Source organism: Methylobacterium sp. GXS13, from assembly GCF_001455965.1.
GTDB lineage: Bacteria > Pseudomonadota > Alphaproteobacteria > Rhizobiales > Beijerinckiaceae > Methylobacterium.
Window position 1 is genome coordinate 110093 of record NZ_LKKO01000080.1, and the last position, 42821, is coordinate 152913.

Annotated in this window: 35 protein-coding genes and 1 other RNA gene (1 of these 36 cut by a window edge); 16 read left to right on the plus strand and 20 right to left on the minus strand. The window is 70.3% G+C overall.

Features of this window, described 5'->3' with window-relative positions:
* The 5 genes from AO398_RS24580 to AO398_RS24595 all read right to left on the minus strand — a co-directional run.
* On the minus strand, positions 1 to 60 hold the 5' end (the start) of the coding sequence (locus AO398_RS24580; RefSeq protein WP_058194782.1) for a TIGR00282 family metallophosphoesterase. The gene continues 759 nt to the left of window position 1, outside the view; only the first 60 of its 819 coding nucleotides appear in the window; its start codon is at positions 58 to 60; its stop codon lies off the left edge, out of view.
* A 3-nt stretch (positions 61 to 63) separates the two neighbouring features.
* Complete coding sequence (locus tag AO398_RS24585) at positions 64 to 681, minus strand: 5-formyltetrahydrofolate cyclo-ligase (RefSeq protein ID WP_058194783.1); 618 nt, start codon at positions 679 to 681, stop codon at positions 64 to 66.
* Positions 671 to 827, minus strand: a non-coding RNA gene (gene ssrS, locus AO398_RS27820) — 6S RNA. The genes AO398_RS24585 and ssrS overlap by 11 nt, the downstream gene beginning before the upstream one ends.
* Before the next feature lie 100 nt (positions 828 to 927).
* Entirely contained in the window at positions 928 to 1176 is a 249-nt protein-coding gene (locus AO398_RS24590) for a hypothetical protein (RefSeq protein ID WP_058194784.1), read from the minus strand.
* A 186-nt stretch (positions 1177 to 1362) separates the two neighbouring features.
* A complete protein-coding gene (locus AO398_RS24595) occupies positions 1363 to 2883 on the minus strand; it encodes a hypothetical protein (protein ID WP_058194785.1) in 1521 nt (506 codons plus the stop codon).
* Between the two features lie 347 nt (positions 2884 to 3230).
* On the opposite strand from AO398_RS24595, the gene AO398_RS24600 reads away from it, so the two are divergent.
* Positions 3231 to 5336: an exopolysaccharide transport family protein gene (locus AO398_RS24600; RefSeq protein WP_058194786.1), complete on the plus strand. Its 2106-nt coding sequence runs from the start codon at positions 3231 to 3233 to the stop codon at positions 5334 to 5336.
* A gap of 89 nt (positions 5337 to 5425) precedes the next feature.
* The gene (locus tag AO398_RS24605) at positions 5426 to 6637 is read left to right on the plus strand and encodes a VpsF family polysaccharide biosynthesis protein (RefSeq protein WP_244498881.1); all 1212 of its coding nucleotides are present in this window, start codon (positions 5426 to 5428) and stop codon (positions 6635 to 6637) included.
* 181 nt (positions 6638 to 6818) lie between these two features.
* Here the strand turns inward: AO398_RS24605 and AO398_RS24610 are convergent, their stop codons facing one another.
* Together AO398_RS24610 and AO398_RS24615 are read right to left on the minus strand one after the other, a co-directional pair.
* Positions 6819 to 8063, minus strand: a complete 1245-nt coding sequence (locus AO398_RS24610; RefSeq protein WP_058194824.1) for a cellulase family glycosylhydrolase — start codon at positions 8061 to 8063, stop codon at positions 6819 to 6821.
* Positions 8060 to 9247, minus strand: a complete 1188-nt coding sequence (locus AO398_RS24615) for a DUF1972 domain-containing protein (RefSeq protein WP_058194788.1) — start codon at positions 9245 to 9247, stop codon at positions 8060 to 8062. Before AO398_RS24615 ends, AO398_RS24610 begins: the two co-directional genes overlap by 4 nt.
* A 108-nt stretch (positions 9248 to 9355) precedes the next feature.
* Here AO398_RS24615 and AO398_RS24620 point away from each other — a divergent pair, with 108 nt between their 5' ends.
* The 3 genes from AO398_RS24620 (at position 9356) to AO398_RS24630 (ending at position 13080) form a co-directional block, all read left to right on the plus strand.
* Positions 9356 to 10711 (plus strand): glycosyltransferase family 4 protein, encoded by a 1356-nt coding sequence (locus tag AO398_RS24620; protein ID WP_244498882.1) that lies wholly within the window; start codon positions 9356 to 9358, stop codon positions 10709 to 10711.
* 252 nt (positions 10712 to 10963) lie between these two features.
* Positions 10964 to 11953, plus strand: a complete 990-nt coding sequence (locus tag AO398_RS24625; protein WP_058194789.1) for a sterol desaturase family protein — start codon at positions 10964 to 10966, stop codon at positions 11951 to 11953.
* Between the two features lie 2 nt (positions 11954 to 11955).
* Complete coding sequence (locus tag AO398_RS24630; RefSeq protein ID WP_058194790.1) at positions 11956 to 13080, plus strand: GNAT family N-acetyltransferase; 1125 nt, start codon at positions 11956 to 11958, stop codon at positions 13078 to 13080.
* 117 nt (positions 13081 to 13197) lie between these two features.
* On the opposite strand, the gene AO398_RS24635 is transcribed toward AO398_RS24630, so the two are convergent.
* Positions 13198 to 14499 carry a hypothetical protein gene (locus tag AO398_RS24635; protein ID WP_058194791.1) on the minus strand — a complete coding sequence of 434 codons (1302 nt, stop codon included), beginning with the start codon at positions 14497 to 14499 and terminating at the stop codon, positions 13198 to 13200.
* 149 nt (positions 14500 to 14648) lie between these two features.
* Positions 14649 to 15842, minus strand: coding sequence for an aminotransferase class V-fold PLP-dependent enzyme (locus AO398_RS24640; RefSeq protein ID WP_244498883.1), 1194 nt, complete (start codon positions 15840 to 15842; stop codon positions 14649 to 14651).
* A gap of 106 nt (positions 15843 to 15948) precedes the next feature.
* Here AO398_RS24640 and glp point away from each other — a divergent pair, with 106 nt between their 5' ends.
* Together glp and AO398_RS24650 are read left to right on the plus strand one after the other, a co-directional pair.
* Positions 15949 to 17187 carry a gephyrin-like molybdotransferase Glp gene (gene glp, locus AO398_RS24645; RefSeq protein WP_058194792.1) on the plus strand — a complete coding sequence of 413 codons (1239 nt, stop codon included), beginning with the start codon at positions 15949 to 15951 and terminating at the stop codon, positions 17185 to 17187.
* A 66-nt stretch (positions 17188 to 17253) separates the two neighbouring features.
* Complete coding sequence (locus AO398_RS24650) at positions 17254 to 18129, plus strand: 4-(cytidine 5'-diphospho)-2-C-methyl-D-erythritol kinase (RefSeq protein ID WP_058194793.1); 876 nt, start codon at positions 17254 to 17256, stop codon at positions 18127 to 18129.
* 18 nt (positions 18130 to 18147) lie between these two features.
* Here the strand turns inward: AO398_RS24650 and AO398_RS24655 are convergent, their stop codons facing one another.
* A complete protein-coding gene (locus tag AO398_RS24655; RefSeq protein WP_058194794.1) occupies positions 18148 to 19962 on the minus strand; it encodes a chloride channel protein in 1815 nt (604 codons plus the stop codon).
* A 156-nt stretch (positions 19963 to 20118) separates the two neighbouring features.
* On the opposite strand from AO398_RS24655, the gene AO398_RS24660 reads away from it, so the two are divergent.
* Positions 20119 to 20547, plus strand: coding sequence for a helix-turn-helix domain-containing protein (locus tag AO398_RS24660; protein ID WP_058194827.1), 429 nt, complete (start codon positions 20119 to 20121; stop codon positions 20545 to 20547).
* A gap of 43 nt (positions 20548 to 20590) precedes the next feature.
* A complete protein-coding gene (locus AO398_RS24665; protein ID WP_058194795.1) occupies positions 20591 to 21466 on the plus strand; it encodes a methyltransferase in 876 nt (291 codons plus the stop codon).
* 12 nt (positions 21467 to 21478) lie between these two features.
* Here AO398_RS24665 and AO398_RS24670 read toward each other — a convergent pair whose 3' ends face one another.
* A complete protein-coding gene (locus AO398_RS24670) occupies positions 21479 to 22093 on the minus strand; it encodes a glutathione S-transferase (RefSeq protein ID WP_058194796.1) in 615 nt (204 codons plus the stop codon).
* A 103-nt stretch (positions 22094 to 22196) separates the two neighbouring features.
* On the opposite strand from AO398_RS24670, the gene ftrA reads away from it, so the two are divergent.
* The gene (gene ftrA / locus AO398_RS24675) at positions 22197 to 23183 is read left to right on the plus strand and encodes a transcriptional regulator FtrA (RefSeq protein ID WP_058194828.1); all 987 of its coding nucleotides are present in this window, start codon (positions 22197 to 22199) and stop codon (positions 23181 to 23183) included.
* A gap of 9 nt (positions 23184 to 23192) precedes the next feature.
* Here ftrA and AO398_RS24680 read toward each other — a convergent pair whose 3' ends face one another.
* Positions 23193 to 24206, minus strand: a complete 1014-nt coding sequence (locus AO398_RS24680; RefSeq protein WP_058194797.1) for a polyprenyl synthetase family protein — start codon at positions 24204 to 24206, stop codon at positions 23193 to 23195.
* A 168-nt stretch (positions 24207 to 24374) separates the two neighbouring features.
* Here AO398_RS24680 and AO398_RS24685 point away from each other — a divergent pair, with 168 nt between their 5' ends.
* Both AO398_RS24685 and AO398_RS24690 read left to right on the plus strand, forming a co-directional pair.
* Positions 24375 to 24599, plus strand: coding sequence for a DUF2007 domain-containing protein (locus AO398_RS24685; RefSeq protein ID WP_058194798.1), 225 nt, complete (start codon positions 24375 to 24377; stop codon positions 24597 to 24599).
* Positions 24596 to 25345: a methyltransferase gene (locus AO398_RS24690; protein WP_058194799.1), complete on the plus strand. Its 750-nt coding sequence runs from the start codon at positions 24596 to 24598 to the stop codon at positions 25343 to 25345. Before AO398_RS24685 ends, AO398_RS24690 begins: the two co-directional genes overlap by 4 nt.
* Before the next feature lie 12 nt (positions 25346 to 25357).
* On the opposite strand, the gene AO398_RS24695 is transcribed toward AO398_RS24690, so the two are convergent.
* The 6 genes from AO398_RS24695 to tesB form a co-directional block, all read right to left on the minus strand.
* Positions 25358 to 25669, minus strand: a complete 312-nt coding sequence (locus AO398_RS24695) for a hypothetical protein (protein WP_058194800.1) — start codon at positions 25667 to 25669, stop codon at positions 25358 to 25360.
* A 34-nt stretch (positions 25670 to 25703) separates the two neighbouring features.
* A complete protein-coding gene (locus tag AO398_RS24700) occupies positions 25704 to 26390 on the minus strand; it encodes a hypothetical protein (protein ID WP_058194801.1) in 687 nt (228 codons plus the stop codon).
* Positions 26391 to 26902: 512 nt separating this feature from the next.
* Positions 26903 to 28942, minus strand: a complete 2040-nt coding sequence (locus AO398_RS24705; protein WP_058194802.1) for a YgiQ family radical SAM protein — start codon at positions 28940 to 28942, stop codon at positions 26903 to 26905.
* A gap of 182 nt (positions 28943 to 29124) precedes the next feature.
* Entirely contained in the window at positions 29125 to 30639 is a 1515-nt protein-coding gene (locus AO398_RS24710; protein WP_058194803.1) for an ammonium transporter, read from the minus strand.
* Positions 30640 to 30705: 66 nt separating this feature from the next.
* Positions 30706 to 31044, minus strand: coding sequence for a P-II family nitrogen regulator (locus tag AO398_RS24715; RefSeq protein ID WP_058194804.1), 339 nt, complete (start codon positions 31042 to 31044; stop codon positions 30706 to 30708).
* Positions 31045 to 31345: 301 nt separating this feature from the next.
* On the minus strand, positions 31346 to 32245 hold the full coding sequence (gene tesB / locus AO398_RS24720; protein ID WP_082643436.1) for an acyl-CoA thioesterase II: 900 nt from the start codon (positions 32243 to 32245) through the stop codon (positions 31346 to 31348).
* Between the two features lie 95 nt (positions 32246 to 32340).
* On the opposite strand from tesB, the gene AO398_RS24725 reads away from it, so the two are divergent.
* Positions 32341 to 33612 carry an FAD-dependent monooxygenase gene (locus AO398_RS24725; RefSeq protein ID WP_058194805.1) on the plus strand — a complete coding sequence of 424 codons (1272 nt, stop codon included), beginning with the start codon at positions 32341 to 32343 and terminating at the stop codon, positions 33610 to 33612.
* Between the two features lie 512 nt (positions 33613 to 34124).
* On the opposite strand, the gene AO398_RS24730 is transcribed toward AO398_RS24725, so the two are convergent.
* Together AO398_RS24730 and AO398_RS24735 are read right to left on the minus strand one after the other, a co-directional pair.
* Positions 34125 to 35660 (minus strand): glycosyltransferase, encoded by a 1536-nt coding sequence (locus AO398_RS24730; protein WP_058194806.1) that lies wholly within the window; start codon positions 35658 to 35660, stop codon positions 34125 to 34127.
* A gap of 17 nt (positions 35661 to 35677) precedes the next feature.
* Positions 35678 to 38785 (minus strand): rhamnan synthesis F family protein, encoded by a 3108-nt coding sequence (locus AO398_RS24735; protein ID WP_058194807.1) that lies wholly within the window; start codon positions 38783 to 38785, stop codon positions 35678 to 35680.
* A 290-nt stretch (positions 38786 to 39075) separates the two neighbouring features.
* On the opposite strand from AO398_RS24735, the gene AO398_RS24740 reads away from it, so the two are divergent.
* The 3 genes from AO398_RS24740 to AO398_RS24750 all read left to right on the plus strand — a co-directional run.
* Positions 39076 to 40080, plus strand: coding sequence for a MoxR family ATPase (locus AO398_RS24740; protein WP_058194808.1), 1005 nt, complete (start codon positions 39076 to 39078; stop codon positions 40078 to 40080).
* A gap of 2 nt (positions 40081 to 40082) precedes the next feature.
* Positions 40083 to 40994 (plus strand): DUF58 domain-containing protein, encoded by a 912-nt coding sequence (locus AO398_RS24745; RefSeq protein WP_058194809.1) that lies wholly within the window; start codon positions 40083 to 40085, stop codon positions 40992 to 40994.
* 7 nt (positions 40995 to 41001) lie between these two features.
* On the plus strand, positions 41002 to 42821 hold a 1820-nt coding region (locus tag AO398_RS24750), incomplete at its 3' end, for a BatA domain-containing protein (protein WP_201025827.1).

A 42821-nucleotide genomic window follows, 5' to 3' on the forward strand; every position in this document is an offset into this window, starting at 1 on the left:
CTCGCACACGACAGTACGGCCCGGGCGACCGATGACGTCGCCGAGAAAGAGCAGCCGCATGGATCAGGACTTCCTGTCGAACCGGGTCACACCCGATTCGGTGATCACGAACTGGAGTGGCCGGTCATGCGGCTCGGCCGGCACGCGATCAACCCGCTGGACGGCGAATCCGACCCCGACGGTGAGGACGGGCCGTGTGCGGGACAGCCGCGTGATCGCGCCATCGTAGTAGCCGCGGCCATAGCCGATGCGCTGGCCTGTGCCATCGAAGGCAGCGAGCGGCACGATCAGAGCGTCGGGCTCCACCGGTGGCAGGGATGCGTCCGGCTCGCTCAGGCCGAAGCGTCCGGCCACCAGCGCGTCCCCGGCCCGCCATTCCCGGAAGATCAGTCCGTCCGGGGTGACGTGCGGCAGTGCGACAGCCTGGCCGCGGGCAAGGAGGCCCTCGGCGGCGGGACGCGGATCGACCTCGCTGCGGATCGGCCAATAGGCGCCGACCAATCGGGCCTCGGCGAGTTCCGGTAGGGCGAGGAGCGCCTGGACGATGCGCGCAGAGGCGTCGAGCCGAGCAGCCGGTGCGAGCGCGTCGCGCGCAGCCAGTGAGGCGCTGCGCAACTCGGCCTTGAGGACCGCATCGGTCTTGGAGAGGCCGGCTTCAGGAGAGGAAGAGTGCGGAGCCACGTGAGCCGTTGGAGGATCGATCCCGGGAAACCTACAGAGTAGGTGGGCGCCGTGTTGGCCAAGTCCAGGGACGAGGCCAGGGACAGCTCCCGAGGGAGTCGATAAGGCCCCGGGGAAAGTGCTCCTGACGAACTCTGCAGCCCCGCATCCGCAATGTAGCGATCTCGGGGGGCTCCCGCCAGGGCCGGGGGAAGCGAAATATCGACGGGCCGCGATCAGCCCGGCCACTCGCGTGCGGTGAGAATCTCAGCGCGCCCGGTCGACCGCTCCGGCGATGACCGCACGGGTGCCGGCCAGGATCTCGGCCCGCACGGTTTCGGTGGGGGCCGCGTCCCAGAGCCGGATCAGTTCGATCAGGCCGGCCTGCGGCATCAACGCGGGGTCGGTGAAGAACGTGTCGACCGGCACACCGACGACCGCGGCAATCCGCGAGAGCTTGTCGCACAGGGAACGCCGCACAGGCGCATCGGGCCGGATCGTCACGTTCACAGTCATGGAACAGCCACCCTGATGGACCGAATTCCCACGATATCAGACATTCTCAAACCGGAATTCAATCTATGCAATTAATCCATCCGAATTAAAGCACGTATAAGTTGCGTTATCCACCATAGGGATACGGATCCGCCAACCGGATACCGTTTTGGCGACTGAAAGCGCCAGGTCGACAGGCCGAAGCAATCAGGCGCGGCGCGGGATCCGGATCCGCGGCGCCCGTGCCGAGCCGTCGATGCATTCGAGGCCGCCGCCGGTGTTCAGGGTATGGAGGCGGCTCCCGGACCAGGACGGGCCGGGCTCGACACGGCCGATCAGGGTCTGGGCGAAGCCCTCCGGGTCGAGGCGGTCGATTCGTGCCAGCCCCAGGGCGCGGCCATACCCCTGCGCGCAATCCTGAACCGGGCGGATCAAGCGGCCGCCGCGCGCGACGATGCGCCCGGCGGGCCGGGCGGTGGCGGGGTCGATCAGCACCGGATTGGCCGGATGCGGCGTAAAGGGGCCGCGGAAATCGGGGGCCGACCAGAGACACAGCGCGTCGTGGTAGGACCCCGAACCCGCGAGCGCGTTGGGGCCGGCATCCCGCGAAGTGGCGAAGATCCACCAGCGGCCGTCTCGCTCGAGGAGTGTCGCGTCGCTCGCGACCACGCCCGTGAGCAGCGTCGCCTCCTTCACCCAGCCACCGGGGTAGCGGGTCGCGCGGTAGAGATCGACCGTGCCGGACGCCGAGCTCTCAGGCACCATCCAGGCCTCGCCGTCGCGCTCGAACACGAACGGGTAAGAGAGGTGATGGGCCTCCTCCAGTACCGGGACAGGTGTGCCTTCGGGGCCGTGCGGACCGAAGCGAACGGCGGAGATGATCGCCTTGCCGGTCGCGTGCGGGAATTCCTCGACGAAGACGTGCGTGCTCCCGGCGAAGGCCATGGGGAATGGGTCGGCATAGAAGCGGTGGCCATCATCCGGCAGGGTGTTCCAGCCGGTCTCGGGATGGCGCCCGAGATCGATCAGGTCAGGCCCGTCGAGGCGGCGCCAGCCGCAGCGCCAATGCGGGGCGCGGTAGCAGAGATGGTACAGGCGGTGGACCACAGCACCGGCCAGCATCCGGGCGGTGCGGCGGCCGAGTTCAGTCCCCGACAGGGTCCGTCCAGGCTCGGAGGGCGGCACGGGCGCGGCCGAGACGGGCGCGCTGGCCCCGGCTGCCCGGCGGTCCAGGGCGGCCACGACCAGCGTCACCGTCCGGGCGAGCGCGTCGTCGACACCGGCGAGCAGGATGCCCGGCCGGTCGGTCCCGAGCCGTCCCGCGGCGAGGATTTTCCCCGCCTCAATAAGAGTCAACCGCGGCACAGCCCCGGCGAGTAGGCTCGCCATCAGGGCGCCGTCGCCGAGCCGATCGTCATAGGCGATCTGCCAGACCGCCGGGCCGGACGGGAGATCGCCGCACAGGTCGAGCACCAGATCGGGATTCGCGTCGGGCCGCCGCCATGGGTTGAGGGCGGTCGGCGGCAGGCGTTCCGAGCCGAGGCGCGGCAGACCGTGGATCAGGGCCTCCAGGCGGAACAGCAGTTCGATCGTGTCGGGCCATCCGTCCGGAAGCGCAGCGGCATCGACGCTGACGGCCCGGATGCCGGGGATGTCGGCGATTCGCTGCAGCAGGGCGATCTGCCAGCGGCGCGGCTCGGCGCCGTCCAGACGAACTCTCACATGCATGATGAGCGCCCTCACTCATAGCGCTCGCCGCCGAAGTGGATCCCGGTTTGGCGAAAGAGAGCGCGTGGCATCAGGATGCGGAAGCCGCACGCGGTCGCGTGCAGCTTCGTGGCGACGATCCGCCGGATGGCGCCCGCGGATCCGATCTAATTCCCAAACGGTAACGGGAACGATAACTCTACCGGCAGCCGAATTGGGATGAGGGCGTTTACCAGATGCCGAGTAATCGGCGTTTGCGCCGACGACCCTCGGCAGTCTTGAGGGATTGTCAGCAGTCCGCGCGACTCTTGCAGTTGAGGATGGAGCCCGCGAGGGACCGACCGAGTTCGAGACGATGGTGACCGATCGTGGCACAGATCGACCGTAACATTGCCGTCGCGAGCTGGCTTGCGCCGGTCCATTCGGCACAGCCGGAGCGGGCGGGCCCGACCCGGCCCGACACCACCGCCGAGTTCGGCGACCTGTGGCGCATCCTGTGGCGGCGCAAGCGCACCGTGCTGGGAACAGCCCTGGTGCTGGGCCTGCTGGTCCTGGCCTATGCCCTCATCACCCCGTCCCTTTACACCGCCACCGCGCAGATCCTGATCGACCCGCGCGACCGGCAGGTGGTGCTGAACGACGTCAATCCGGGTGCCCTGTCGCCGGACGGCGGCATCGCCCAGGTTGAGAGCCAGGTGAAGGTGATCGAGTCCGACGCAGTCCTGGGCCGGGCCGTGACGCAGGCGGGGCTGGAGAGCGAGCCGGGCTTCGGGGTCGCCCAGCAGGGCCTGATCTCCCGCACCGTCGCGTCCCTGCGCGAGATGGTGCTCGGGCCGAAGGCGGAGCGGCCCGTGGATCCCCGCGGCCGGGCCCTCGACCAGCTGCGGCGCAAGCTCGCGGTCAAGCGCGCCGACAAGGTGTTCGTGATCGACGTGGTCGTGACCACGGTGGATCCGGATCTCTCGGCCCGGATCGTCAACGCGATCGCCAACGCGTACCTCGCCGACCAGACGGAGGCCCGCTCCGATGCGGCCAAGCGCGCTTCGGGCGACCTGCGCGGGCGCCTCGACGAGTTGCGCAACGCGGTGAACGCCGCCGACAAGAAGCTCGAGGATTACAAGGCGCGCAACGGGCTGATCGCCTCGAGCGGCCGGCTCGTGAACGAGCAGCAGCTCACAGATTCGAACGCCCGGCTGGTCGCAGCGCGCGGTCGGACCGCCGAGGCCAAGGCGCGCCTGCAGGGCATCAAGGATGCGCGCGGCCAGGCGATCGGCTCCGGGGCGATGCCGGAGGCGGTCCAGTCCTCGGCGGTCGACCGGCTGCGTGGGCAATATGCCGAGCTCGCCGCGAAGGAAGCGGATCTGCGCACCAATCTCGGCGAGCGCCATCCCTACATAGCCGCCGTGCGCACGCAGATGCAGGACGTCCGCCGCCTGATCGACGCCGAGCTGAACCGCATCGCCGGCGCGGCCGAGACCGAGTACCAGCGCGCCCTGGCGAACGAGAAGTCGATCGCCGCCGATCTGGAGAAGCTGCAGCGGCAATCGGCGGTGACCGCGCAATCCTCGGTCCAGCTGCGTGAATTGGAGCGGGAGGTCGAAGCCGCCCGCACCGTCTACAACACGTTCCTGGTCCGCACCCGCGAGATCAAGGAGCAGTCGGCCATCGACAGCTCGAACGCCCGCATCATCACGTCGGCCCGGCCACCGCAGGATGCGAGCTGGCCGCCGCGGCTGATCCTGGTCGCCGCCGCCCTGGCGGGCGGCCTCGGGCTCGGCGCCGGCCTCGCGCTGACGCGGGAATATCTGGAGCCGACGGTACTGTCGCCGCGCCAGCTGGAGCGTCTGTCGAACGCGCCCGTCGTGGCGGTGATCCCGGGGCTGCAGCCGGGCGGGGCCAACACGGCGGCTGCAAGCTTCACCCTGGACCATCTCGCCACCGCGGCGGGCACCCGCGGCCGGTCCCTGGCGCTGCTGGTCACCTCCGGAGAGGCGGAGGCGACCGAGCGTCGGGCGGTGATCGCGCTGCTCGCCTCGGTGGCGGTGGGACGCGGCGACCGGGTGCTGCTGGTCGATGCGGACCTGCGCGCCGACGGCGCCGGCACGGCCGGCCTCCTCGACGTGCTGCGCGGCGAGCAGAGCCTCAACGCGGTGACGCAAATCGATGCGAAGACCGGCGCCCGGCGGATCGGGCTCGGCGACACGCAGAAACCGATCCGCGACGCACTGGTGCCGGCCAATATCGAGCGCTTCCTGGCCGGCGTGAAGGGCCGTTTCGAACTGGTGATCGTCGACGGCGGCGTGTTGTCCGAGAACCTGCGGCTCGGTCCGATCGCGGCGGCAGCGGACCGGCTTCTGCTGGTCGTCTGCAACGGCGCCACCCGCCAGCGTGACCTGATCGACCTCGTCGACACCTCCGAGGCTCTGGGCCGCCCCGTCTCCGGCTCCCTGCTGCTTGACCGGCGCAGCGCGTGAGCACGGCCCGGCCAGCGGGCTTCGCGCACCGGCAGGCGGCGCGGTCGCGGCCGGAACCGCGCCTGGGAGGCCTGGCGCGATTCGAATCGTTGGCCTTCCTGCTGCTGACCGTGGTTCTGGTCGGCGTCTCGGGCGGCCTGCTCTGGGCCCTCGGCCTCAACTACGACGGGATCAGCGGGTCTGCGCCCTCGAAGATCCATCCGGCAACCTACATGGCGGTGGCGCTCGTCGGCTGGACGATGCTGCGCGCCGGCAACCCGGTGATCCCGGTGGCCCAGGCGCTCAACCGCCGCCCGGCCTGCGTGCTCCTCGCCACCTGCGGCGTGTTGCTGCTCGTGCTGATCGCGGCCCGGGGCGGCACGGGGCTGGCCGGCTCGATCGACACCTTCGTGTTGGCCGGGCTGATCCCGATCCTGCTCATGGATCGCGACACCGCGACCCTGCGGCGGATCGAGACGATCTTCCACCTGATGATGCTCGCCAACGCGCTGCTCGGCCTGTTCGAGTTCGCCAGCGGCCAGCGTTTCTTCCCCTTCCGGTTCGACGGCATGGCGTTCGAGACCGACACGCGCTCGGCCGCACTCCAGGGCCACCCGCTAGTCAACGCGACCCTCACCGCCTGCTACATCCTGGCGCTCGCCAAGGGCGGCGGCCGGCTGAACCCGGCGCTCCGGGCGGGAATGATCGCCGTTCAGCTCGTGGCGCTCGTCACGTTCGGCGGCCGGTCGGCGACGGTGACGACCCTGGCGCTCGGCGGGATGGTCGCGCTGTTCGCCCTCAACCGCACCCTGCGGAACAACCGGATCCCCCTGATCGGGGCGGCCTGTGCCTGTTTCGTGCTGACGGCGCTGCCGGTGATGGTCGCGGTGCTCGCGGCAGTGGGGTTCTTCGACACGCTGCTCAGCCGGTTCGTCTCGGACGGCGGCAGCGCCCAGGCCCGGGTCGACATGCTGGCGATCTTCGACGCGATCCCGTTCCGGCAATTGCTGCTGGCCCCCGACCTCCTGCAGGTGAGCACCCTGCGGCGGATCTACGGCCTGGAATGGGGCATCGAGAACTCGATCGTCTCCGACGTGCTCTACCACGGCATTCTGGTGACGACGCTGCTTGTCGTCGCGGTGGGGCTCTATCTCGGCGAGATCGCCCGGAACTGCCGGCGCGGCGTCTGGCTGCCGATCCTCACCTTCGTGATCCTGATCAACACCTTCGAGGGCCTGGCCGGCAAGACAACCATGCTGGCGAAGTTCGCGCTGATGCTGATCGTGTTGTTTCCGCCGGCTGCGACCCGGGAGCGTGGCTGACGCCGCTGCGGGCCCTCCCCCCGGTCCCCCCTTCTCATCCTGGGGCGCGAGCGCTGCGAGCCGCGAAGGAGCCCTTCAGGAATCGCGCGGCTGGCTGGAGGCCTCCTCCGAGGCCCTCGCTTCGCTTCGTCGCCTCGGGTTGAGGGGGTGGGTGGAAAGAGACGCCTCTGGGCGAACCCGCTTACGGACGTCTGCCAAGCCCCAGCGCCGCGACCAGCGCCGGATCGATGGCGTGGGTGTCGTCCATCAGACCGAGCCCGTCGAACAGGTTCCAGAAGGACCAGCCGAAACCCGCCTGCTCCGCTGCCCGCCGCACGTCGCCGAGATAGGCGGTCCGGTCGGCGGCCCGAGAGGCCGTGTAGCGGGCATCGGTGCGCAAGGCTCCGAACTCCCCCATCAGCACATGCCGGGCCGGGATCCCGTAGAGGTCGGCCCAGGCCGAGACCGGGGCCAGTTCCTTCGCCAGATAGGCCGGTCCCGGCTCCGCCGCGCCATACTCGCGCAGCTTCGCCTCGATCACCGCGAGGTCCTGGGCCTTCTCGGCCTGCGGAATCTTGGGGTCGGCCGCCATGCGGGCTCGGACCGCCGCCAGGGTTTCGGGCAGGCGCGCCGGATTGCCCGGCCAGGGCACGGCGTTCAGCCAGCGGTAGAACGGTTCCTCGGTGAGCCAGGTCGCGCCCTGGTGGGAGAACAGGTACGGCTCGTAGAAGTGGAAAGTGTAGAGCAGCGGCCCGAACCGGGCGAGGGTCGCCGGGTCGAGGCTGGTCAGACCGGAGACCAGGCTGCCGCAGGCGCCGGTCGCCACCAGGGTCAGGTCCGGCGCGGCCTCCCGGGCGGCGGTGAGAAGCCCCGCCTGGACCCGGGTCCAGGCGCCGGCCCCGCAAGCCTGCGGCGGCTCGTTCACCGGCTCCAGCGCCACCCGGCCGCTGCCCTTCCGGGCGCAGAGCCGGGCGAGTTCGGCGATCAGCGCGCGATAGGTCGGGTAGAGCGGCGCCCGATCGGAGCCGTAAAAGGCGTCGGGCGTGTAATGGTGTGTGGCGGCATTCGCCTGAACGTTGACGAGGACACGCATCCCGGTCGCCAACACCGCGTCGATCGCGTTGGACAGCATTCCGAAGAGTTCGGAACGGCGTGCGCCCGTGAACGCCACGAACGGTCCGGGATCCAAGGGAAGCCGCGTGAAGTCGAAGCCGAGCCCCGCGAGCCGGCGCAGGTCGTCGTGGGTCGGGATCGGGCGATCGGCCTGGAACGGCGGCCAGGCATAATCGGTCCGGGGCGCCGGAAATTCGGTTGTCAGCGAGAACCACGGCCACAGGGCAATGCCGCGGCGGAGCGGTAGCGGCTCAGTGACGGCCGAGGCCGGGAGCGCGCAGGTCCCTGCGGCCGCGAGGCCGCCGGCCGCCGGGCCCCGCGGGCTCGCCCTCATCCGTCCGTCCCAGCCGTGGCCCGGGCGGGGCTTGCGTCGACCCGGGATCTCGCCGCCGCCGAAGCAGGCGTCGGGAAGCCACCGACCCGGCACAACTCGCTCTCATAGGCCGCGAGCACGTCGTCCCAGCGGAAGCTCTCGGCTCGCGCCCGCGCCGCCGCGGCAGCGGTCGCCACCGCAGCGTCGTCGGCGATCACACGCTCGATGGCGTCTGCACAGCTGGCGCCGTCCGTGAAGTAGAACTGGCCGTCACCGGCGGTACCGCGGTTGAACGGGTTGTCGTGGGCGATCACGGCATTGCCGGCCCACAGCGCTTCAACCAACGACGGGTTCGTGCCACCGACGGTGTGACCGTGGAGATAGGCGCGGGCGTGGACGCGCAGGCTCTGGACCAGTTCCGGCTCGTAGATCGCCCCCGGCATCAGAACCTCCAGCCCGGCGGCGTCCTCGACCGCCCGGTGATAGGCATTGCCGACCTTCAGGGTTCCCAGCACCACCAGCCGCATGCCCCTCGGCTTGCGGGAGAACGCTTCGACGAGGGTCAGGATGTTGTTGTCGGGCTCGATGCGGGCGATCGAGATCAAGTAGCGGCCGGGTTCGAGCCCGAGCGGCGGCGGCCTCAGTTCTGCCGGGGGCGGATCGCCTGCGTAGGGGATCGTCGCGATGGCCTGCCGCGGGCGGCGGCGGGCGAGATGGTCCGCGATGGCCGGATGGTCGGCGACGAGCCGCTGCGACGACCAGGCCGCGATCCACTCGCTCACATAGAAGAACGCCCGCACCGGCAGGGGCCATTTCGGTCGGCGCCACTCGATTCCGTCCATGTTGGCCAGAATCCGCCCCCCGCGCGCGCGCAGGTACGGCAGGAACGCCGCGCCGTTGTAGCCGAGGACGAGGCAGACGCCGCCCCGCGCCGCCGCGTCGCGCACGCAGAACGCATCGAACGCCAAGGTCGCGGCCGGGCCGCGTAGGGCCACCTCGCCGGTGATCAGCGTGATGCCGTTCCAGGTTCGGGTCGAGACCCGATCCCGCACCCGTTCGACCTCCTCCTGACAATACACGCCGACCCGCCAACCGCGATTGGCGAGATAGAGCGCGAGTCGTTCCGCGAAAGTCTCGAAGCCGCCATGGGCGGCCGGAATCCCGCGCGTCCCAAGAATAAGTAGTGTGGGCGCATCGACGGGCACGGCTCTTCCTTTTCTGTGAGCGGCTCATATTGTACAGCGATAGGAATAACGGTCGCCTAAATAGGCGATACAACCCACGGTTGTTACATCCTGATAAGTATTCATCTTATGGTAGATAGTTCGATACTCGCGACATCTTCTAGCTCAGTTGGCACCGGCCCGGCATCGCATCCCTTCGCCCTGCGCCCGGATTCCGCCCAGACCCTGCGCCGCGACGCGTTCCCCGCCGAGGCGCGCGCCACCGGGACCACGGGGACGTTCGCGTTTCGGCGCGCTCCGGCGCTTGGCCCGGTCACGCGCATCACCTGCGTGCACCAGGGTTTCGAGCTCTACGGTTCGGATCGCTGCTTCATCGAGACGGTGCGGACCATCCGGGCCGCTCATCCGGCCGCGCAGATCGACGTAGTCCTGCCCCGGCACGGGCCGATCGTGGCGGCGCTAGAGCCCTATGCCAGCGCCATCATGATCGAGCCCCTATGGATCCTGCGGCGGAAGAACCTCGCGCGGCTCGCCACGCTGGGGATGATGGCACTGCCCTTCGCGATGGCCCGGGCGCTTCGGCGCATCCGCAACAGCGACCTCGTCTACATCAACACCACCGTGGTCGCCGACTACCTGCTGGCCGCCCGGTTGCTGCCGGGGCGCAGCATCGTCCACGTGCATGAGATCCCGGAAGGCGCCGTGCTGAAGGTCCTGCGCGGGCTGATCCGCTGGAGCGGCGCCAACGTGGTGTTCAATTCCCGCGCCACCGAACGCACCTACGCCCTGCCCGCGGAATCGACGGCACGCGTCGTCTATAATGGTATCGCCGGGCCGACAGAGCCGAATGGTCGGGACTATGACGGCACGCGCCGCCTGCGGGTGCTGATGCTCGGCCGGATCAGCCGGATTAAGGGCCAGGACGTTCTGGTCGAGGCTTTGGCTTCCCTGCCCGAGACCATCCGCAGCCGGATCGAGCTCAAGATCGTTGGCAGCGCCTTCGAGGACGCCGCCCGCGAGGGTGCGCTGGCCGCACGCATCGCCGAGACCGGCCTGTCGAAGCAGGTCACGCTCCAGCCCTTCGTGGACGATCCGTCCGAACTCTACCGGTGGGCCGACGTGGTGACGATGCCGTCGCAGCGCCCGGAATCGCTCGGCCGGGTGGCGATCGAGGCGATGTCCTACGGCGTGCCGCCGCTGGTCACCGATATCGGCGGCCTCCCGGAGGTGGTGGCCGACGGCAAGACTGGCTGGATCGTCCCCCCCGGCGGCCCGGAGCCGATCGCCAACGTGCTCGCCCGCATCGCCACCGATCCGGCCAGCTGGCGCGGTTTCGCCCCGGCGGCCCGGGCGCGCTATGAGGCGCTGTTTTCGGAGGCCTCGGCGGCCGAGGGGATCGACGCCATGGTGCGGGCGACCCTGCGGCGGGCCCGCAACAGCGACGCAGCGGTGACGGTGGAACGGACCGCGCGCCCGACGGCCTGACCGCGGCGTTTTTGCTTGTCGCGCGGTTGCGACCGGAATTCGACTGCCATCGATCTTCGGTGGACAATCACCGGTGCTGTCGGATTCGGTAAGTACCAGTCGATGATAATGATCGCCTGGCCAGACGCTGGCGGCCCGGCGGCTTTGTCGGAGCGGCGGGTCCCGCTCGCCGCGCGCGTCGGGCGTCTGAGAGGTTAGTCCGGCCGTTGCCCGCCGGCATGCGGGCCGGCCCGGCGGAGGGAACGCCTCGTCATGGATGTCGTCCAGTTCATCACGCGGATCATCGACAAGGTCTCGGCCGAGAACCTCGTCGCCGCCGGCCTGCTATTCGCGACCGCGTTCGGCTGCGCCCTGATCGCGTACCTGCGCACCGCGGAACGCTACTCGTTCGCCGAGTTCTTTGAATTCGCGCTGCCGCACGCGGTGATGACCCACCCCTCCGCCCGGGCCGACCTGCTGTTCTACATCACCCGCAAGGCGATCATGCCGTTCCTGCTGATCCCGGCCGGGGTCACCTTCGTGGTGGCGGTGGGCTACGCAACCAATCGGGTGCTGGGCACAATCTTCGGCATCGACCAGCCGGTCTTCGGCGAGCCCGGACCGGTGACCGTAGTGCTGTTTACCCTCACCATGCTGCTCGCTTACGACTTATCCTACTACCTCTACCACACGGCCCAGCACCGCTACCCGTTCCTGTGGGAGCTTCATAAGGTCCACCACTCCGCCGAGGTGATGGTCGGCATCACCAAGGACCGCGTCCACCCTCTCGACGAGCTGATGAACCGCGCCTGGGATGGGGTGATCCCGGGGATCTGTTTCGGCATCTGGAGCCTAGTCGCCCTGAACCCCGTCGAGCTGACGGTGTTCGGGATCAACGTCTACATCATGCGCAACATCCTGATGATGGACTTCGTGCGCCACACGCATTTCAAGATCTCGTTCGGGCGGCTCAACGCCGTCATCCTGTGTCCGCACTGGCACCAGCTCCACCACTCGACGGCGCCACAGCATTACGACAAGAACTTCGGGCTGCTGTTCTCGTTCTGGGACCGTCTGTTCGGGACGCTGCACGTCCCGCATCCGAACGAGGACTTCACCTTCGGCCTCGTCGATCGCGATGTGGCCGACTATCAATCCCTCTCGGGGCTCTACCTCCTGCCCCTCAAGAAGATGGGCCGGCGGATCGCCCGGCAGGTTCGGCGCCTGCGCGGCATCCCGGCTCAGCCTCGCTCTGGCGCCTGATCATGTCCCCTGAACGCTTCGAGATCGTCCGCACCGCCGAGCGGCTGGCCGCCGTCGGACCGGCCTGGACAGATTTGTGGACCCGCAGCGACGCCCTGGTGTTTCAGAGCCATCCTTGGATCTCGGCCTGGTGGGCCAGCGTCCCCGACCGCGAGCGGCGGGCCCTGGCGATCGTGCTCGCCTGGCGAGGCGACACCCTGGTCGGCGTGCTGCCGCTGGCGACCGTTCGGCGAAAAGGCTTTCGCGTGCTCGAATGGGCCGCCAAGGACTGCTCCGATTTCGGCGACGCCGTGCTGGCGGATCGCACGAATGCCGGGCTCGTCCGGCGGATGTGGCAGCAGGCCAGCCGGGCCGGCGGCTTCGATCTCGCCTATCTCAACCGGCTCCTGCCCGACGCCGCCGCGCGGGCGCTGCTGACCTCCATCTCGGGCAGCACACGGCTACGCCTCAACCACCGCGACGAGGCGAACTGGCGGGTGCGTGGTCCCTGGCCCACCGGGCAGGCCTGGTTCGACGCACAGTCGAAGAAAACCCGCCAGAATTACCGGCGCGGCCAGAAATCCATGGGCGAGCACGGGCTGCTGACCTTCCGGCTGCTCGGTCCCGAGGAGCCGCTCGACCGAGTGCTCGACACGCTGACCCAGTTCAAACGGGCTTGGCTCGCGACCCACAATCTGCCCTCCACAGCCTTCTATGACGAGGGCTCTCAGGCTCTGCCCGCGATGGTCCGGGTGCTGCAGGAGACCGGGCTTCTGCATGCCTTCGTGCTCGAATGCGGCGGTGCCCTCGTCGCGGTCTCGATAAACTTCGTCCAGGCCGGCTCGATGATGGCTTTCGTCACCACCTACGATCCGGCCTTCGAGCGCGGTTCGCCCGGCATGGTGCTGATGATGGACTACATCATGTGGTCGATCGACCGTGGGCTGCACACGGTCGATTTTCTCTGCGGGGACGAAGGGTTCAAGGGCCGCTTCGGCACCGAGAGCTTGACCCTCGCCTCGATGATGGGCGGCCGCACCCCGCAGGGCGCGGCGGCGCATCTGGTCGATCGTACGCGGCACGCGCTGGAGCAGCGCTTCGGCAAGCCGGACGGTGCGAGGGTGCCGGCGGCCGAGGCGGCGGCGTGAGATACTGAGACGGCGAAGCGGATGGTTTCGCTCAAGCGGCCCGCGGTTCCGTGTCGAATCGTGCGATCGAGCGAAACCCTCAGCGGGCGACGCATCGGCCCACCGATGCGAGGCTGGTCAGGGAGTTTTCAAGGCCACATTTGCCGCGACCTGCAGCTTTCCCGACAATCGGCGAAACGCCGCCACCGACCACACGAGCGTCGCGATCTCGGACGCCAGAAGCCCGAGCAGCGCAGTGGCCGGCGGCAGCATCAGCAGCAGCGGCACCATGAGGGCGAAGCCGAGCGCGGCGCTCGCCACCGCCCCGGCGGTGATCGTCCGGAAGGCGGCGCAGGCTTCGAGATAGGCGCGCGGGATCGCGTAGAGCAGCGACGTCGTCACGACGGCCCAGATGCCCAGCCCGATCCAGCCCATGGCCTCACCAGCGAAACGCCCCTTGAAGAGCACCTGCTCGATCAGCGGCAGGGTCGCGGCCATGATCAAGCCATAGACCAGGCAGGCACAGCCGATCAGCAGAACGTGGCGCATCACGAGCCGCCGGGCAGATTGGACTTGCCCGGCAGCCAGGAGGCCGCTGATCTCGGGTAGGACCATGTTCATCAGCGCGCTCGTGGGGATCCGCAACGGCGCGTAGAGCACCAGCGTCGCGGCGATCGGCGCGTAGACGGCTGGCCCGGCCAGCAGAGCGAACAGGAGCGTCAGGCCCTGGCCCTGCACGGTGAGGCTCGTGACACCGGCGAGCGACCAGGCCAGAGTCCGCCAGATCGCTCGGTAGCGTGCCCGCGCCCGGGGATGGAGCGAGATCCGCAGGCGCTGGCGCAGTGCCCCGTAGGCCACCGCGATGGCGATGGCATGCGCCAGAGCGATCGCCAGGAACGCCCGGTCGAGCAGAGCCGTGCCCTCGCCGCTCACCCCACGCCAGACGAACAGCGCGCCGCAGATCGCGTAGACGAGGTCGCTCAGCCCCGCGATCCGCGGCCGTCCACGGGCGAGCAGCACGATCCGCAGATAGCTGCGGAAGCCGTAGAGCCCCACGAAGGCCCCGGCCGCAAGGCCGCCGGGGCCGATCACCGGAACGAGCGCCACGGTCGTGGCGAGCGCCATCAGCACGGAAACCAGGGCCGCGCCGGAGCCGAACATCACGTCGTAGCCGAGAGCCGCCGGGCGGCCGAGGCTCCGGGCCAGATGGAGCGTCGCCGGTACCGCCACCAAAGCGCGGATGTAGGTGATGCCGACGGCCCCGACCGTGAACACGATCGCGAACAGCCCGTAATCATGCGCCCCGAGTTCGCGCACCAGCAGGATGTTCAGCGCGAAGTGGAACAGGCTCTGGATCAGTTCCCCGGACAGGATCACGGCGAACCGTCCGGACAGGCCGGCGCGCACCGTCGCCGCGAGGCGCAGGCTGCGGGCCGGCATGGGAATCGTCTCACCGGGTCGCGGCATGAGTCTCGGCATGATCGTGTGTGCGGCATCCATCCGGGGACGACGGCCGCGCTTCGCCCGGAGGATCTAGAAGCGGCGCCCGTCCCGGCATCCGCATTCGCCCGGCGGACATACGGAAACTATCACCCGCTCGCTTCCGTTCGGTTTCCCGCGTCGTGGCCGAGCCCGTGTGCGAGTGCGGCGAGACAACGCGTGACGTCGTCTAGGTCGGCCCAGACATGGGGGCTGAAACGCAGGGCCCCCGACCGCTCGCTCACGAAGACGTTGGCCGCCTGGAGGTGATCCACCAAGTGTTTGGGCAGCCCGCCGCGCACACGTGCCCCGAGGATGTGGCCGGCACGCAGGTGGGGCTGTGGGATGGCAAGGCCGAGTTCCGCGACGCCATCAGCGAGGTGATCGGTGAGCCCACGCAGCCGCATCGCGATGGATGGCGCCCCCCATGCGGCGATCAGCTCAAGGCCGGTCGCGGCCATGGCAAGGGCCACGGGATCGTTCAGTTCACCGCGGTCGTAGCGTCGGGCACCCACGGCAGATGAGCGGTTTCCCGTATGCTCCTCGATCGGCACCCCTTGCTGCCGATGGGGCGCCGCATAGAGGAACGCGACACCATACGGGCCGAGTGCCCATTTGTAGGTCGGGAAGGCGAGAAAATCCGGCCGCCAGCGGGCCACGTCCACGGGCATCGCACCCACGGCCTGCGTTGCGTCGATCACCAGGGCCGCACCGGATGCATGCACCGCCGGTGCGAGCCGATCGAGGTCGATCAGGCCGCCATCGGTCCAGTGCAGCGGCGTCAGGGTGGCGATGGCGAGCGGGTTTGCCGCCGGCCGACGGATCGCCTCCAACACGGCGCGGGTCCAGTCCCCATCCGGAGGTCGGGGAACCTCCTCGACGAAGAGATCGTGGGCGGTCGCCAGCCGATCGAAAGCGTAGCGCAGGGACGGGAACTCATCTTCAACCCGCAACAGGCGTCCGCCCGGCGCGGGAACGAGATTGCGCGCCGCCGTCGCCATGGCGTGGCTGACGGAGCCCACGATCGCGATGTCGTCGGCACCAGCCCCGATCAGTTGGGCCGCAGCCGCGCGGGTCCGCTCGGCGTGAACCGGTATCCCCGTCCTGGGATAGGTCCAGGGCTGGCTCTTCATCAGGATGCCGGCCTCACCGGCCGCTCGAACCGCGCGGGGCAGCGGCGACCAGGCTGCGGCATCTAGGTAGGCGACGTCCGCCGGCACCTCGAACAGGTGGCGCTGGCAGGGAATCGCTTCGACGCTCGGCATGACGAGGCAAGCGTAGAGGATCGTACGCGATGCCGCCATGGTCCGGGCTTGATCGCTCCGCCCCGATGCCGCAAGCCGGCAGGCCACAGCCCCGCGAGGCCCCCGTGCCGACCCGCTCCTTGTCCAAGACTGCCAGCGCGTCACGATGGGACGCCTGAGCCGCGACTGCTTTGACGTAGCACCCGCACCGATGCGGGTCGCCGACGCGGTGGCGCTGCTGCGCGCGCGGCTGGCGGTCCTGTCGGGGATCGAAACGGTTTCGATCGATCGCGCGGACGGACGTGTCCTGGCGGAGGATCTGATCGCCCCGATCGACCTGCCCCCGTTCGATAATGCGGCGGTCGACGGCTATGCCGTGCGGGCCGGCGACCTGGCGCCCGGGGGCGAGACACGCCTGCCGCTGGGCGGCCGCGTCCCGGCCGGTCACGCGCCCGCCGATCCCGGGCCGGGCTTCGCGGTGCGGATCTTCACGGGAGCGCCGATGCCGCCGGGCACCGACACGGTGGCGATGCAGGAGGATGTCCGGATCGACAACGAGGCGGTGATCCTGCCCACCGGCCTCGCCACGGGCGCCAACCGTCGCCGGGCCGGGGAGGATGTCGCGCTGGGCAGCCGCGCGATCCCGGCCGGCACCCGGCTGGGGCCGCGCCACCTTGCGCTCGCCGCCGCATTCGGCCTGCCCGCCTTGCCCCTGCGAGTACCCCTCAAGGTCGCTCTGTTCTCCACCGGCGACGAACTGACGCCGCCCGGCCAACCGCTGCTGCCAGCCGGCATTTACGACGCCAACCGGCCGATGCTCGCTGCCCTGCTGAAGAGGCTCGGAGCCGACCCCGTCGACCTCGGCATCCTGCGCGACGCGCCCGGCCCCCTGCACCAGCGCCTCGAAGCGGCGGCCGCCACACACGATCTGATCCTCACCTCCGGAGGCGTTTCGGTGGGCGAGGAGGATCACGTGCGCAACGCCGTGGAGGCGTCGGGCGCGCTGACCTTCTGGCGGCTGGCGATGAAGCCCGGCCGGCCGGTGGCCCTGGGCCAGGTGGCGGGAACCCCCTTCGCCGGCCTCCCGGGCAACCCGGCCGCCGCCTACGTCACCGCCCTGGCCGTGCTCCGCCCCCTGGTGCTGCATCTCTCGGGCGCGCGTGACGATGCGCCGACCCTGACGGTGCGCAGCGGTTTCGCCCGGGAGAAGCGCCCCGGCCGGCGGGAATATCTGCGCGTCTGCCTGCGTGTCGGCGCCGACGGCATGCCCGAGGCTCTGCCCGCCGGCGGCGTCGACCTGTCCGGCCTGTCGGTCAGCGATGGGCTGGTGGAACTGGCTGAAGATCTCATTGCGATCCGGATCGGCGATGCCCTGCCCTATCGGTCACATGGAGATCTGGGCTGACCTGTTGCTCCCGCCCATGACTCTGTAGAGCGTCAGGCCAGATCACGCCGACCCGTTCGAGATATCGTGCCCCTGCTTGCCGACCGCGCGCCCGCCAAAGTCAACCTCACGCTCCACGTCCTCGGGCGGCGTGCCGGCGACGGCTATCATGAGCTGGAGAGCCTGGTGGCTTTCGCGGGCACCGCCGATCGGCTGACCCTGGACCCCGGCGCACCGCTTGGCCTGACTGTCAGCGGCCCGACCGCCGGTCCGGCCGGGCCGAACGCGGACAATCTCGTCCTGCGCGCCGCCCGCGGGCTGGCGGCGCGGGTGCCGTCGCTGCGGATGGGGGCCTTCCATCTGGTCAAACGCCTGCCGGTCGCGGCCGGCATTGGCGGAGGCTCGTCCGATGCCGCAGCCGGCCTGCGTCTGCTCGCGTGCCTCAACGGCCTGCCGCTCGATCATCCGGCTATGATTGCCGCCGCCCGCGAGACCGGAGCCGACGTGCCGGTCTGCCTCGACCCGCGGGCGCGGATGATGCGCGGCGCCGGGGAAGAGATCGGCCCCGTCCTCGGCCTCGCGCCGCTACCGGCAGTGCTGATCAATCCCGGCGTTCCGGTGCCGACCGCGCCGGTGTTCAAGGCCTTGGGCCTGACGGTCGGGCAGCGTCTCGACGGCGCGGCCCATCCCATGATCGCCGAGCGTCTCGGCGCAGATGCCCTCGTGGCGGCCCTCGCCCCGGCGCGGAACGACCTGGAGGCGCCGGCTCTCACGGTCGCCCCGGTGATCGGCGAGGCCCTGGCAGCCCTGCGGGACAAGGCCGGATGCCGCCTCGCGCGGATGTCGGGCTCGGGGGCAACGGTCTTCGCCCTATTCACCGACCGGCGCGCGGCGGTGCGCGCCGCCGCCGCCCTGCGGGCCGCGCATCCGGGCTGGTGGGTGGCGCCGACCTTCCTGCGCTGACCGGAGGGACGGATCCCGTCAGCCCTCGATCATACGGGCACGCGCCCGACTGCGGCGGAAATAGGCCCGGCGCTCGGCCTCGGCCCGAACCGTCGTGGCGCGCACCTGCAGCAGGTCCTTGCGGGTCAGGAGGCCGACCAGCGCACCGCTTCCCGGATCGGTCACCGGCAGGCGGCCCTGCCCGGCCGAAAGCATTACGTCGAGGGCGTGCGAGATCACGTCGCCCGGGTGAACCACCGCCAGGCTGGTATCCGACACGCGCTCCGCCAGCGTGCCAACGGCCGCATCGCCCTCTCCCGTCTCCACGGTCCAGCGGAGCGCATCGTCGCGGGTGACCAGCCCCACCGGCCGGCCGGCGCTGTCGAGAACGGGATAAGCGTAATGATCACCGGTGGTGATCGCCGCCAGCGCCTCGGCGGGTGGAAGATCACCGCTGAGGGTGACGACGTCGCGGCTCATCACCGCCTCGACCCGGGCGAGGTCGGCGGGGTCGATGCCGTATTCCCGGGTCACGTGCTGGCCGCGCCGAGCGATCTTCTCCGTGAGGATCGATCGCTTGAGCAGCAGCACGGTCACCGCATAGGCCGCCATGGTGGCGGCGAGCAGCGGCGCCAGGGCGGCGACGTCGCCGGTCACCTCGACGGCAAACACCACCCCGGTGAGCGGTGCCGGCAGGGTGCCGCCGAGCATCGCCGCCATGCCGAGCAGGGCCCAGAAGCCGTGCGCGCCCGGGAGAACGAGGCCGATCAGCCAGCCGATCGCCCCACCGAGGATCAGCAGCGGTGCGAGCACGCCCCCGGAGGTGCCCGAGGACAGAGCCGCGAGCCAGATCACCGCCTTCACGACGAGAATCGTCAGAACGGCGCCGGCCAGCAGATGCCCGGCGAGGAGGTCACGGATCACATCGTAGCCGACGCCGAGCGCCCGGGGCTCGATCAGGCCGCCGAGGCCGACCACGAGGGCGCCGATGGCGGGCCACCACATCCAGTGGATCGGCAGCCGGCCGAACCCGTCCTCCAGCGCGTAGAGCGCGCGGGTCAGCGCGCCCGAGATCAGCCCGCAGGCAATGCCGAGCAGGACGCAGGCGGGGAGCCCCCACCACGGCAGGGCGGGATTGTCGGTGAAGGGGAACAGTGGCCCCGCCTCGAACAGCGCCCGGCGCCAGCACGCCGCCGTCACCGCCCCGACCGTCACCGGCACGAGGCTGCGCGGTCGCCACTCGAACAGCAGCACCTCGACGGCGAGCAGCACGGCCGCCACCGGCGTCCCGAAGATCGCCGTCATGCCGGCCGCAGCGCCCGCCACCAGCAGGGTCTTCCGCTCGGCCGAGCTGAGATGGAAGAACTGCGCAAACAGGGATCCCACCGCGCCGCCCGTAACGATGATCGGTCCCTCGGCGCCGAACGGGCCGCCGGTACCGATCGCCACCGCCGACGAGAGCGGCTTGAGCACGGCCACCTTCGGCGACATCCGGCTGCCACCGATCAGGATCGCCTCCATGGCCTCCGGGATGCCGTGGCCGCGGATCTTCTCAGAGCCATAGCGAGCCATCACGCCGACGATCAGCGCGCCGATCACCGGGATCGCGATCATCCACGGCCCGGGCGTGGCGCCGGCCAGGGATGTCAGGGCGGTGTCGAAGCGGCCGTACCAGACGGCATTGGTCACGAGACCGATCAGCGACAGCAGGATCCAAGCGGTGCCGGAGGCCGCTGTCCCTGTGATCACCGCCAGCCCGGCCAATGTCAGCACGCGTCGGTCCGCACTGAAATCGCCGAGCGCTCTCCGCAACGGCATGTCGCCGCTGCGCTCGATTTCTGATCCGCCGTCCATCCGATACTCCAATCTGCCCCCGTCAATTATATCGCAACACGATACATTCAATGGTCGGATGATCATCGAGAATGGCAGGTGCGACGCGGCTTCCGAGACCCTATGGATTGGACAGGGAATGCCGAATGCCCTTCGATCGACGTCGAGGAGACCAGGGTGAAGGCTCAAGAGCCCGAGGCCGAAGCGCTTTCGGCAGAGCAATATGCGGCACTGGCAGAATTCCGTTACCGGCTGCGGCGCTTCCTGGCCTTCAGCGAGGCGGCTGCGGCCCGGGCCGGCATTCCGACCCAACAGCACCAAGCGCTTCTGGCGTTGGCCGGCCATGCGGGCCGTATGCCGCCGACGGTGGGCTTGCTGGCCGAGCAACTTTTGATCGCGCCGCACAGCGCCGCCGAGCTGGTCGCCCGGATGGTCGAGGGCGGTCTCCTGACCAAGGTACGGTCCGCACAGGATCGCCGGCGCAGCGAACTCGCGCTCACGCCCCGGGCCGAAGCCGTGCTGCGGACCCTCACCGCGGCCCACCTGAAGGAACTGCGCGGGCTCGCACCAGCGCTGGTAGGCGCCCTCGGCCCTGCGGCTTCTTGACGCGCATCCAGGCGACTGCTCTGTTTTACTGCGGGGTGACGGGATGGCGAATCAAGACGGTTCGATCGCGCAGAGCGCCAAGCTCCGCAGCTTCTACGCGGACCTCGTGGCCACCCCGAACGCGGCCGACCCGCGGATCGCAGTGGCCTTCGCGGCAGTGCCGCGGGAGCCTTTTGCCGGCCCCGGCTCGTGGTCGATCCTGGCTGCCAATGTCTGGCGGTCGCGGGAGCGAGGTCCGCTCTACGTCACGACACCCGACGACGACCCGGCCTTCCTCTATCAGGACGTGCTCATTGCCCTCGACGCGGCGCGCGCCATCAATATCGGCCAGCCAAGCCTGCACGCCCTCTGCCTCGACGCGCTGGCGCCCCTGCCCGGGGAGACAGTGATCCAGGTCGGCACCGGCAGCGGATACTACACGGCCCTGCTCGCCCATCTGGTGGGGCTGGGGGGCCGCGTCCTCGGCTTCGAGATCGATCCCGGCCTCGCGGCGCGATCGGCGTGTAACCTCACTCCCTGGCCCTGGGCTCACGTCGTGGCGCGCTCCGGCGCGGCGGACGTGCTGCCCTCCGCCGACGCGATCTACGTCAATGCCGGGGCGCCGCGTCCGGCCCGAGCCTGGCTCGACGCCCTGCGGCCGGAGGGACGGCTGTTATTTCCGCTCCAGCCCACGATCGGCCGGGGCGGAATGCTGCTGATCCGGCGGATCGCCAACGCCACCGCGTGGCCGGCCCGGTTCGTCTCACCGGCGGTGTTCATTCCCCTTCAAGGCCTGCCGGAGGACGCGAGTGGCAGCTTGGCCAAGGCTTTCGCGCACGGATCAATCATAGGTGTCCGTACGATCCGCTTCGGCGAGGAACCCGATGCCAGTTGCTGGTACGATGGCGGCGATTGGTGGCTGTCCACGCGAAATCCGTAAAGAAGGCCGCAGCTACCGGAACGGACAGGCCTGGAACGCCGGCAGCGCCTCGGCGCGGGCGCAGAGGGCGGCGAGGTTCGGATGCTCGACTTCCGAGACTGCCTCATTCCGGATGTTTTGGGTGAACCGGTAGACCACGGCGGCGGTGATGTCCGGCTGGAGCGGCGCCGAGCCGAACAGCCAAGGCCCCTGCGCACCGACCTCCCGCTCCAGTTCCGCATAGGCGGCCGCGAGCTGACCCTCGATCCGATCGAGCCAGGGCGCGTGCCGCTTCTCCTCGGGACGCAGGTTGCGCTCGTAGACAAGCTGTACCGTCTTGTCGGCGGCGGCCAGGGCGAGGCCGAGGATACGGCAGGCCTGGGCATGCGCCTCGGGCGCCGTGGGCATCAAGCGCGCCCGCCCGGGATGCAATTCAGCCAGGTGGGCCAGGATCAGCGTCGAGTCCATCAGCGTGATCCCCGCATCGGTGAGGAGCGTCGGCGCCTTGACCACGGGGTTGACCGCGCGGAACGCCTCGACTTCCCGCAGGACCGACAGAGGCTCGTGCGTGAACGGGATACCGGCCATCCGCAGCGTGATCGCGACACGGCGGACATAGGGCGAATCGAGCATACCGATCAGGCGCATGGCGCATCCTCATATGGGCCGCATCCCTCTGTGCGGACAGGCGGATTGTCCCCAGCCAGCGTGGCCGTTGCCAGTGGCACGATCGGTCATTACCGAGGCGATCATGCCAAAATCTTCCCCACGCACCGTGATCATCCTGGCCTATGACGGGCTCTGCACCTTCGAGTACGGCTGCGCCGTCGAGGTCTTCGCCCTGCCCCGACCAGAATTCGGGGACCGCTGGTACCGCTGCGCCATCGCGGCGGTCGAACCGGGGCCTTTGCGCGGCACCGGCGGGGTCGTGGTCCAGGCCGATGGCGGCCTCGAACTGCTCGATACGGCCGAAACGATCGTCATCCCGGGCTGGCGCGGGCCCTCGGGGGCGATCCCGCCCGGATTGCTCGATGCGTTGCGGCGCGCGCATGCGCGCGGAACGCGCCTCGTGTCGATCTGCGCCGGGGCCTTCGTGCTGGCAGAAGCTGGACTTCTCACAGGCCGCCGGGCGACGACCCACTGGCATTTTACCGACCGGCTCGCGGCTTACCCGGGCGTGGAGGTCGCGGCCGACGTGCTGTATGTCGACGCCGGCTCGATCCTGACATCGGCCGGGAGCGCGGCCGGGCTCGATCTCTGCCTTCACGTGGTGCGGACGGATTTCGGCGCACAGATCGCCAACCGGGTTGCCCGCCGCATGGTGGTTCATGCCCATCGCGACGGCGGCCAGGCACAGTTCGTCCAGCGGCCGGTGCAGAAGCGGGCCGGCACCAAGCTCGGGCTGCTGTTCGATCGCGTCCGCGAAAGCCTCGGCGAGATCTGGACGGTCGAGCGCATGGCGTCCGAGGCGGGCCTCAGCCTGCGGAGCCTCCACCGCCATGTCCGGGCTGCCACCGGCCATGCACCCGGGACTTGGCTCATCGCCGAGCGGCTGGCCGAGGCGCGGACGATGCTCGAGGAGACGACCCACTCGGTGGACGAGATCGCCCGGCTGGTCGGGTTCGGATCGGCGCCGGTTCTGCGCAGCCATTTCCGCGAGCATGTCGGCTTGACGCCAACAGCCTACCGGCGCAGCTTCGCCACCAACCCCGCTGGGTCGCTACGAGAGGCTGCCTGAGGGCGTAGCTCAGCGTGCCCGAGCGACGCAGAATTCCACCGCGCCATTGAGCGCGGCCTTGACCGGACCATCCGGGAAAATGTCGAGCGCGGCGCGGGCCTGGGCCCCGTAATGGTGGGCGCGGGCCACCGTCTCCTCCAGGGCGCCGTGGCGCTGGAGCAGATCGAGGGCGGTGCCGAGGTCGTCCTCGCCGATCTCGCCCTGCTGCAGGGTCCGCCGCCAGAAGCCGCGCTCGCCCTCGCTCGCCCGGCGGTGGGCCAGCACGATCGGCAAGGTGATCTTGCCCTCGCGAAAATCATCGCCGACATTCTTGCCGAGCTCGGCCGAGGTGCCCCCGTAATCGAGCACGTCATCGATCAGCTGAAAGGCGATGCCGAGATTCATGCCGTAGGCGCGGGCGGCGACCTGCTCGGCCTCGGGCCGGCCGGCGAGCACCGGCCCGACCTCGCAGGCGGCGGCGAACAGTTCGGCGGTCTTGCCGCGGATCACCGCGAGATAAGCGGCCTCGTCGGTCTCCAGGTTCTTGGCGTTGGTGAGCTGCATCACCTCGCCCTCGGCAATCACCGTGGCGGCGGCGGACAGGATGTCGAGCGCCCGCAGGGAGCCGACCTCGACCATCATCCGGAAGGCCTGGCCGAGCAGGAAGTCGCCGACCAGCACCGAGGCCTCGTTGCCCCATTTGATCCGGGCTGCGACGCGGCCCCGGCGCATGTCGCTCTCGTCCACCACGTCGTCGTGCAGCAGGGTCGCGGTGTGCATGAACTCGACGCTGGCGGCGAGCTTCACATCGCCGTCGCCGGCATAGCCGCAGAGCTTGGCGCAGGCGAGCGTCAGGATCGGGCGAAGCCGCTTGCCGCCGGACGCGATCAGGTGGTTGGCCACCTCCGGGATCATCGCCACGTCGGAGCCGGTGCGCGACAGGATCGTGGTGTTGACCCGCGCCATGTCGTCCGCCACCAGCGCGACGAGGTCGTTCAGCCCCGCCTCGACCTCGGGCTTCGGATTCTCGATGGAGAGGGCCATACCCAAGATCCGCGACCTCCAGTCCGGTTCCCCCGCAGGGAGCGGGCGATCCCTTCGCACGCGCCTCGCGGCGCCGCAACATCGGCGCATGGGAGATATGGTGCGCCGGGAATGCGCAGCGAACGCGACGAATGCGCCGGACGACCGGCATTCCGCCGAAGAATTGCGATGATCGTGCTGATTTCCGCGAATGATCCGGTCCTGATCGGCTTCGCCCGCTCGGTGCTCGAGGCGGCCGAGATTCCGGTCCTGGTGGCCGACACGCATATGAGCGTGATGGAAGGCTCGATCGGGGCGTTCGGCCAGCGGCTGATGGTGCCGGGGGATTGGGCAGCCCAGGCCCGCCGGTTGCTGAAGGATGCCGGGCTCGCCCACGAGTTGCGCGACCCGTGACGGACGGGCCGGATGCCTTCCTGGGCGGGATCCTGCACCTGCATCAGCCGCCCCGGGGCGCGCACCGGGCCGGGACCGACGCCGTGCTGCTCGCCCGGCTGTTCGCGCCGGCGCCGGGGGACCGGCTCTGCGACGTCGGCGCCGGCACCGGCGCTGTCGGCCTGGCCTGCGCGGCGCTCCACCCCGGCACATGCCTGACCCTGGTCGAGCGCGATCCGGCGTTGATCGCGCTGGCCCGGTCCAACGCGACCCGCAACGGCATCGCGGCGGCGGTGATCGAGGCCGACGTGCTCGCTTCCGCGGCCGAGCGCCGCGCCGCCGGGCTGGTGCCGGACAGTTTCGATCTGGTCCTGACCAATCCGCCGTTCTTCACCCCGGGTCGCCACCGCCCCTCCCCGCATCCCGGGAAGGCGACGGCGCACGATTTTCCCGAGGGCGGCCTGGACCTCTGGATCCGCACCTGCACGGCGATCCTGCGGCCGGGGGGGCGGCTCGGACTGATCCACCGGGCGGACGCCCTGCCGGCCTGTCTCGACGCCCTGAAGGGCCGCTACGGCGGCATCGCGATCCGCCCGGTTCAGGCCAAAGCCGAGGCCCCGGCGATCCGCGTCCTGATCGCCGCGACCCGGGGCAGCCGGGCGGCCCTGAGCCTGCTGCCGCCGCTGGTGCTGCACGGCTCGGATCCCAACATGTTCACCCCGGAGGCCGAGGCGCTCCACCGGGGCGCCCCCTGGCCGCCGGACTGAGAGGCGGGCGCGTCAGGCTGCCAAGGCGGTCAGCGCCGCATCGTCGATCCCCAGAAACCGCTCCACGGCGGGCAGGTCCGAAAACCCGAGAAATTCCGGGCGCAGGGGCTCGGGCAGCCCGTCGAAGTTGAGCCCCGGGAACGTGTCGGGATGCGGGTAGAGCTGCCACGCGGCCCCCGGTTCCACCGGTGGGAACAGGATCGCGACCTTCTCGTCGCCGAGGCGCACGATCCGGGTCGGGCTGTACGACAGGGTCTCGATGCTCCAGCCCCGATGATGGTCCCGGCGGGTTTTCAGGCTACGGCGGCTCGTCGCGCGATGCATGGCGGTCTCCTGCGGTTGGGCGATGGTGTCGGGATCAGGCGGCGCTGCGGCGGCCGGCGCGCTTCGGCCAGCCGAGCGCCACCAGGCGTGCCTTGGCGTAGTCGCGGACCTCGTCCCGGGTGCCGGGCGGCATCGCCGCCAGGATCGCCTGGGTGGCGCCGTCGAGCATCAGGTCGGTGACCGCGTTGATCGTCTCGGCCTCGTCGATCCGGCGCTTGAGATCGCCCTCGGCCTCGGTGACCTCGTCGAAGGGCTGGGCCTCCTCGAAATCCTCGTCCACCGCCCGGACGGCGGGCAGGTGGGCCCGGAACTCGTCGGCTTCCTCCTCCGAGTAGACCAGGCCGTGGAGCTCGATCAGCTTGAGGATGACACGGTCCTTCCCGCGCTTCTCGGCCATGGCGTAGACGTAGGCCGCCTGCTTGCCCGAGACGCGGTAATTCACGTTCACCAGCGCCTCGCCCATCGACCACTCGATCCGGTCGGCGGCCTGTTTCGCGCCGGCCTTCGCTCCGGGGAGGCGCCCGGTGACCAGCAGCACCGCCTCGTCGCGCTCGGCCCGGATGATGGTCGGCGGCTCGAACACGATCCCGGCCTGCGCGGCGATGCGCTCCAGGGTCTTGTGGTAGATCACGGCCGTGCCCTGCACGCGCCAGACGTTGCCCCCGAAGGGCTCCCCGTAGCGCACCAGGATGTCGGCGATCTGCTTGTCGGCGGTTCGCATGCGGGGCTCGTTCCGGTGAGAGACGGCTGCGTCATCCACAGCTTTCTAAGGCGACGCTCTTTGTTCCTGTTTTGTTTCACCGGATATGCGGGATCACCGAGGCGTGCGCAAGGGTGCGAGAGCTTTGTCCGCGCCGATTGGAGGGGGCTGCGTCAGTGCGCGCGGGGGTGTCGCGGGCGCTTGGCGCGGGCGCGTTTGCGGGTGTGGGTTCGTGGCGGGGAGCGGTGATGGCGCGGTCGTTCGGATCTTGGTTGCCCAGCTCAGGACGGCGTCTCGTCCGGGCCCGATCGGCACCGTTTCAACCCAACCCCGCATGCTGAAGGGCCCGGCGATCGACGATCACCGGACCTCGAAGGAGGCCTTCCATCAGCCGCGCGCTTCCCAGGGGTCGAGATCTGACGCTGGATCCCCGTCGGGACGTCCGCGACGGCTGGCTTTCGGCTTACCCGCGGCAGAGCATTGAGCCCCGAAAGCCGCCCCTGGAAGATCTGGCGACCAGGCGCGCCAGACCGTCACTTCCTCAGCGGCACGCCCTTCGTGGTGAAACGCGGCGCGCCCGGATGGCGCATGGGGCGCGACTGGCCGCCTGCCTTGCCCGCACCGGCGCCCGTTCCCGGCGGCTGCGAGAGCGGAATGAGTTGGTCCGGCCTGGGCCCGATGAGATCCGCGCGGCCCATCGCCCGCAGCGCCTCGCGCAACAGAGGCCAGTTCTCGGGGTCGTGGTAGCGCAGGAACGCCTTGTGGAGCCGGCGCTGCCGCATCCCCTTGATCGCGTCGACCGATTCGCTGCCGCCGCGCCGCACGCCCTGCAACGGGTTGATCTCGGTGTGATACATGGTCGTGGCGGTCGCCATGGGCGAGGGCAGGAACGTCTGGACCTGATCGGCGCGATAGTCGTTCTTCTTGAGCCAGACGGCGAGGTTCATCATGTCCTCGTCGGTCGTGCCCGGATGCGCCGCGATGAAATACGGGATCAGGTAGTATTTCTTGCCGGCCTGCTTGGCGGCGGCGTCGAACATCTCCTTGAAGCGGTCATACGTGCCGATGCCCGGCTTCATCATCAGGTCGAGGGGACCGCGCTCGGTGTGCTCGGGCGCGATCTTGAGACGGCCACCGACGTGATGGGTCACGAGTTCCTTGACGTATTCGGGGCTCCGGACCGCGAGGTCGTAGCGCACGCCGGAGGCGACCATCACCTTCTTGACGCCCTCCACCTCCCGGACCTTGCGATAGAGCCGGATCAGGTCGTCGTGCGAGGTGTTCAGGTTCGGGCAGATATCCGGAAAGACGCAGGACGGCAGGCGGCACGCCGCCTCGATCTTCGGATCCTTGCACGCCATCCGGTACATGTTCGCCGTCGGCCCGCCGACATCCGAGATCACGCCCGTGAAGCCCGGCGTCTTGTCGCGAATCAGCTCGATCTCGCGCAGGATCGAGTCTTCCGAGCGGTTCTGGATGACGCGGCCCTCGTGCTCGGTGATGGAGCAGAAGGTGCAGCCGCCGAAGCAGCCGCGCATGATCGTCACCGAGAACTTGATCATGTCCCAGGCGGGGATCTTCGCGTCGCCGTAAGAGGGATGGGGCGCGCGGGCGTAGGGCAGGTCGTAGACCGCATCCATCTCCGCGCTGGAGAGCGGGATCGGCGGCGGGTTCAGCCACAGGTCGCGGTCGCCGTGGCGCTGGACGAGGGGACGGGCGTTGCCGGGGTTGGCCTCCGGGTGCAGCACCCGCGAGGCGCGGGCATAGGCCTCCTTGTCGTCCTTGACCTGCTCGTAGGCGGGGAGCCGGATCACGGTCTCGCCGGGACGACGGGCGGCGGCCTCGTCGGTCGAATCGAGATCGTCGGCGGGCAGCTCGGTGTAATGCTCGGGCACGCGGCGGAACAGGGCGACGCCCCGGACGGCGTCGAGGTCGTGAGGGGCCTCGCCGGCCGCCAGGCGGTTCGCCACCTCGACGACGGCGCGCTCGGCATTGCCGTAGATGAGCAGATCGGCCTTCGCGTCCGCCAGGATCGAGCGGCGCACCTTGTCGGACCAGTAATCGTAGTGGGCGATGCGGCGCAGGGACGCCTCGATGCCGCCGAGGATGATCGGCACGTCCTTGAAGGCCTCGCGGCAGCGCTGCGTGTAGACGATGGTCGAGCGGTCCGGGCGCCGGCCGCCTTCTCCACCTGCCGTGTAGGCGTCGTCGTGCCGGAGGCGACGGTCGGCCGTGTAGCGGTTCACCATCGAATCCAGATTGCCGCCGGTGACGCCGAAGAACAGCGTCGGCTTGCCCAGCGCCTTGAACGGCTCCGCCGATTGCCAGTCGGGCTGCGCGATGATGCCGACCCGGAATCCCTGAGCTTCGAGCAATCGGCCGATGATGGCCATGCCGAAGCTCGGATGATCGACATAGGCGTCGCCCGTCACCAAGACGACGTCGCATGCGTCCCACCCGAGCGTGTCCATCTCGGCGCGACTCATGGGCAGGAACGGCGCCGCCTTCCTGAGAGGCGGCACCTTGCAGGCGAGGGTCGCCAGGGATCGGCTCGCGGAAGTTTGGAGGTCCATGGGGTGGGTGCATAGACCGCCACGGCCGCGAGCTCAACGAAGAGCGAGGGGGCCGGACGCCGCAACCGGATCAACGCCCCTGACCCAGGGGCGGGAGCCCTGGAACAAAAAAACCCCGGCCCATACGGAGCCGGGGTTTTCCATGTCTGCAGCGCGGCCCTGAAGGGCCGCGCCGGACGCTCTCAGTAGTTGTAGGCGCGCTCGCCGTGATCGGCGATGTCGAGGCCCTCGCGCTCCTCTTCCTGGGTCACCCGCAGGCCGATCGTCAGGTCGACGAGCTTGTAGAGGATCGCCGAGCCGATGCCCGACCACAGCAGGGTCAGGCCGACCGCTTCCGCCTGGATGAGGAGCTGGCCCATCATGTCGTAGGCGCCAACCGCCAGCTCGCCCGGCTTCGAGATGTAGTCGGGGATGCCGACGCCGCCGAGGTTCGGATCGACCAGGATGCCGGTCGCCAGGGCGCCCAGGATGCCGCCGACGCAGTGCACGCCGAACACGTCGAGCGAGTCGTCGTAGCCGAGCGCGTTCTTCACGGTGGAGCACATCACGAAGCAGACCACGCCGGCCACGAGGCCGAGCGCGATCGAGCCCATCGGGCCGGCGAAGCCCGAAGCCGGGGTGACGGCCACGAGGCCGGCCACCGCGCCCGAGAGCATGCCGAGCAGCGACGGCTTGCCCTTGAGCGCCCACTCGGCGAACAGCCACGCCACAGCGGCGCCGCAGGTCGCCACGAAGGTGTTCACCGGCGCCAGGGCGGCGGTGCCGTTGGACTCGAGGTTCGAGCCGGCGTTGAAGCCGAACCAGCCGACCCACAGCAGCGAGGCGCCGATCATGGTCATGGTCAGCGAGTGCGGAGCGAGCAGGTCGCGGCCGTAACCGATGCGCTTGCCCATGATCAGGCAGCCGACGAAGCCGGCGATGCCCGCGTTGATGTGCACCACGGTGCCGCCGGCGAAGTCGAGGGCGCCCTTCTGGAAGAGGAAGCCCGCATCCTTGTTGACCGCGTCCAGCGCCGCCTGGGCGGTCGCCTTCGAGGCGTCGTCGGTGGCGGCGGCGAGCGCCTCGGCGGCGTTGCCGACCGCGTCAGGGCCGCCCCAGTACCAGACCATGTGGGCCATCGGGAAATAGATGACCGTGACCCAGAGGATCGTGAACACCACGAGCGCGGAGAACTTCATCCGCTCGGCGAAGGCGCCGACGATCAGCGCGGGCGTGATCATGGCGAACGTCATCTGGAAGCAGAGATAGACGTATTCTGGGATCACGACGCCGTTGGAGAAGGTCGCCACCGTCGAATTCGCGTCGATGCCCTTGAGGAAGGCCTTCGAGAAGCCGCCGACGAAGTCATTGATGCCGCCGCCGTTGGTGAAGGCGAGGCTGTAGCCGTAGAACACCCAGAGCAGGCCGACGATCGACACGATCGCGAAGACCTGGGTCAGCACCGAGAGCATGTTCTTGGTGCGCACCAGGCCGCCGTAGAAAAGGGCCAGGCCCGGCACGCTCATCATCAGCACCAGCGCCGAGGAGATCAGCATCCAGGCGGTGTCGCCCTTGTTGGGCAGGGGCACGGCCGCAGCCGCCGCCGAGGCCGTGGACGCGGCTTCCGTCGTCGGAGTCTGCGCCAGGGACGGCTCGATCAGGAGGGCGGCGAGCGCCGCGCCTCCCAAGCCGAGCATGAGGGCATTACGAACTTTCATGGACTGGTGGCTCCGGTCACGATTCGTTGAGCGTTGGGGAAAGGTCGAGGCGGGCAGCGAGCCGGCTCAGAGGGCGTCGGCGTCGGTCTCGCCGGTCCGGATGCGCACCGCCTTCTCGAGGGGCAGCACGAAGATCTTGCCGTCGCCGATCTGGCCGGTGCGCGCCGCACCCGCGATGGCGTCGATGACGCTGGCGGTCAGGCCGGAGGCGACCGCGACCTCGATCTTGAGCTTGGGCAGGAAGCTGACGGCGTATTCCGCGCCCCGGTAGATCTCGGTGTGGCCCTTCTGACGGCCGTAGCCCTTCACTTCCGTCACCGTCAGTCCGTGGACGCCGATTCCGGTGAGCGCGTCGCGCACCTCTTCCAGCTTGAACGGCTTGATGATGGCCATCACGATCTTCATGGGCGGCGCCCCCTTACCGAGTCCTTGGGAACCGATGCCGTCGCCCGATCCCTGCGGCGGCCCGGTCCGGGGCCGCCGCCGGGCCGGGCTGGCCCGCGGTTGAGCGAGGCTATTCAAGGACTATGCCACGCAGGCCGGGTGAGGAACTTTCCGGCCGGACGCTGATATGCCCAGCAAATAACCGGACCCGGCGAAGCGCAAGGCAGACACCGCGGCGATCATGCTCACGAAGCGGGCAATCGCTGTGAAAGTGTGCAATTGCAGCCGGTGTATTTCTGCAACACACGTCCGCGACGGCGTTTTAATCCCCGTGTGGGCGGATCAGGCCTTCCTGCGCCACCGAGGCGACGAGGTTGCCGGCGCGATCGAAGATCTGGCCGCGGGCGAAGCCGCGCGCACCCCCGGCGGCCGGACTGTCCTGGGCGTAGAGCAGCCACTCGTCGATCCGGACCGGGCGGTGGAACCAGAGCGCGTGGTCGAGGCTCGCCGCCTGGATACCGGGGTCGAACACCGAGCTGGCATGCGGGATCAGCGACACGTCGAGCAGGGTCATGTCGGAGGCGTAGGCCAGCACCGCCCGGTGCAGGGCCGGATCGTCCGGAAGCGCCGAGGCCGCCCGCAGCCAGACATTGAATACGGGCTCGGGGGGCGCTCCGTCCTTGCGGCGGGCTATGTAGCGGTCGAGATCAACCGGCCGCAGCTCGATCGGGCGCTCGCGGCCGAAATAGGCGGCCACCGCCTCGGGCATGCCGGTGGCGCCGGAGGCCGCCAGCGCCTTGCCGTCGAGCAGGCCGTCGGGCCCCGCGACATCCGGCATCGCCGGTTGGTGCTCGAACCCGCCCTCGGAGACCTGATAGGAGATCGTGGTCGCGAAGATCGCCCGCCCGTGCTGGATCGCCTTGACCCGCCGGGTGGTGAAGCTGCGTCCGTCGCGGATGCGCTCGACCTCGTAGACGATCGGCGCGCGGGGATCGCCCGGGAGCATGAAATAAGCGTGGAGCGAATGGGCCGGCCGGTCGTCCGGCACCGTGCGGGTGGCGGCCACCAGGGCCTGCGCCACCACCTGGCCGCCGAACACCCGGCGCCAGCCGGTCTTGGGGTTCTGACCGCGGAACAGGTCGACCTCGAGTCGCTCCAGGTCGAGGATGGCGATGAGCTCGGCGACCGCGTCGGTCATCGCGTCGGTGGTGGCGTCGGTCATGAGTCGCGGGGTTTCCGTTCGTCGTCCAAACGCGACATAGGCCTTTCGGGCAGAGCGATCCACGCGCTCGGCCCCCAGATCGGAGATCCGTGACGATGACGGCCCAGACGCCCCGCCCCGGCAGCCGCAGCCTCCTGATCGCCGGCGGCGGCCTCGCCAGCCTCGCCCTGGCCTTCGCGCTCAAGCAGGCCCACGGCCCGGCGCTCGCCGTGACCGTGATCGACCCCCACGGCGCCGATCCCGCCCGGCATCGCGGTCGCGCCTATGCGCTGGCGGCGGGCGGGCGGCGGATGCTGACGCAGCTTGGGCTGTGGGAGCGAATCGCGGCCGCCGCCGAGCCGATCGCCGAGATGGTGATCTCCGACAGCCGCCTCGCCGACCCGGTCCGGCCAGTCTTCCTGACCTTCGGGCCGGAGGAAGAAGACCAGCCCGACCGGGCGGTGGGCGAGCCCTTCGCCCACATGGTCGAGGCCGAGCCCCTGGCGCGGGCGCTCTCCGAGGCCTGCCGGGGCGCGGGCGTCGACATCCGCACCGGGGGCGTGGTGCGGGCGGTACCGGAGGGCGCGGCGATCCGGGCGGAGCTGACCGCAGGTGCGCCCCTCAGGGCCGACCTGCTGGTGGCCGCCGACGGGGCGCGCTCGCGGCTGCGCGAGGCGGCGCGGATCGGCTGGGTCGGCTGGTCCTATCCGCAGGTCGGCATCGTCGCCACGATCGGGCATGCCCGGCCGCATCGCGGGCGCGCCTTCGAGCACTTCCTGCCGGCCGGCCCCTTCGCGATCCTGCCGCTGCGGGACGGCGGCTCCCTCGGCCACCGCTCCTCGATCGTCTGGACCGAGCGCGCCGACGAGGCCGACGCGCTGCTGTCGGGCGAGCCCGACGAGGTGCTGGCCGAGATCGAGCGCCGGTTCACCCTCGACTTGGGCACGCTGGCCCTGGAGCATGGACCGAGCCGGCATCCGCTGGCCTTCGGCATCGCCCGGGCGTTCCGGGCGGAGCGGCTGGCGCTGCTGGGGGATTCGGCCCACGTCATCCACCCGATCGCCGGCCAAGGCCTCAATCTCGGCCTGGCCGACGCCGCGGCGCTTGCGGAAGCGGTGACCGGAGCGCTCCGCCTCGGCCTCGATCCGGGCGGCCCGGATGTGCTGCGGGCCTACGAGCGCGCCCGCCGGTTCGATAGCTTCGCCATGGCGGCGGCGACCGACGGGCTGAACCGGCTGTTCTCCAACGACGCGCTGCCGCTGCGGCTCGCCCGGGACCTCGGCCTTGGAATCGTCGACCGGCTGCCCCGCCTCAAGCGGTTCTTCATCGGCGAGGCCGCGGCCTCCCGGGGCGCCCTGTCGCGGCTGATGCGCGGCGAGGCGCTGTAAGGGATCAAACTTCAACCCGTCTACGGTTCGACAAGAGGCGCCGTTCAGAGATGACAAGGCCCTGTCTGTCCCAGATTTCCGGTACTCGCAGGTCGGCATCTGTGAGGCGCAACGCGCCCCCTTTCCCGTTCGGGAGAGGGTTGGGGTGAGGAACCAGGTCTTTCCGGAGAGGTCGCACCCCTCACCCTGTCCCTCTCCCGCACGGGATACGATCTTCACACAACGGCTTGCGGAAAGCGCGGCGCGCTCTCCTCTCCCTTGCGGGGAGGAGTTGGAGGTGGGGGTCGCTCAGAAGGCACCACTGCGCCTTGTCCGGCACCACCCCCACCCCTGCCCCCTCCCCGCAAGGGGGAGGGGAAACGCGTTGTGTTTCAGAGACTTGCGATAGAGCTTTTTGAAGTGTGAATCCGCTAGCCCGCACGGGAGAGGGGACCAGCGCTTCGTCCGGCACCTTCTGGCTTCGCTACCCAATCAATGAGGAGGAGCGGCGCACGGTCTCGATCTTGGCAGGCTCAGGCCGTCTGCCCTGCTCTTCGCTCGGTCACCCAGCGGGCCGCGTCGGCCCGGGGGGCGACCACGTCGGTATCGGTGCGCAGCTGCGGGCTGTAGGCGGGGTCGTCGGTGAGCACGTCGTGCCAGCGGCGCAGGAAGCGCGAGATCTGCGAGCCCGGGGCGAAGCTGGTCTGCCGGGAGGCGCTCTCGTGGTGCGCCATCTCGGCGAACGGCGTGTAGACGATGCGGTAGCCGAGCATCCGCAGCTTGAAGCACAGGTCGACGTCGTTGAAGTCGAGGGCGAAGCTCTCGTCGAAGCCGTTCACCGCCTCCAGCACCGCCTTGCGGGTGGCGAACAGCGCGCCGGTCACCGACGAGCAGTCGCGCTGCGCCAGCGCCCAATCGCCGTAGGTCGGCTCGGCCGCGTCGCGGTTGTACCAGGGATGGGCGCAGACATCGAAGATGCCGCCGAACATGCCGGCATGCTGGATCTTGCCGTTCGGAAACAGCAGCCGCCCGCCGACGCCGCCGACGCCGCGGTCCAGCGCGAAGGTCAGGAGCGCCTCGATCCAGCCGGGGCGGCGCACCACCAGGTCGTCGTTCATCAGGATGACGAGGTCGGTCTCGGCGGCGCGCCAGAGGGTGTTCATCTTGGCCGCGTAGTTGAACGGCGCGCCCTCGGGCCGCGCGGTGAGCAGCCGGGTCACGGCGAAGCGGTCGGAGCGGTTCCGGTAGATCGCGTCGTCCGCCTTGTCGTCGCCGATCAGCACCCGGATCCGGTCGGCCGGGTAGCTGCTGCGACCGAGGCTGTCGAGGAGGTTGATCACGTGGGGCTTGGCGCCCTCGATCATCCGACCCTCTTCGTCCCGGGGCCGGCTCTGCGCAGTCGGGATCACCAGGGTCACGGGTGGCCGCGCGTCGAGGCTGCGGCGGATCTCCAGCGTGTCCGGGGTCAGGCCGGGGGCGGTGCGCAAGGGGGAGCCCGAGCCCTGGAACCAGCGATCGAGCACGTCGGCCCGGGCGGCGCGCTTCGCCTTCGGCCGCGCCAGCGGCGAGGCGATCAGCGTCTGCGGGATCCGGTCGATGCCGATGCCGGCCGCGATCGCGTCGAGCAGCAGCCGGAACCAGGCGGCGGTGCCGGTGCGACGGCCGAAATCCGGGGTGAGGCTCGCCAGGGCCGAGACGCGGATCACCAGCGGGAAGCCGATGTAATCGTCGGCCATGAGCAGGGCCGGGTTGAAGGCCGGCTTGCAATGGACGCTGCGGACCTGGCCCGCGCCGTCCACCACGGCGTCGTCGCCGTAGAAGATGCCGATATCCGGCCGCTCGGCCATCGCGGCGAGGATCGGCGCGAACAGGTCCGGGTGCAGATCGGACGCGGCCGGGGCCACGAACACGGCCCGGCAGGCGGGAAGCTGGCCGGCGGCGACCTGTCCCAGCTTGCGCTCGTCGACCGGGTGAAAGCGCTCATCGAGGGGCAGCGGCAGGATCGCGTCCGGCCAGGCGCGTGCGCTCCAGGAGGCCGACGGGACCGGGACCGGCTTCTTGTTCAACACGGCGCGTCTCCCGGGCGTCAGCTACGTTCGGCCTTGAGGAGACGAGACAGGCTCGCCTCCATGGCGGCGGCCACCGCGCCGATCGACAGGCGCTCGCGGATTCGCGCGCGCGCGGCGGCGCCGATCCGCGCCGCGTCGCCGCTGGTCACCGTCCGGGCGGCGTCGGTGAGCGCGCGGGCGAGGTCGGCCTCGTCCACCTGCCCCCATTCAGCGCCGCGCAGATACGGCCCGTAGGTCTGGTCCAGGGCGGCGATCTCGGCCTTCACCGGGAAGCCGCAGGTGGCGTCGAGGAAGTCGCGGCTGCCGCCGTAATCGGTGGCGACCACGACCTTGCCCATCTCCATCGCCTCGGCGATCGTCAGGCCGAAGCCTTCCGAGGAATGCGACGAGGCATAGACCGCGCAGAGCTCGAACAGGGCGCCGAGCTCGTTCTGGGACAGCGGCTGGTCGATCACCACCACGTCTCCGGTCTTGCCGACGAGGTCGAGCAGCTTCTTGCCCTCGTCGGGCAGGTCGAACACGTGCTTGGTCTTGAGCACGAGCTGCCAGCCGGATTGCGCCAGCCCCGCCGCCCGGAACGCGCGGATCAGCGCGTGCGGGTTCTTGCGCGCGAGGTAGCTCGACCCGTCGAAGGCGTAGAGGATGACCTTCCTGGCCGGGTCGATGGAAAACGCCTTGCGCAGGTTGGTCTTGGCGGCAGCGCTTGCCGGCTCGCCGGGCTCGTTCTCGACGACGTAGGGCACGACATCGACCGGGATGTCGGTGATCTGACGGAAGATCGCGGCGCAGAACTCGGTGGGCGCCCAGATCGCGTCGAGGCCGTCCACGGTGGGCAGCCAGCCCCCGGGCACGTGCGACGTCTCCCAGACGAACAGCCCGATCTTGAGCCGCGCGCTCGCGGCGATGGCGAGCTGCCGCGCGCTCATCAGCGAATGCCAGCTGTCGCCGTTGAAATGCACCAGGGCGACATCCGGCGCCCCCGAGAAGGTCCGGGCCTGCCAGCCCGGCCCGACCCGGGCATGGACGTGGAACGAGCGCTCCATCGGATGCACGTTCAGGGCGAAGGGCGCCCGGTGCAGCGCCCGCACGTAGCTGCGTGCCGCGACGCCGAGCCCGTTGGCGTAGTTCATCGGCGAGACGTAGGAGACCCGCAGCGGCCGCTCCGGCGCCTGGGGCCTGCGCAGGTCGGCCCAGATCTTGGGGCCGGGATAGGTGAAGGTCTGGTCGAGCCGGTCGAGATCGAAGCCGCGCTCCTCGATCGCCGCGCGCACCGCCGTGCCGCCGATCGCGGCGTGCTCGCCCAACAGCGAGCGCTTCACGAACGGGAAGCCCTGGCCGAGCATGTTCTCCCAGTCGAACAGGGTGCGGTTGTTGCGCGGGTCGTTGACCAGCGTCATGTGCTTGTTCTGGGCCGAGAACAGGCTGCGCATCCCGAGCCCCGCGGCCCGCATCCGCCCGGAGAAGGTCAGCTCGTACTCGGTGATGACGGTGTTCTTGTCCGGCCAGTTCGCCACCGACTGGATGAAGTGGTTGAAGGCGTAGGAGGACAGGCAGCGCTTCTTCAGGGCCAGAAAGAAGCTCTGCAGGTGGTGACTGTAGTAGAAGTTGTCGGCGAGCCCGATCACCGCCTCCGGGTAGGCATCGATCTTCGCCAGCAGCCCGGCGAAGTCGCCGCTGTCGAGGGGCCCGACCAGGCTGTCGTTGGCGAGGTACAGGGTCTCGGAATCGAGCAGGTCGTCGTCCTCCAGGAGGACATGCGCCCAGGCGGCGAAATCGAACCCTTTGTTCTCGCGCAGATAGGCCGAGGCGCAGAGCGTCAGGATCGCCTCCGGCACCGCGGTCTTGTGCTGGTCGGCCGCGACGATCAGCACGATGTCGATGCCGTTCTCGGAAAACGCCCGCAGGTAGGGCTCGACATGGCCGCGGATGCGCCCCTCCGGCGCATGGGTGATGAACAGGGCGGTGCGGCCGCGGCGGCGCGGCTCCCGCTTCAGGCAGGACAGGCGGGCGTCGGCCGCCTCCGGGACCGCGGTGCCGGCGACCCGGCGGGTCTGCTGCCCCGCCTCAAGCCCGGTCGTGACGTAATCGACCAGGGGGTTGAGCCCGAGCGCCGCGACCCGGGGGTAGCGGGCGAGGTACCAGGGCGCGTCGAAGCGTGGGGACGGGCTCGTGCGCCGGCCATTGTCGGACAGGAAATGCGCGAGCGGATTAGCCTCCGTCTCGTCGTCGGCGAGATAGGTCTTGGTGTACCAGCGCGTGTCGAACCAGGGGCCGGGATCGAGTCCCTCCCGGGCGCCGTGCTCCAGGAAATGCACCAGCGGGTTGAGGCTGTCGGCGCGCACCGCCGCCGATTGCGCGGCGTACCAGTCCGGGTCGAACAGGGGATGCGGGGCGTAGCGGCGATAGCCGCCGGCCATCACGTAATGCTCCAGCGGCTCAAGTCCGCTGGTCTCGGCCTCGGGGCAGCGCCCGCGATAGAACTCGGCGTCGAAGATGCCCGAGCGGCGGATCAGGTCGACATGCCGGGACAGCCCGGCGAACTCTTCCGGATTGCGCAGGTAGCCCTGCTTCCGCCCGGTCTCGAAATAGTGACTGAGCGCGATGCCGCCCGCCTCCCGGGCATCCGGGTAGCGCGACCGGTACCAGGCGGATTCGAAGAGCGGCGACGGGTCGGTGTCGGGGCTTTTTAGGAAGTGGAAGAACGCCCGGGCGCGGGCGTCGGCGCCGCCGAGATAGCGCTGCGCGTACCAGTCCGGGTCGAACAGCGGGTTGGGGGCGATGCCGGCATCGGCGCCGCGCTCGACGTAGTGGATCAGCGGGTTCACGCCCTCGGCGCGCAGGCCCGGGACGGCGTCGAGATAGCGGTCGCCGTGGAACAGCGGCGACGGCCAGCGGCCCTCGCGCCCGCCATGGACCGCGTAGTGCACGAGCGGATCGATCCCCTCGCCGACCACGTCGGGATAGCGCCGCGCGTACCAGGCCGGATCGAACAGGCCCGAGGCCTTCACGGCCGCCACCAGATCCGCCTGCCGGGGCTCGTTCGTCCGCCGCCGCTTCAGGCGCCGGGCCAGCGGGCGCGTGAGGGACCGCGCGGGCCCGGCGACGAACACATCTCGAAGGCGCATGGTGTGTACCGGATACGCGGGAGGCCCGCTGTGCTGCCTACGCCGCAATCCGCGAGAGACATCAGGAGGTTCAGCCGGCCGCCCCGGCTCGCGCGCCTTCCTAATGGTCCGGCCGGCCCGCGCCAAGGGCCGTGTCGCGGTGCTGCCGCGCAGCAGTTCCGACCCCTCGGATAATCCCGCCCAAACCGCGTGCGGCGATCCCGACCTTGCCAGCCCGGTGCGAACGGCCCCACATTGACCGGATGACCGACGGGGTTCCACGGGGCCCCGGATAGGAGACGGACAACCGCATGACGCAGGCGATCAGCCCGGCCACCAGCCTCGACGACGGCATCGTGGCGACCGCGGAGACCTGCCTCGCCGCGGTGGGTCAGGCGCGCGACGCGATCCACGGGGTGATCTTCGGGCAGGAGAAGGTCGTCGATCTCGCCCTGGTGACGATCCTGGCGGGCGGCCACGGCCTGCTCGTCGGCCTGCCGGGGCTCGCCAAGACCAAGCTCGTGGAGACGCTGGGCACCGTGCTTGGCCTCGACGCGCGGCGCGTGCAGTTCACCCCGGACCTGATGCCGTCCGACATCCTCGGCACAGAGATCCTGGAGGAGGATGCCGAGCGCCGCCGGGCGTTCCGGTTCGTGCAGGGGCCGGTCTTCACCCAGCTGCTGATGGCCGACGAGATCAACCGGGCGAGCCCGCGGACGCAATCGGCCCTGCTCCAGGCGATGCAGGAGGGCCATGTCTCGGTGGCCGGCGCCCGCCACGACCTGCCGCGACCGTTCCACGTGCTGGCCACCCAGAACCCGATCGAGCAGGAGGGCACCTACCCACTGCCCGAGGCGCAGCTCGACCGCTTCCTGCTGGAGATCGACGTCGGCTATCCCGACCGCGCCGCCGAGCGCCGGATCCTGATCGAGACCACCGGCATCGACGAGGTGCGCCCGCACGCGGTGATGTCCACCGAGCAGCTGCTCACCGCCCAGCGCCTCGTGCGCCGGCTGCCCGTGGGCGAGGCCGTGGTCGAGGCGATCCTCGACCTCGTGCGCGCCGCCCGGCCCGACGGCGGCGACCCGCTGGTCAAGGACAAGCTCCTCTGGGGCCCCGGCCCCCGCGCCAGCCAGGCGCTGACGCCGTTCGCCCGCGCCCGGGCGCTGATCGAGGGCCGGGTCGCGCCCTCCGTGGCCGACGTGAAGGCCCTGGCCGAGCCGGTGCTCAAGCACCGGATGGCGCTGAGCTACACCGCCCGCGCCGACGGCGAGACCATCGAGGGCCTGATCGGCAAGCTCGCCGAGAAGCTTTAGCCTTGGTCGGGACACACGCCCTCGGCTCCGAACGGCGCACCCCCGGCAGGCGCGAGAGCGCGGGCGCGACCGCCCTGTCCGACACGATGCCCCGCCTCGTCCTTGAGGCGCGACGGGTTTCGAGCCTGCTGGCCCACGGCCTCCATGGCCGTCGCCGGGCCGGGCCGGGCGAGAGCTTCTGGCAGTTCCGCCCCTTCGTCACCGGCGAGGCCGCCGCGCGGGTCGATTGGCGCCGCTCCGCCCGGGACGACCGGCTCTACGTGCGCGAACGGGAATGGGAGGCGGCCCACAACATCTGGCTCTGGATCGACCGCTCCGCCTCGATGGGTTTTGCCTCCGACCTCGCGGCGGCCTCCAAGGTCGAGCGAGCCCTGATCCTCGGCCTGGCCCTCGCCGACGCCTTCGTGGAGGGCGGCGAGCGGGTCGGGCTCCTCGGCCTGACCCGGGCCACCGCCTCGCGGGGCATCGTCGAGCGGATGATCCAGGCGCTGATCGCGGACAAGTCCGGCCTGGAGCAGGACTTGCCGCCCCGGGCGACCCCAGCGCGCTTCGACGAGGTGGTGCTGATCGGCGACTTCCTCACCACACCCGACCGGATCGCGACCGCGGTGCAGGGCCTCGCCGGGCGGGGCAGCCGCGGCCATCTGCTGATGGTGGTCGATCCGATCGAAGAGACGTTTCCCTTCACCGGCCAGGCCGTGCTGCACGACCTCGAAGGCGGGCTCAGCCTCGCTATCGGCGACGCCGGCGCCTGGGGCGACCGCTACCGCGCCCGCATCGCCGAGCACCGCGCCGCCCTCCAGGCGATCGTCCGCCAACAGGGCTGGACGCTCACGATCCACCGCACCGACCGCCCGGCGAGCGAGGCAGCCCTGCGGCTCGCCACGCTGATCGCCGCGCGCGGCCCGGAGTGAGGCCGCCATGCTCGGTCTGACCTTCGCGGCGCCCCTGGCGCTTGCCGCCCTCATCGGCCTGCCGGCCCTGTGGTTCCTACTGCGCGTGACGCCGCCGCGCCCGCGCCGGATCGAATTCCCGCCGCTCAAGCTCGTCGCCGACCTGATCCCGCAGCGGCAGACGCCCGCGCGCACCCCGCCCTGGCTGCTGCTCCTACGCCTGCTGATCGCCGCCGCGCTGATCCTGGCGGTGGCCGGCCCGGTCTGGAATCCCGGCGCCGCTGGGGCGGGCGGCGGACGCAGCGCGCTCCTCGTGCTGCTCGACAACGGCTTCGCCGCCGCGCACGACTGGCGCGACCGGCTGCGTGTCGCCACCGACGCGGTCGAGGGCGCGGCTCGGGACGGACGGCCGGTGGCGGTGATCGGCCTGGCCGAGCCGGCTGCAGCCTTCGAGGCCAGGACCCCGGCCGCCGCCCTGGAACGCCTGCGCGCCCTGGCGCCGCGCCCGATCCTGCCGACCCGCGACGCGCATCTGGCCAGCATCGGCGCGTTCCTGGAGAAGAACCGGAGCGCCGGCCTCGTCTGGATCAGCGACGGCGTCGCCGGCGCCAGCGACGAGCGCATCGCCAAGGGCCTGGCCGACCTCGTCGGCAACAGCGGCGCCGCCCTGACGGTGCTGCGGGCGGAAAAACCGCCGGTCCTGGCGCTCACCGCCTCCGAGACCGGCGGCACCCTCACGGCCCGGGCCCTGCGGGCGGCCCCGAACGGGCGCGACACCGGCGTGATCCGGGCCCTCGATCAGAAGGGCCTGCCGCTGGCCGAGCGTGACATCGCCTTCGCGGCCAACGCCACCGAGGCGACGGCGACGTTCGAGATGCCCGTGGAGCTGCGCAACAGCATCAGCCGCCTGGAGATCGCCGGGGAGCGCTCGGCCGGGGCCGTCGTGCTGCAGGACGAACGCGGCAAGCGCCGCCGGGTCGGGCTCGTCTTCGGCGGCACCCTCGACCAGGCCCAGCCCCTGCTGGCGCCGACCTATTACCTCGCCCGGGCGCTCCAGCCCTTCGCCGACGTTCAGGAGGCGCGCGGCGCCAAGGGGACGGCGGAGTCGATCAACCAGCTCCTCGACAACCAGGTCTCGGTGCTGGTGCTCGCCGATGTCGGGGCGCTGGACGAGCGGACCACCGCCCGGGTCGAGAGCTTCGTGAAGGCCGGCGGCATGCTGCTGCGCTTCGCCGGCCCCGGCCTCGCCGCCGGCAACGACCCGCTGGTGCCGGTCCGCCTGCGCCGGGGCAACCGGACGCTAGGCGGCACCCTGTCCTGGGACAGCCCCAAGACCCTGGCGCCATTCCCACCCGAAAGCCCCTTCGCGGGGCTGACGCCGCCGGCCGATATCGGCGTGCGCCGCCAGATCCTGGCCGAGCCGGACGGCGACCTGCCGAACCGGACCTGGGCCTCCTTGCAGGACGGCACGCCGATCGTCACCGCGCAGAAGCGGGGCCAGGGCACGCTGGTGCTGTTCCACGTCACCGCCGACACGACCTGGTCGAACCTGCCGCTCTCGGGGCTGTTCATCGACATGCTCCGGCGCGTCGTGGGTCTCGCCGGCACCTCGGCGCCCCCGGCGGGCGAGGCGAGCCGCGCCTCCGCGGTGGTGCTCGCCCCCCGGGCGACGCTGGACGGGTTCGGGGCGCTCGGCTCGCCCCCCGCCTCCGCCACCGCGGGGGCGGCCGACTATGCTGACCGGGGGAGCGCCGAGCCCCCGCCCGGTTTCTACGGACCGGCCGATGGCGGCCTCAGCGTCAACGCTCTGGAGCCCGACGCCCGCCCGCAGCCCCTCGACACCGCGGC

Bases quoted from the DNA above. Each gene is read 5' to 3' on its own strand.
- AO398_RS24590 (WP_058194784.1), bottom strand. From the start codon at position 1,176: ATGACTGTGAACGTGACGATCCGGCCCGATGCGCCTGTGCGGCGTTCC.
- AO398_RS24595 (WP_058194785.1), bottom strand. From the start codon at position 2,883: ATGCATGTGAGAGTTCGTCTGGACGGCGCCGAGCCGCGCCGCTGGCAG.
- AO398_RS24610 (WP_058194824.1), bottom strand. From the start codon at position 8,063: ATGAGGGCGAGCCCGCGGGGCCCGGCGGCCGGCGGCCTCGCGGCCGCA.
- AO398_RS24620 (WP_244498882.1), top strand. From the start codon at position 9,356: ATGGTAGATAGTTCGATACTCGCGACATCTTCTAGCTCAGTTGGCACC.
- AO398_RS24625 (WP_058194789.1), top strand. From the start codon at position 10,964: ATGGATGTCGTCCAGTTCATCACGCGGATCATCGACAAGGTCTCGGCC.
- AO398_RS24630 (WP_058194790.1), top strand. From the start codon at position 11,956: ATGTCCCCTGAACGCTTCGAGATCGTCCGCACCGCCGAGCGGCTGGCC.
- AO398_RS24635 (WP_058194791.1), bottom strand. From the start codon at position 14,499: ATGCCGGCCCGCAGCCTGCGCCTCGCGGCGACGGTGCGCGCCGGCCTG.
- AO398_RS24640 (WP_244498883.1), bottom strand. From the start codon at position 15,842: ATGGCGGCATCGCGTACGATCCTCTACGCTTGCCTCGTCATGCCGAGC.
- glp (WP_058194792.1), top strand. From the start codon at position 15,949: ATGGGACGCCTGAGCCGCGACTGCTTTGACGTAGCACCCGCACCGATG.
- AO398_RS24655 (WP_058194794.1), bottom strand. From the start codon at position 19,962: ATGGACGGCGGATCAGAAATCGAGCGCAGCGGCGACATGCCGTTGCGG.
- AO398_RS24665 (WP_058194795.1), top strand. From the start codon at position 20,591: ATGGCGAATCAAGACGGTTCGATCGCGCAGAGCGCCAAGCTCCGCAGC.
- AO398_RS24670 (WP_058194796.1), bottom strand. From the start codon at position 22,093: ATGCGCCTGATCGGTATGCTCGATTCGCCCTATGTCCGCCGTGTCGCG.
- ftrA (WP_058194828.1), top strand. From the start codon at position 22,197: ATGCCAAAATCTTCCCCACGCACCGTGATCATCCTGGCCTATGACGGG.
- AO398_RS24680 (WP_058194797.1), bottom strand. From the start codon at position 24,206: ATGGCCCTCTCCATCGAGAATCCGAAGCCCGAGGTCGAGGCGGGGCTG.
- AO398_RS24685 (WP_058194798.1), top strand. From the start codon at position 24,375: ATGATCGTGCTGATTTCCGCGAATGATCCGGTCCTGATCGGCTTCGCC.
- AO398_RS24695 (WP_058194800.1), bottom strand. From the start codon at position 25,669: ATGCATCGCGCGACGAGCCGCCGTAGCCTGAAAACCCGCCGGGACCAT.
- AO398_RS24700 (WP_058194801.1), bottom strand. From the start codon at position 26,390: ATGCGAACCGCCGACAAGCAGATCGCCGACATCCTGGTGCGCTACGGG.
- AO398_RS24705 (WP_058194802.1), bottom strand. From the start codon at position 28,942: ATGGACCTCCAAACTTCCGCGAGCCGATCCCTGGCGACCCTCGCCTGC.
- AO398_RS24710 (WP_058194803.1), bottom strand. From the start codon at position 30,639: ATGAAAGTTCGTAATGCCCTCATGCTCGGCTTGGGAGGCGCGGCGCTC.
- AO398_RS24715 (WP_058194804.1), bottom strand. From the start codon at position 31,044: ATGAAGATCGTGATGGCCATCATCAAGCCGTTCAAGCTGGAAGAGGTG.
- tesB (WP_082643436.1), bottom strand. From the start codon at position 32,245: ATGACCGACGCCACCACCGACGCGATGACCGACGCGGTCGCCGAGCTC.
- AO398_RS24725 (WP_058194805.1), top strand. From the start codon at position 32,341: ATGACGGCCCAGACGCCCCGCCCCGGCAGCCGCAGCCTCCTGATCGCC.
- AO398_RS24735 (WP_058194807.1), bottom strand. From the start codon at position 38,785: ATGCGCCTTCGAGATGTGTTCGTCGCCGGGCCCGCGCGGTCCCTCACG.
- AO398_RS24740 (WP_058194808.1), top strand. From the start codon at position 39,076: ATGACGCAGGCGATCAGCCCGGCCACCAGCCTCGACGACGGCATCGTG.